The 52,788-nt window shown below is 73.0% G+C and carries 44 protein-coding genes and 2 pseudogenes; 16 read left to right on the top strand and 30 right to left on the bottom strand.

Annotation, left to right across the window (positions count from 1 at the left end; translation table 11 throughout):
• Window positions 1–140: 140 nt before the first annotated feature.
• From ACWGKT_RS42695 to ACWGKT_RS42680, 4 genes are all read right to left on the bottom strand, one after another.
• Entirely contained in the window at window positions 141–1,427 is a 1,287-nt protein-coding gene (locus ACWGKT_RS42695) for an aspartate aminotransferase family protein (RefSeq protein WP_453277931.1), read from the bottom strand.
• Window positions 1,424–2,266: a nitrilase-related carbon-nitrogen hydrolase gene (locus ACWGKT_RS42690; protein ID WP_235458873.1), complete on the bottom strand. Its 843-nt coding sequence runs from the start codon at window positions 2,264–2,266 to the stop codon at window positions 1,424–1,426. Before ACWGKT_RS42690 ends, ACWGKT_RS42695 begins: the two co-directional genes overlap by 4 nt.
• 158 nt (window positions 2,267–2,424) lie before the next feature.
• Window positions 2,425–4,497 carry a hypothetical protein gene (locus ACWGKT_RS42685; protein WP_453277930.1) on the bottom strand — a complete coding sequence of 691 codons (2,073 nt, stop codon included), beginning with the start codon at window positions 4,495–4,497 and terminating at the stop codon, window positions 2,425–2,427.
• A 145-nt stretch (window positions 4,498–4,642) separates the two neighbouring features.
• Window positions 4,643–4,894, bottom strand: a complete 252-nt coding sequence (locus ACWGKT_RS42680; RefSeq protein WP_356146363.1) for a helix-turn-helix domain-containing protein — start codon at window positions 4,892–4,894, stop codon at window positions 4,643–4,645.
• Window positions 4,895–4,926: 32 nt separating this feature from the next.
• Between ACWGKT_RS42680 and map the strand changes: the two genes are divergently transcribed.
• Both map and ACWGKT_RS42670 read left to right on the top strand, forming a co-directional pair.
• Window positions 4,927–5,697 (top strand): type I methionyl aminopeptidase, encoded by a 771-nt coding sequence (gene map, locus ACWGKT_RS42675; protein WP_235460125.1) that lies wholly within the window; start codon window positions 4,927–4,929, stop codon window positions 5,695–5,697.
• Window positions 5,698–5,850: 153 nt separating this feature from the next.
• Window positions 5,851–8,481, top strand: a complete 2,631-nt coding sequence (locus tag ACWGKT_RS42670) for an ATP-dependent Clp protease ATP-binding subunit (RefSeq protein WP_453277929.1) — start codon at window positions 5,851–5,853, stop codon at window positions 8,479–8,481.
• A gap of 52 nt (window positions 8,482–8,533) precedes the next feature.
• On the opposite strand, the gene ggt is transcribed toward ACWGKT_RS42670, so the two are convergent.
• A complete protein-coding gene (gene ggt / locus ACWGKT_RS42665) occupies window positions 8,534–10,333 on the bottom strand; it encodes a gamma-glutamyltransferase (protein WP_453277928.1) in 1,800 nt (599 codons plus the stop codon).
• 181 nt (window positions 10,334–10,514) lie between these two features.
• Between ggt and ACWGKT_RS42660 the strand changes: the two genes are divergently transcribed.
• Both ACWGKT_RS42660 and ACWGKT_RS42655 read left to right on the top strand, forming a co-directional pair.
• A complete protein-coding gene (locus tag ACWGKT_RS42660) occupies window positions 10,515–11,273 on the top strand; it encodes a hypothetical protein (protein ID WP_453277927.1) in 759 nt (252 codons plus the stop codon).
• 117 nt (window positions 11,274–11,390) lie between these two features.
• Complete coding sequence (locus ACWGKT_RS42655) at window positions 11,391–12,956, top strand: alpha/beta fold hydrolase (protein ID WP_356150339.1); 1,566 nt, start codon at window positions 11,391–11,393, stop codon at window positions 12,954–12,956.
• A 447-nt stretch (window positions 12,957–13,403) separates the two neighbouring features.
• Here the strand turns inward: ACWGKT_RS42655 and ACWGKT_RS42650 are convergent, their stop codons facing one another.
• The 5 genes from ACWGKT_RS42650 to ACWGKT_RS42630 form a co-directional block, all read right to left on the bottom strand.
• The gene (locus ACWGKT_RS42650; protein ID WP_356150337.1) at window positions 13,404–13,823 is read right to left on the bottom strand and encodes a DUF6278 family protein; all 420 of its coding nucleotides are present in this window, start codon (window positions 13,821–13,823) and stop codon (window positions 13,404–13,406) included.
• A gap of 74 nt (window positions 13,824–13,897) precedes the next feature.
• Window positions 13,898–14,677 carry an exodeoxyribonuclease III gene (locus ACWGKT_RS42645; RefSeq protein WP_453277926.1) on the bottom strand — a complete coding sequence of 260 codons (780 nt, stop codon included), beginning with the start codon at window positions 14,675–14,677 and terminating at the stop codon, window positions 13,898–13,900.
• A gap of 54 nt (window positions 14,678–14,731) precedes the next feature.
• The gene (locus ACWGKT_RS42640; RefSeq protein WP_453277925.1) at window positions 14,732–15,367 is read right to left on the bottom strand and encodes an MBL fold metallo-hydrolase; all 636 of its coding nucleotides are present in this window, start codon (window positions 15,365–15,367) and stop codon (window positions 14,732–14,734) included.
• A 34-nt stretch (window positions 15,368–15,401) separates the two neighbouring features.
• Window positions 15,402–16,700, bottom strand: coding sequence for a bifunctional 3-oxoadipate enol-lactonase/4-carboxymuconolactone decarboxylase PcaDC (gene pcaDC / locus ACWGKT_RS42635; RefSeq protein WP_453277924.1), 1,299 nt, complete (start codon window positions 16,698–16,700; stop codon window positions 15,402–15,404).
• A 140-nt stretch (window positions 16,701–16,840) separates the two neighbouring features.
• Window positions 16,841–17,323 (bottom strand): MarR family winged helix-turn-helix transcriptional regulator, encoded by a 483-nt coding sequence (locus ACWGKT_RS42630; protein ID WP_356150329.1) that lies wholly within the window; start codon window positions 17,321–17,323, stop codon window positions 16,841–16,843.
• A 50-nt stretch (window positions 17,324–17,373) separates the two neighbouring features.
• Between ACWGKT_RS42630 and ACWGKT_RS42625 the strand changes: the two genes are divergently transcribed.
• Window positions 17,374–17,793 carry a nuclear transport factor 2 family protein gene (locus ACWGKT_RS42625; RefSeq protein WP_356150327.1) on the top strand — a complete coding sequence of 140 codons (420 nt, stop codon included), beginning with the start codon at window positions 17,374–17,376 and terminating at the stop codon, window positions 17,791–17,793.
• A gap of 4 nt (window positions 17,794–17,797) precedes the next feature.
• Here ACWGKT_RS42625 and ACWGKT_RS42620 read toward each other — a convergent pair whose 3' ends face one another.
• Together ACWGKT_RS42620 and ACWGKT_RS42615 are read right to left on the bottom strand one after the other, a co-directional pair.
• On the bottom strand, window positions 17,798–18,028 hold the full coding sequence (locus tag ACWGKT_RS42620; protein WP_453277923.1) for a hypothetical protein: 231 nt from the start codon (window positions 18,026–18,028) through the stop codon (window positions 17,798–17,800).
• A gap of 27 nt (window positions 18,029–18,055) precedes the next feature.
• Complete coding sequence (locus ACWGKT_RS42615) at window positions 18,056–18,592, bottom strand: sigma-70 family RNA polymerase sigma factor (protein WP_453277922.1); 537 nt, start codon at window positions 18,590–18,592, stop codon at window positions 18,056–18,058.
• A 429-nt stretch (window positions 18,593–19,021) separates the two neighbouring features.
• Between ACWGKT_RS42615 and ACWGKT_RS42610 the strand changes: the two genes are divergently transcribed.
• Window positions 19,022–21,811: a BTAD domain-containing putative transcriptional regulator gene (locus ACWGKT_RS42610; RefSeq protein ID WP_453277921.1), complete on the top strand. Its 2,790-nt coding sequence runs from the start codon at window positions 19,022–19,024 to the stop codon at window positions 21,809–21,811.
• Between the two features lie 64 nt (window positions 21,812–21,875).
• Here ACWGKT_RS42610 and ACWGKT_RS42605 read toward each other — a convergent pair whose 3' ends face one another.
• From ACWGKT_RS42605 to ACWGKT_RS42575, 7 genes and pseudogenes are all read right to left on the bottom strand, one after another.
• Window positions 21,876–23,936 (bottom strand): SWIM zinc finger family protein, encoded by a 2,061-nt coding sequence (locus tag ACWGKT_RS42605; RefSeq protein ID WP_453277935.1) that lies wholly within the window; start codon window positions 23,934–23,936, stop codon window positions 21,876–21,878.
• Window positions 23,937–24,433: 497 nt separating this feature from the next.
• The gene (locus ACWGKT_RS42600; RefSeq protein ID WP_453277920.1) at window positions 24,434–27,367 is read right to left on the bottom strand and encodes a DEAD/DEAH box helicase; all 2,934 of its coding nucleotides are present in this window, start codon (window positions 27,365–27,367) and stop codon (window positions 24,434–24,436) included.
• Between the two features lie 103 nt (window positions 27,368–27,470).
• Complete coding sequence (locus tag ACWGKT_RS42595; protein ID WP_356150315.1) at window positions 27,471–28,052, bottom strand: sugar kinase; 582 nt, start codon at window positions 28,050–28,052, stop codon at window positions 27,471–27,473.
• Window positions 28,049–29,185: an ROK family glucokinase gene (locus ACWGKT_RS42590; protein ID WP_453277919.1), complete on the bottom strand. Its 1,137-nt coding sequence runs from the start codon at window positions 29,183–29,185 to the stop codon at window positions 28,049–28,051. Before ACWGKT_RS42590 ends, ACWGKT_RS42595 begins: the two co-directional genes overlap by 4 nt.
• 116 nt (window positions 29,186–29,301) lie before the next feature.
• Window positions 29,302–29,918 (bottom strand): annotated as a pseudogene (locus ACWGKT_RS42585) (ATP-binding cassette domain-containing protein); the annotation flags it as partial.
• A pseudogene (locus ACWGKT_RS42580) lies at window positions 29,870–30,085 on the bottom strand (sugar ABC transporter substrate-binding protein); the annotation flags it as partial. The pseudogenes ACWGKT_RS42585 and ACWGKT_RS42580, both read right to left, overlap by 49 nt.
• Before the next feature lie 154 nt (window positions 30,086–30,239).
• Window positions 30,240–30,989 (bottom strand): GntR family transcriptional regulator, encoded by a 750-nt coding sequence (locus tag ACWGKT_RS42575; protein ID WP_453277934.1) that lies wholly within the window; start codon window positions 30,987–30,989, stop codon window positions 30,240–30,242.
• Between the two features lie 117 nt (window positions 30,990–31,106).
• Between ACWGKT_RS42575 and ACWGKT_RS42570 the strand changes: the two genes are divergently transcribed.
• Entirely contained in the window at window positions 31,107–32,129 is a 1,023-nt protein-coding gene (locus ACWGKT_RS42570; protein WP_453277918.1) for a Gfo/Idh/MocA family protein, read from the top strand.
• Window positions 32,130–32,142: 13 nt separating this feature from the next.
• On the opposite strand, the gene ACWGKT_RS42565 is transcribed toward ACWGKT_RS42570, so the two are convergent.
• The 3 genes from ACWGKT_RS42565 to ACWGKT_RS42555 all read right to left on the bottom strand — a co-directional run bounded on the left by ACWGKT_RS42565 (window position 32,143) and on the right by ACWGKT_RS42555 (window position 35,450).
• On the bottom strand, window positions 32,143–33,327 hold the full coding sequence (locus ACWGKT_RS42565; protein ID WP_356150309.1) for a cytochrome P450 family protein: 1,185 nt from the start codon (window positions 33,325–33,327) through the stop codon (window positions 32,143–32,145).
• A 99-nt stretch (window positions 33,328–33,426) separates the two neighbouring features.
• Complete coding sequence (locus tag ACWGKT_RS42560) at window positions 33,427–34,182, bottom strand: response regulator transcription factor (protein ID WP_453277917.1); 756 nt, start codon at window positions 34,180–34,182, stop codon at window positions 33,427–33,429.
• 41 nt (window positions 34,183–34,223) lie between these two features.
• Window positions 34,224–35,450 carry a histidine kinase gene (locus tag ACWGKT_RS42555; protein WP_453277933.1) on the bottom strand — a complete coding sequence of 409 codons (1,227 nt, stop codon included), beginning with the start codon at window positions 35,448–35,450 and terminating at the stop codon, window positions 34,224–34,226.
• A gap of 212 nt (window positions 35,451–35,662) precedes the next feature.
• On the opposite strand from ACWGKT_RS42555, the gene ACWGKT_RS42550 reads away from it, so the two are divergent.
• On the top strand, window positions 35,663–35,863 hold the full coding sequence (locus tag ACWGKT_RS42550; RefSeq protein ID WP_356150305.1) for a hypothetical protein: 201 nt from the start codon (window positions 35,663–35,665) through the stop codon (window positions 35,861–35,863).
• A gap of 54 nt (window positions 35,864–35,917) precedes the next feature.
• Here ACWGKT_RS42550 and ACWGKT_RS42545 read toward each other — a convergent pair whose 3' ends face one another.
• Window positions 35,918–36,313, bottom strand: a complete 396-nt coding sequence (locus ACWGKT_RS42545; protein ID WP_235456003.1) for a ribonuclease domain-containing protein — start codon at window positions 36,311–36,313, stop codon at window positions 35,918–35,920.
• Window positions 36,314–36,677: 364 nt separating this feature from the next.
• Entirely contained in the window at window positions 36,678–37,490 is an 813-nt protein-coding gene (locus ACWGKT_RS42540) for an AIM24 family protein (protein ID WP_453277916.1), read from the bottom strand.
• 99 nt (window positions 37,491–37,589) lie between these two features.
• Between ACWGKT_RS42540 and ACWGKT_RS42535 the strand changes: the two genes are divergently transcribed.
• Complete coding sequence (locus tag ACWGKT_RS42535) at window positions 37,590–38,339, top strand: SDR family oxidoreductase (RefSeq protein ID WP_453277915.1); 750 nt, start codon at window positions 37,590–37,592, stop codon at window positions 38,337–38,339.
• A gap of 112 nt (window positions 38,340–38,451) precedes the next feature.
• On the opposite strand, the gene alc is transcribed toward ACWGKT_RS42535, so the two are convergent.
• The gene (alc, locus tag ACWGKT_RS42530; protein WP_453277914.1) at window positions 38,452–39,576 is read right to left on the bottom strand and encodes an allantoicase; all 1,125 of its coding nucleotides are present in this window, start codon (window positions 39,574–39,576) and stop codon (window positions 38,452–38,454) included.
• 51 nt (window positions 39,577–39,627) lie between these two features.
• Window positions 39,628–40,965 (bottom strand): allantoinase AllB, encoded by a 1,338-nt coding sequence (allB, locus tag ACWGKT_RS42525; protein WP_453277913.1) that lies wholly within the window; start codon window positions 40,963–40,965, stop codon window positions 39,628–39,630.
• 275 nt (window positions 40,966–41,240) lie between these two features.
• On the opposite strand from allB, the gene ACWGKT_RS42520 reads away from it, so the two are divergent.
• The gene (locus ACWGKT_RS42520) at window positions 41,241–42,032 is read left to right on the top strand and encodes an IclR family transcriptional regulator (RefSeq protein WP_235456009.1); all 792 of its coding nucleotides are present in this window, start codon (window positions 41,241–41,243) and stop codon (window positions 42,030–42,032) included.
• Window positions 42,033–42,207: 175 nt separating this feature from the next.
• On the opposite strand, the gene ACWGKT_RS42515 is transcribed toward ACWGKT_RS42520, so the two are convergent.
• Window positions 42,208–42,495 (bottom strand): DUF5955 family protein, encoded by a 288-nt coding sequence (locus ACWGKT_RS42515; RefSeq protein ID WP_356150291.1) that lies wholly within the window; start codon window positions 42,493–42,495, stop codon window positions 42,208–42,210.
• Between the two features lie 215 nt (window positions 42,496–42,710).
• Here ACWGKT_RS42515 and ACWGKT_RS42510 point away from each other — a divergent pair, with 215 nt between their 5' ends.
• Both ACWGKT_RS42510 and aceB read left to right on the top strand, forming a co-directional pair.
• A complete protein-coding gene (locus ACWGKT_RS42510; protein WP_453277912.1) occupies window positions 42,711–43,307 on the top strand; it encodes a nucleotidyltransferase family protein in 597 nt (198 codons plus the stop codon).
• A gap of 184 nt (window positions 43,308–43,491) precedes the next feature.
• The gene (gene aceB, locus ACWGKT_RS42505) at window positions 43,492–45,117 is read left to right on the top strand and encodes a malate synthase A (protein WP_453277911.1); all 1,626 of its coding nucleotides are present in this window, start codon (window positions 43,492–43,494) and stop codon (window positions 45,115–45,117) included.
• A gap of 12 nt (window positions 45,118–45,129) precedes the next feature.
• On the opposite strand, the gene ACWGKT_RS42500 is transcribed toward aceB, so the two are convergent.
• Both ACWGKT_RS42500 and ACWGKT_RS42495 read right to left on the bottom strand, forming a co-directional pair.
• Window positions 45,130–45,417: a SelT/SelW/SelH family protein gene (locus ACWGKT_RS42500; protein WP_235456015.1), complete on the bottom strand. Its 288-nt coding sequence runs from the start codon at window positions 45,415–45,417 to the stop codon at window positions 45,130–45,132.
• Window positions 45,414–46,328 carry a HipA family kinase gene (locus ACWGKT_RS42495; RefSeq protein WP_453277910.1) on the bottom strand — a complete coding sequence of 305 codons (915 nt, stop codon included), beginning with the start codon at window positions 46,326–46,328 and terminating at the stop codon, window positions 45,414–45,416. Before ACWGKT_RS42495 ends, ACWGKT_RS42500 begins: the two co-directional genes overlap by 4 nt.
• A 208-nt stretch (window positions 46,329–46,536) precedes the next feature.
• Between ACWGKT_RS42495 and ACWGKT_RS42490 the strand changes: the two genes are divergently transcribed.
• The gene (locus tag ACWGKT_RS42490) at window positions 46,537–47,328 is read left to right on the top strand and encodes a thioesterase II family protein (RefSeq protein ID WP_453277909.1); all 792 of its coding nucleotides are present in this window, start codon (window positions 46,537–46,539) and stop codon (window positions 47,326–47,328) included.
• Here the strand turns inward: ACWGKT_RS42490 and ACWGKT_RS42485 are convergent.
• Window positions 47,325–48,806 (bottom strand): IucA/IucC family protein, encoded by a 1,482-nt coding sequence (locus ACWGKT_RS42485; RefSeq protein ID WP_453277932.1) that lies wholly within the window; start codon window positions 48,804–48,806, stop codon window positions 47,325–47,327. The genes ACWGKT_RS42490 and ACWGKT_RS42485 overlap by 4 nt on opposite strands.
• A gap of 127 nt (window positions 48,807–48,933) precedes the next feature.
• Here ACWGKT_RS42485 and ACWGKT_RS42480 point away from each other — a divergent pair, with 127 nt between their 5' ends.
• Genes ACWGKT_RS42480 through ACWGKT_RS42470 form a run of 3 tightly spaced genes read left to right on the top strand, consistent with a single transcriptional unit; the run spans window position 48,934 to window position 52,544 of the window.
• Complete coding sequence (locus ACWGKT_RS42480) at window positions 48,934–50,454, top strand: IucA/IucC family protein (protein WP_453277908.1); 1,521 nt, start codon at window positions 48,934–48,936, stop codon at window positions 50,452–50,454.
• Between the two features lie 9 nt (window positions 50,455–50,463).
• Window positions 50,464–51,726, top strand: coding sequence for a VWA domain-containing protein (locus tag ACWGKT_RS42475; RefSeq protein ID WP_356150279.1), 1,263 nt, complete (start codon window positions 50,464–50,466; stop codon window positions 51,724–51,726).
• The gene (locus ACWGKT_RS42470) at window positions 51,726–52,544 is read left to right on the top strand and encodes a hypothetical protein (RefSeq protein WP_356150277.1); all 819 of its coding nucleotides are present in this window, start codon (window positions 51,726–51,728) and stop codon (window positions 52,542–52,544) included. The genes ACWGKT_RS42475 and ACWGKT_RS42470 overlap by 1 nt, the downstream gene beginning before the upstream one ends.
• The last annotated feature ends 244 nt before the right edge of the window (window positions 52,545–52,788 follow it).

The raw sequence follows: 52,788 nt of genomic DNA, 5'->3' as shown, positions 1-52,788 counted from the left end.
TTTGGGCGGGGCGCCGCCGGCGGCGCCCATACGCGTGTGCCGCCCCCGCGGGCGCCGGCGGCCCTCCGGGCCTCCGCGCGCTCGGTTTCTCGACACAGGCGCGCCCCTTCGGCTCACTCGCCCTGCACAACTGTTTGCTGTTACTGGGTGGCGCCCCGCAGAGCGCGTTCGAGGACGGCGGCGCCCTCCTCGGCCTCGGCGACGGTCAGGGTCAGCGGGGGTGCGATGCGCAGGGCGCTGGTGTTGTGGCCGCCGCCCTTGCCGATGAGCAGTCCGCCCTCGCGGGCCGCCTCCAGGACCGCGGAGGCCGCCTGCGGATCGGCCTCGTCGGTGCCGGGTTTCACCAGCTCGATGCCGATCATCAGTCCGCGCCCGCGCACCTCCCGTACGCCGCCGAGCTGCGCGGCGACGGCCCGCAGCCGCTCGATGAGCAGCCCGCCGACGCGCCGGGCGTTGCCCTGGAGGTCGTGTTCCAGGAGGTACGAGAGGTTCGCCAGGCCCGCCGCCATGGTGAGCTGGGTCCCGCCGAACGTCGAAATGCTGTTGGCGTCCAGGCAGTTCATGATCTCGGCACGGGCGACGACGCCTCCGATGGAGGAGCCGTTGCCGATGCCCTTGGCGAAGGTGAGCATGTCGGGCGGGCCGCTGCGGTCGTGGGCCTGCCAGCCCCAGAAGTGGTCGCCGGTGCGGCCCCAGCCGGTCTGCACCTCGTCGGCGATCCACAGGATGCCGTGCTCCTGGAGGACCTCACGGAACGCGGCGTACAGCCCGTCGGGGGGCGAGGTGAAGCCGCCGACCCCCTGGATGGGCTCGGCGATCAGCGCGGCCGGCGGGCGGGTGTGGCCGAGGAGGTCCCGCAGGTCCTCGACGCAGGCCGCGATGAAGTCGGCGTCGCTCAGGTCGGCGAACGGACCACGGGTGCGGACGCCGCCGTGCACGTACAGCGTCTGGAGCGGGGACAGCGAGGTCGGGGACCAGCCGCGGTTGCCGGTGATGCCGACCGCGCTGAAGGAGCGGCCGTGGTAGCTGTTGCGCATCGCCAGGACCGTGTTGCTGCGCCGGTAAGCAGTGGCGAGCAGCAGGGCGGTGTCGTTGGCCTCGGTGCCGGAGGCGGTGAAGAAGACCCGGGCGTCCGGGATTTGGGACAACTTGGCGATGCGTTCGGCGAGTTCGACCATCGGCCGGTTGAGGTAGAGCGTGGACGAGTGGATGATCCGCCCGGCCTGCTCGGTCACCGCCTTCGTCACCTCGGGCAGCGCGTGCGCGGTCATCGTGGTGAGGATGCCGCCGAAGAAGTCGAGGTACCGGTTGCCGTCGGCGTCCCAGACGTGGCGGCCCTCGCCGTGGGTGATCTCCAGGGGGCTGTCGTAGTACAGCGCGAGCCAGTCGGGCAGGACCTTGCGATGGCGGGCGAAGAGGTCGTTCACGGCCGTACCAGCCCCTCGTACGCGTCCGGGCGTCGATCACGATAGAACGCCCATTGTTGCCGGACCTCCTCGATGAGGTCGAAGTCGAGGTCGCGGACGACGAGTTCCTCGGCCTTGTCGTCGGCGACCTCGCCGACGAACCGACCGCGCGGGTCGACGAAGTAGCTCGTCCCGTAGAAGTCGTTGTCCCCGTACTCCTCCTGGCCCACGCGGTTGATCGCGGCGACGAAGTACTCGTTGGCGACGGCCGCCGCGGGCTGCTCCAGCTGCCACAGGTAGGCGGACAGACCGCGCGAGGTGGCGGACGGGTTGTAGACCAACTGGGCTCCGTTGAGGCCGAGTTGCCGCCAGCCCTCCGGGAAGTGCCGGTCGTAGCAGATGTAGACGCCGACCTTGCCGACGGCCGTGTCGAACACCGGCCAGCCGACATTGCCCGGCTTGAAGTAGTACTTCTCCCAGAAGCCCTTGACCTGCGGGATGTGGTGCTTGCGGTACTTGCCGAGGTACGAGCCGTCCGCGTCGATCACGGCCGCGGTGTTGTAGTAGAAGCCGGACTGCTCGACCTCGAAGACCGGGACGACGATCACCATGCCGGTCTCGCGGGCGAGGTCCCGCATCCGGCGCACGGTCGGCCCGTCGGGCACCGGCTCGGCCCACCGGTAGTGCTCCGGCTCCTGGACCTGACAGAAGTAGGGGGCGTTGAAGACTTCCTGGAACCCGATGATCTTGGCACCCCGGCGGGCCGCCTCGCGGGCGTGCTCCTCGTGTTTCGCCACCATGGACTCGGTGTCGCCGGTCCAGGTGGCCTGGACCAGAGCGGCACGTACGACGTTGGCCATGAGCTGCTCCTTCGACGGGACGTCAGAGCCTCTACGCCCGTAGACGCAGGCCGTAGAGGCACGAACGTAAGGCTCCGGGACGGGCTTGCCAAGACCATCGTCGTCAACCCGCTGAGTCGATCGTGTTTCGCACCCCTGTGGGTGAGTCGCCGGGCCGGTCAGGCCGTGAATCCGGCGACTCTGAGCGCGTGGAGCAGGTCCCAATGGCGCTCCTGGGAGACGCCCCGGGCGGCCTCCAGCAGGAGCGGGACGAGGCGCTGCGGGTCGGGGGCGGCGCTGCGGGCCGCCTCCTCGGGGGTGCGGACGCGGACGTACGCGTCGAGGAGGGCGCGCACCTCGCGGCGGCGGCCTTGTCCGTCGAGCCCGCGCACGGCTTCGCCGATCTCCACGGCGGGCCGTACGACGCCCTGCCGCAGGATCTGCTGCCCGTCGTCGGCGCGGCCGGCGGCCACCAGCGCGTCGGCCGCGCCGACCAGGCGGTCGGCGGGCAGCGAGGCGGCCTCCCAGAGCAGGGTCGTCCAGTCCGCGCCGAGGCCGGCCCGCTGCAGTTCGGCGGCGAGGGCCGGGAGGCGGGCTGCGGGCCAGTGCGCCACCTCGACGAGCAGGGCGTGCGCCTCGCCGGTACGGCCCTCACCGCGCAGCAGCACCAGCGCCGCGACGGTCTGCGCGACGGCCCGCCGCCCCTCCGCATCCACGGCCTCCCCGCGCGTCTCCACCGGCTCGGCCACCTCACCGACCCCGGCGAACCGAGCCCCACGCGGCACCCGCCGCCCAGCGGGCAACCCCGCCTCCGGCTCCTGCGGCACGACCACCGGCCCCGCTTCCTCCACAGCCATCCCGGCAAACCGCGCCCCGCCCCGCCGACGCTTGCGTTGCTTGGCGGGGGCGGGCGCGGTGCCCGGATCGGCGGCGGGGGGCTCGGCGACAGGCTCGGCTCCCGGTCCGGCAGCGGGCCGCCGAGGGGCGGCTACGCCGGGCGGGGAGGGCGACACGGGGGTGCCGACGCCGGGCGCGGGGGGCTGCGCGTTGTTGCCGATGCCGGGCACGGATGCGCCGGCGCCGGGCGGGGAGGGAGGCGCGGAGGCGGAAGCGCCGGGCGAGGAGGGCGGAACGGCGTCGCCGATGCCGGGCACGGGGACGCCGGCGCCGGGCGGAGAGGACGGCGAGGAGTGCGCGACGGCGTCTCGGAAGTCGGGCCGGGAAAGCGGCTCAGGGGCGCCGAAGTCATGGATCGCGGCTTCGGGAACGGCGGAGGCGCGGTGCGGGGCAGACGACCCTGCTGAGGTGTACGCGCCGGGGGCATCTCCCCACACCCCCTGCGCCGCGGCAGCGGCCCTGCCCGCGGCGCCGGTGGCGCTCGGGCGGGACCCAGGGGCGGCGTACCCGCCGGGGCCACGCGTCGACCTGCCCTCCGGGCCGGCGGAGGCCCCACCGGTACCTCCCCGCAGGCCCTGCCCAGCCGCAAGAGTCGGGTCGGCGGCATCGCTACCGCCGACGTGAGGCCCGCGCCCGTAGGCACGACCCGGAACTCCCCGCACCCCCTCCCCAGCGGCAGGAGCCGGACCGGCGGCGCCGGCACCGGCGGCGTGCGATCCGCGGCCGTACTCGCCGTGAGCGACTCGCCGCGGGTCAGCGGCACCGAGTCCGGCGCCGTGCGGTCCGCGGCCGTATCCGCCGGGCGCAGGGGCTCCGGTTCGGGCCTGGCGGGCTCGGTGCTCGGCCTCGCGGTCGTCCCAGTCGGTCATGCGGTCGCGGAGTTCCGCGCAGCGGGCCGTGGCGCGTTCGTGGTCGTCCTGGGCCCAGGCCAGGTCGACGTGGAGGGCGTCGGCCTCCTCGCGGGTGGTGGCGGCGGCCAGTAAACGCCCCAGTTCGGCGTGCCGTTCGGCCGCGTAGCGCCGTTCGCGGAGCATGACGTCGAGCCGGTCCCCGAGGGCGTGGCGTCCGTCGGGCCGGTCGTCGTACGCGGTCAGCGCGGCCGAGTGCAGCGCGCGGGCGCGTTCCCGCTCCGGCCCGAAGACCGCGGCACCGTAGTCGGCGGCGAGGTCCAGCAGCAGGGCCTCCACGACGTCCCACGGCGGGACCTCGCGCCCGTCGAGGCAGGCCCGCATGCCCTCCGGATCCCGCCGCCAGAACACCGCGCACCATCCGCCGTCGGGATTCAGGCGCGCCAGAAGGCCGTCCAGGTAGTCCACGAACTCCCGCACCTCGTCCGGGAGTTGATCCGCTGCCATTGCCCAACTCCCGCCAGACCGGAGCACTCCGGTTCCGTAGAAAACACCAGTCGTGTTACGAACCGGCTACGGGGAGTTTTCAGCGCGACGGCGACACGCGGCCGAACGGGCCCGAACCTTCGGCCCGCGCTCGGGCCTTCGGCGCTCACGCCTTCAGCAGGACGCACCGCCCCACCAGCTCGTCCATGGACAGCCCGAGGGCGCGGGCCAGCGCGGCGACGGTGAAGAACGCCGGGGTCGGCGCACGCCCCGTCTCGATCTTGCGGAGCGTCTCCGCGGAGATCCCCGCCTCCGCCGCGACGTCCGCCATGCTCCGGCCGCCGCGTGCCTCGCGCAGCAACTGCCCGAGCCGTTCGCCGCGTTCGCGCTCTTCGGGGGTGAGTGGGGTGCGTACCATGCCACCATTCTAATACCGGTATAGTAATTGGCATGGTGGAACTGAAGTCGAACACGTCCCTCGACGCGATGCACGCCGCGGGCCAGGTCGTCGGCCGCGCCCTGACGGCCGTACGGCAGGCCGCGCGCGTCGGTGTCTCCCTGCTGGAACTGGACGCGGTGGCGCGCCGGGTACTGGACGAGGCGGGCGCCACCTCGCCCTTCCTGGGCTACCGCCCCTCCTTCGCGCCCACCCCCTTCCCCGCGGTCGTCTGCGCCTCCGTCAACGACGCGATCGTGCACGGCATCCCCGACCGCTACCGACTGCGCGACGGCGACCTGGTCTCCATCGACTGCGGCGCCGAACTGGACGGCTGGGTCGGCGACTCGGCGATCAGCTTCACGGTGGGTCGGCCGCGCCCGGCGGACGTGCACCTGATCGAGACCGCCGAGCGGGCCCTGGCCGCGGGCATCGAGGCGGCCGTCGTCGGCAACCGCATCGGCGACATCGCGCACGCCGTCGGCTCCGTGTGCCGGGCGGCCGGATACGGCATCCCGGACGGCTTCGGCGGCCACGGGATCGGCCGCCACATGCACGAGGACCCCGGCGTACCGAACGAGGGCCGGCCGGGCCGCGGCCTCCCGCTGCGCCACGGCATGGTCCTCGCGATCGAGCCGATGCTGACCGCCGGCGGCGAGGACGGCTACTACGCGGCGCCGGACGGCTGGACCCTGCGCACGACGGACGGCTCCCGCGCGGCACACGTGGAGCACACGGTGGCGATCACCGACGAGGGCCCCCGGATCCTCACGGCACGGCACTGAGCCGTAGGGGCGCGGGGAACCGCGCGACCGGTCCCCGCGCACCGTGGCCGCCGTATCCGTACGAGCTCCCGAACGGCGGCCGCTCCCCGCGCGTGCCAGGCGCGGCCATCCGTGCCAAGGTGTTATGAACACGCACCAAAGGAACGGAACGCCATGACCAACGGCTACCCTCCCGACCCCTTCGGTGAATTCCTGTCCCGCTTCTTCGGCGCGGGCGGCCCCCAGCAGGGACCCCGCCCGATCGACATGGGCCGGCTGCTGAGCCAGCCCGCCAGGGAACTCGTGCGGGGCGCGGCCCAGTACGCCGCCGAACACGGCAGCCGGGACCTGGACACCCAGCACCTGCTGCGCGCGGCGCTCGCCGCCGAGCCCACCCGGAGCCTGCTCAGCCGCGCGGGCGCGGACCCGGACTCCCTGGCGTCGGAGATCGACGCCCGGTCCGGCCCGGTGCAGCACCCGCCGGACAAGGCCCCGCCGCCCACCTCGCTGGCCCTGACCCCGGCCGTCAAGCGCGCCCTCCTCGACGCGCACGACCTGGCCCGGGCGAGCGGCGCCGGATACATCGGCCCGGAGCACGTGCTCAGCGCCCTCGCCGCGAACCCGGACTCGGCCGCCGGGCACATCCTGAGCGCCGCCCATTTCGCGGCGGGCGGGATGCCCCCCGAGACGGCGGAGGCCGACCGGATCCGCACCGGGACCGAACGGCAGCGGCCCACCTCGACCCCGACCCTGGACAAGTACGGCCGCGATCTGACCGAGCTGGCCCGGGAGGGCCGCGTCGATCCGGTCATCGGGCGGGACGACGTGATCGAGCAGACCATCGAGGTGCTGTCCCGGCGCGGCAAGAACAACCCGGTACTGATCGGTGACGCGGGCGTCGGCAAGACCGCGATCGTGGAGGGGCTCGCCGAGCGGATCGCCGACGGGGACGTGCCCGACATCCTCACCGGCCGCCGTGTCGTCGCCCTCGACCTGCCCGGCGTGGTGGCCGGCACCCGCTTCCGGGGCGACTTCGAGGAGCGGCTGAACAACATCGTGAGCGAGATCCGGGCCCACTCCGACCAGCTGATCGTCTTCATCGACGAGCTGCACACCGTGGTCGGCGCCGGCGGGGGTGGCGAGGGCGGTTCGATGGACGCGGGCAACATCCTCAAGCCCGCCCTGGCCCGCGGCGAGCTGCACATCGTGGGCGCGACCACGCTGGAGGAGTTCCGCCGGATCGAGAAGGACGCGGCGCTCGCCCGGCGGTTCCAGCCGATCCTGGTGCCCGAGCCGACGGTCCCGGACGCGATCGAGATCCTGCGCGGCCTGCGCGACCGCTACGAGGCCCACCACCAGGTCCGCTACACCGACGAGGCCCTGGTGGCCGCCGTGGAGCTGTCCGACCGGTACCTCACCGACCGGCGGCTGCCGGACAAGGCCATCGACCTCATCGACCAGGCGGGCGCGCGCGTACGCCTGGGCGCCCGGACGAAGGGCACCGACGTGCGCGCCATGGAGCGCGAGGTCGAGCAGCTCACCCGGGACAAGGACCAGGCCGTCGCGGACGAGCAGTACGAGCAGGCCACGCAGCTGCGCGACCGGATCGCCGGGCTGAAGCAGCGGATCACGGAGACCTCGGGCGACGACAAGGCCGACGAGGGGCAGGACCTGGAGGTGACGGCGGAGGCCGTCGCCGAGGTGGTGTCCCGGCTGACCGGCGTCCCGGTCAGCCGCCTGACCCAGGAGGAGAAGGAGCGCCTGCTCGGCCTGGAGGAGCACCTGCACCAGCGGGTGATCGGGCAGGAGGCGGCGGTCGGCGCCGTGGCGGAGGCCGTGATGCGCTCCCGCGCCGGGCTCGCGAGCCCGGACCGGCCGATCGGCAGCTTCCTGTTCCTCGGTCCGACCGGCGTCGGCAAGACCGAGCTGGCCCGCGCGCTCGCCGAGGTGCTGTTCGGCAGCGAGGACCGGATGGTCCGCCTGGACATGAGCGAGTACCAGGAGCGGCACACCGTCTCCCGGCTGGTCGGCGCCCCGCCCGGGTACGTCGGGCACGAGGAGGCCGGTCAGCTCACCGAGGTGGTGCGCCGGCACCCGTACTCGCTGCTCCTGCTCGACGAGGTCGAGAAGGCGCACCCGGACGTCTTCAACATCCTGCTGCAGGTGCTGGACGACGGACGGCTGACCGACTCGCAGGGCCGCACGGTGGACTTCACCAACACGGTCATCGTGATGACCAGCAACCTCGGCTCCGAGGTGATCACCCGGCGTGGGGCCGGGATCGGGTTCGGGCCCGGGGGCGACGAGGCCGACGAGGAGGCGCGGCGCGAACGGATCCTGCGGCCGCTGCGCGAGCACTTCCGGCCGGAGTTCCTCAACCGCATCGACGAGATCGTCGTCTTCCGCCAGCTCACCGTCGAGCAACTGCGGCAGATCACGGACCTGCTGCTGGAGCGGACCCGTCGGCTGGTGCACGCCCAGGGCATCGACGTCCGGTTCACCGACGCGGCCGTCGGCTGGCTCGCCGACCGCGGCTACCAGCCGGAGTACGGCGCCCGCCCGCTGCGCCGCACCATCCAGCGCGAGATCGACAACCAGCTGTCCCGGCTGCTCCTCGACGGCCGCATCGGCGAGGGCAGCGAGGTGACCGTGGACGTGGCGGACGGAAACCTCGTGTTCCCCGCCAAGGCACCGCGGCCGAGCGAGGGCGTGCCGGTGACCGAGGCGAGCGGCACCGCGCCGGACGCAGGGAAGGGCGGACCCGGGGGCGAGACCCCGGAGCCGCCGTCCGGCCCCGGGCAGTGACGCGGCGCCACTCGCTCACCGCGTCACCGCCCGCCCTGCGACGAAGCCCGTTCTACGGCGCCGGGACCACCACCTGGGCCGAGCCGCCGCCGCGGCGCACCGTCTCGGCCGCGGCCAGCCACTTGCCGTTCGGCAGTCGCTGGACGCCGGTCGCGGCACCGATCTCCGGGTTCGGCTTGAAACCGTGACCGATGGCCTCCAGCCGCGTCCTCAGGTCGCTGTTGTAGAGGCCCGGTTCGAGTTCGGTCTGGGCCGCGTTGCGCTGGCTGGCGCGCGGTGCGGCGATCGCGTCGACCAGCGGCAGATGCCGGTCGACGAACTCGGTCAGGACCTGCAGCACCGTGGTGATGATGGTCGCGCCGCCGGGCGAACCCACCGCCACCACCGGCCGGTCGTGCCGGTCCAGCACGATGGTCGGCGAGATCGAGGAGCGCGGCCGCTTGCCGGGCCCGGGCAGGTTCGGGTCGTGCACGGCCGGGTTGGCCGGGGCGAAGGAGAAGTCGGTCAACTCGTTGTTGAGCAGGAAGCCCCGGCCGGGGACGGTGATCGCGCTGCCGCCGGTCTGCTCGATGGTCAGGGTGTAGGAGACGACGTCGCCCCACTTGTCGGCGACCGTGAGATGCGTGGTGTTCTCGCCCTCGTACGTCGTCGGGGCCGCCGTCCCGCCCGTCGCGCACGACACCGGACGCCGCGGATCCCCGGGCGCCAGCGGGCTGGTGAGCACCGCGTCGTCCTTGATCAGGCAGGCCCGTGTGTCGGCGTACCGCTGCGCGAGCAGGTCCTTGGTCGGTACGTCCTCGAAGGCGGGGTCGCCGACCCAGCGCCCGCGGTCCGCGAAGGCGATGCGGCTCGCCTCGATGAAGTGGTGCAGGTACTGCGTCTCGGAGGCCTTCGAAAGGTCGGTGTTCTCCAGGATGTTGAGGGCCTCGCCGACCGTGGTGCCGCCCGAGGAGGAGGGCGCGATCGAGTAGACCTTCAGTCCTCGGTACGAGGTTCTCGTGGGTGCCTGGAGCTTGGCGCGGTAGTCCCGGAGGTCGGCGGTGGTGAGCTTGCCGGGGCGGGCGTTCCAGCCGGAACCCGGGTCCACGGGCGGGTCGTTCACGGTGTCGACGATGTCCTCGCCGAGGTCGCCGTGGTAGATCGCGCCGGTGCCCTTGCGGCCCAACTCCTCGTAGGTGCGGGCGAGATCGGGGTTCTTGAAGGTGGAGCCGACCACCGGGAGCCGGCCGCCGGGCAGGAACAGCCGGGCGGTGTCCGGGAAGGAGCGGAAGCGCGCCTCGTTGGCGGCGGTCTGGGAGCGGAAGGTGTCGTCCACGGTGAACCCGTCCCGGGCGATCCGCTCGGCGGGCCCGAGGACCGTACGGAGGTTGCGGCTGCCCCACTCGTCCAAGGCCCGCTGCCAGGTGGCGGGCGTGCCCGGGGTGCCGACGCTCAGGCCGCTGCTGACGGCGTCGGCGAAGGCGAGGGGCTTGCCGTTCTCCAGGAAGAGGTCGGTGCCGGCGCTCTGCGGCGCGGTCTCGCGTCCGTCGAGGGTGTGGACCGTACGGGACCGGGCGTCGTAGTAGACGAAGTAGCCGCCTCCGCCGATGCCGGAGGAGTAGGGCTCGGTGACGCCGAGCGCTGCGGCCGTGGCGACGGCGGCGTCGACGGCGTTGCCGCCCTTGCGCAGGACCTCGATGCCGGCGGCGGAGGCGTCCGCGTCGACGCTGGCGACCGCGCCGCCGTAGCCGACGGCCACCGGAACCTTCGCGGCGGTGCCGCTCGTCGAGCCGGGTGGGGCCGCGGCCCCGACCGACACCACGGCGGCCGAGACCGCCAGGACCGCCAGTTTCCGTGTGACAGAGCGACGCATCCGCACCTCCAGGCAGCCTTGATGGAGCGGTGCGCCTGTGCAACGGCGCCCGCCCAGACCGTCCGCGCAGCGTAGCCAGATTGCCGGGGGCCCGACAGCCCCTTCCCACTGCCCTCCTACCAGATTCACATGTCGAACACGGGTACGTACAGGTCACGTGGGCCCGCTACCATGCGCGCCCATGAATGACGACGTGCGCAATATCGTCCTCGGCGTGGTGGCCGCCGGCATCAGTGCCGCGCTCGGCTGGCTGACCCGCACCTACCTGTGGAAGCGGAAGCTGCGGCGCAAACAGGCGTTCCTGGGGCTTCCGGAGAACTCGGAATCACTGCTCGTCGTCAACCGCGACCCCGCCACCTCCGAGCCCGCGGTCCACCGTTTCGACGTGTTCGCCCTCCTGGAGCTCGCCGCGCTGATCAAGGACTGCGGGGCGCATCTGCAGATGGCGACCCAGGACAACGTCCAGCAGAGCTTCGGCGACCGCACCGAGTTCTGTGTGGGCGGTCCCGGGTCGAACCGCCGGATGCTGGCCCACATGTCGGCGATGCTGCCGGGCGTGCGGGTCAACATAGACCCGGAACCGGGCCCGGACCGCGGCGCCTTCCAGATCGGCAGCGAGCGCTACCGCCTGGAGGCGGGCGTCACGGAGTACGTCCTGCTGGCCCGCCTCACCGCCGGCGAACGCCGTGACGCACGGCCGGTGTTCCTCTTCTGCGGGCAGCGCGCCATCACCAACCAGGCGGCGACCCGCTACCTGGCCCGCAACCACGAGCGGCTGGCCCGCAAGCACGGCAGCGGCACGTTCGTCCTGCTGCTGAAGGTGGTCAACTCGCAGGCGTACGGGCCGGACGTCGTCGAGCTGGTCGCGGACGTGACGCGGGCCGCGCAGGCGCCGCTGCCCGCGGTGGAGACCACGCGGGCCTCCCACCGGGCCTCGTAAGGGCCGGTACCGCCCAACAAACTTTACCGGCACGTAACTTACCGACGGGTTACTTGCGGTAAGGGGCGGCGGTTACCGTCGGGTCACTTTGCACTGACACGAGTGAGGAGTGACCCCATGGGACACGGTCGCACCACCTTGCGCACCGCTGCCGCGGGAGCCGTCTCGGCGGCTCTGATCGCCGGAACCGTAGTCGGCCTGGCCCCGGCGGCCCAGGCCGTCGGCTCCGTCCGCTTCGTCGACATCACCGGCGACGGCGGCACGGTCCTCAAGGCGAACGTCATCACCCCGGCCGGAGCCGACGCCTCGCACCGCTACCCGCTCATCGTGCTGCCCACGAGCTGGGGCCTGCCCCAGGTCGAGTACCTCGCGCAGGCACAGAAGCTCGCCGACGCCGGCTACATCGTGCTCACGTACAACGTGCGCGGTTTCTGGCAGTCCGGCGGCCAGATAGAAGTGGCGGGTCCGCCCGACATAGCGGACGCCTCCAAGGTCATCGACTGGGCGCTGGCCAACACACCGGCCGACTCGCGGCACATCGGCATGGCCGGGGTCTCCTACGGCGCCGGCATCAGCCTGCTCGCCGCCGCCCACGACCCGCGCATCAAGGCGGTCGCCGCGCTCAGCGGCTGGGCCGACCTGATCGGTTCCATCTACTCCGGCCGCACCCAGCACGTCCAGGCGGCGGCCATGCTGGACGGCGCCGGAACCGTCACCGGCCGCGAGGGCCCCGAAGTCCGGCAGGTCTTCGACGACTTCTACGCCTCCAACCTGAGCAAGGAGCAGGAACTCGTCGAGTGGGGGAAGAAACGCTCTGTCGGGACGTACGTCGACCAGCTCAACCAGAACAACCCGGCGCTCCTGCTCGCCAACGCCTGGGGCGACACCATCTTCCCGGCCAACCAGTACGCCGACTTCTACGAGAAGCTGACGGTCCCGAAGCGGCTGGAGTTCCGCCCCGGCGACCACGCCACCGCCGAGATCACCGGCCTGTTCGGACTGCCCAACGACGTGTGGACCGACACCGAGCGGTGGCTCGACCACTACCTCAAGGGCGTCGACAACGACATCGACCGTGAGCAGCCGGTGCAGCTCAAGTCCCGTACCTCCGGCGGCTACGAGGGCTACCCGGACTGGAAGTCGGTGGGCGCCACCCGTCGCAAGCTCGCCCTGGCGGGCTCCACCACGATCCATGCGAATGTCGACTCGGGCGCGGACGGCGGCGTCATCTTCCTGTCCAGCATCCTGGACCAGATCGCCCAGCTCCCGCCGATCGCCTCGATCCCGCTGCTGCCCCGCCGTTGGGCCGCGGTCTGGCAGTCGGAGCGGTACGCCGGCACCCAACAGGTGCGCGGCACCGCCCGGTTGCACACGACGCTCACCCCGACCAAGGACAGCGGCACCCTCGTCGCGTACCTGTACGACGTGGGGCCGCTCGGCCTCGGCAAGCTGGTCACCAACGCGCCGTACACCTGGTACGACCGGACACCCGGCCAGGCGTTCGACGTGGACCTGGACTTGTTCTCCACGGCCTACGACGTCCCGGCCGGGCACCGGCTCGCCCTGGTGGTGGACACGGTCGACCCGCTCTACATCGAGCACAACCCGTCCGGCGCGCAGCTGACCTTCTCCTCGCCGGCCAACGACCCGTCCTACGTGGACGTTCCGCTGCGCGAGCAGTGATCTCCGGCTGCCGCCGGGCGGGCCTGGCCCTGTGAACTGCTTGCCCCCTGCGGTCCCGTGGCCGTGGGGGGCTCCCCACCCGGCAGCGGCACCCCGGTTCGGCCGCGGGGAGCAGCACGCTCATCCCGGCGCGGTTCGGTGGCTCCGTCCTCACCACAGGGATGAAGGGCACATCGTAGTCGAGGTTCTCGCGATCAGCGTCCCGGTGCGGTGCACCGTCCGTACGGCCTGCGCCACAAGTCCCTTCGTCCGGGGCCGGGTCGGGCGGTCGAGCGCCCGGGCTCTGCGACGTACTGGTCGATGTCACGCGGTTCGATCAGAGGATCGACGGCCATGCGCAGCCCTACTCACTCTCAGCTGTGTCGTGGTTGCCGCAAACTATCCGGACAGAACCGGACTTAATGTACGACACGCACCTTTCGGGCATAAGCCGTATTTATCTTGCCTTTACGCCTCTGCCACCTCGGCGTAGAGCTGCGAGAGCTCGGGCACCCCGCTGGCCGCCCACGCGCGGCCGGCGGCGACGACATCGAACTCACGGCCGGACGCGAGCCGTACGACGGGCTGCCCGTCGGACCGGAAGTCCCAGCCCGCTCCGGACACCGTGCGCACGATGACCGTACCCAGGTACAGGCCGGCGTCGTTGCCCAGCCGGGGCAGGATCTCCTCGTCGTCGCGCCAGCGCGGCACCAACTGGTCGAGCGCCTCCAGGGAGGCCGTCGAGTCGTCCAGCCGGACCCCCTCCCGGGACGCGTGGGAGCGGAGCAGCTCGCACTCGGACAGGAGCTCCGCGACACCCTCGGGGTCGGCGGACAGCACCGCGTGACGGTTCTTGTCGTGCCTGTGGCCCAGAAAAGGGATGTTCATACGCCCAGCGTGGCATTCGGACCGCCGCGCGCACCACAGGGCGGGAGCTGGTGTCGCGGCCGGGCGGCGGCTTTCTACACCTCCAGGTCGACCACGACCGGCGCGTGGTCCGAGGCGCCCTTGCCCTTGCGCTCCTCGCGGTCGACGTAGGCGTCCTTGACCGCCTTGGCGAACGGCTCGTTGCCGTAGACCAGGTCGATGCGCATGCCGCGGTTCTTGGGGAAGCAGAGCTGGCGGTAGTCCCAGTACGTGAACGGGTGCTCGTACTTGAGGGGGCGTGGGACGACGTCGGACAGGCCCGCCTCACGCAGCGAGACCAGGGCGGCGCGCTCGGCGGGGGTGACGTGGGTGGCGCCCTCGAAGGCGGCCCGGTCGTAGACGTCGTCGTCGGTCGGCGCCACGTTGTAGTCGCCGAGGACCGCGAACGGGCGGCCGCCCGCCGCGTCACCGGCCACGGCCGCCTTCAGGGCCTCGAACCACTGGAGCTTGTAGGCGTAGTGCGGGTGGTCCACCTCGCGGCCGTTGGGCACGTACACCGACCAGACGCGGACCGGGCCGCAGGTCGCCGAGATGGCGCGGGGCTCCACGACGCCCTCGTACCCGGGGTCACCGGGCAGGCCCTTGACGACGTCCGCGAGGCCCACGCGGGAGAGCACCGCCACGCCGTTCCACCGGCCGGTCGCGTTCACCGCCGCCTCATAACCCAGTTCGCGCAGCTGGTCGAGCGGGAACTGCTCCTCGGCGAGCTTGGCCTCCTGGAGACAGAGCACGTCGGTGCCGCTGCTCTCCAGCCAGGCCAGCAGCCTCGGCAGGCGAGCGGTGATCGAGTTCACGTTCCAGGTCGCGATGCGCATGCCTGACAACCTACCGGGCGGGACCGACAACGCCCTCCCGCCCGCCGTGGGGGCTCAGACGTCCGCCGACTCCCCCGGAGCCAGCCTGAGGTGCTCCGAGCCGCCCAGGGCGCCGATCTGGCGGTCGTAGATCGGGCGGGCGAGGTCGGTGAGCAGGGCGTCGTGGATGTCGTAGGCGCGCTGCGGCTTGACCTCGCGCACGTAGTCGATGACCTCCGAGATCTTGCTCCATGGGGCCATCACCGGCAGCATCAGCGTCTCCACCGGCCGGTCGGGGACGGTCAGCGCGTCGCCGGGGTGGAAGACGCGGCCGCCGTCGATCAGGTAGCCGACGTTGGTGATGCGCGGGATGTCCGGGTGGATCACCGCGTGCAGCTCGCCGTGGACCTGGACGTCGAAGCCGGCCGCGGTGAAGGTGTCGCCGTGGCCGACCGTGTGCACCCGGCCCGGGAAGGCGGCCGCGATCCGGTCGGCCACCGACTTCAGCGTCCAGATCTCGGCCGCCGGGTCGGCCTCCATGGCGGCCCGCAGCCGCCCCTCGTCGAAGTGGTCCGGGTGCTCGTGCGTGACCAGGACGGCGTCCGCGCCGACCGCGGCGTCCGGCTCGCTGAACCCTCCGGGGTCGAGGACGAGCGTGCGCCCGTCCTTCTCCAGACGGACACACGCGTGGGACTTCTTCGTGAGCTTCATGGCACCCATCCTGCCCCCGGCCCGGAGCGGGTGCTCACTCCTCCGGAGTGGTCTCCTCGTGGATGACCTGCTGCGCCACCCGGAACGCGCTGTTCGCCGCCGGTACCCCGCAGTAGACCGCCGCCTGCAGCAGCACTTCCTTGATCTCGCCCGGGGTCAGCCCGTTGCGCAGGGCGGCCCGGGTGTGGAAGGCGAGCTCCTCCAGGTGGCCGCCGGCGACCAGCGCGGTGAGCGTGACGCAGCTGCGCGAACGCCGGTCGAGGCCGGGCCGGTCCCAGATCTCGCCCCACGCGTAGCGGGTGATGAACTCCTGGAAGTCCCCCGAGAAGTCGTCGGCCAGCGCCAGCGCCCGGTCGACGTGCGCGTCGCCGAGCACCTCGCGGCGGATCTTGAGCCCGGTGTCGTAGGTGTCGGACCGTGCCGACGGCTGCAGGGGTACGACGGCCGGGGCGATCTCGGCGATGGGCCCGGCCACCGGTGCGACGGCCGGCACCGGCCTGACCGGGGCCGCCGGGACGACAGCCAGCTGGCCGGTGGCGGATTCGACGGCGGGCTGCCAGGCGGTGGAGAAGTGCCGGACCAACAGGTCGGTGACGGCCGCGGGCTGCTCCACCGGCACCAGGTGGGAGGCGCCGGGGACGACGGCCAGCCGGGCGTCCGGGATGCCGGCGACCAGGGTGCGGGCCTCGGCCGGGCCGGTGACCTGGTCGTCCGAACCCACCAGGACCAGCGTCGGCACGCCGATCCGGCCCAGCTCGGCCCGCGCGTCGAAACCGGCCAGGGCCTCGCAGGCGGCGATGTAGCAGCCGGGGTCGGTGGTGCGCACCATCTGCACGGCCCACTCGGTGATCGCCGGCTGCGCGGCCGCGAAACCGCCGGTGAACCAGCGGTCGGGCGAGGTCCGGGCGATCGGGTCCAGGCCGTTGGTCCGTACGATCACCCCGCGCTGCCGGAACTCGTCGGCGCTGCCGAACCGGGGCGAGGCGGCGACCAGCGCGAGCGAGGCGACCCGCTCCGGGCAGCGCAGGGCCAGCTCGATGCCGACCGCCCCGCCGAGCGCGCAGCCCGCGTAGCCGAACCGCTGCACGCCGAGCGCGTCGAGCGTGGCCAGCAGCCGGGCGGTCAACTCGGCGACGGAGCCGGCCGGGTACGCGGGGGCACCGCCGTGTCCGGGCAGGTCGAACCGGAAGACCCGAAACTGCTGGGCCAGTTCCGGCACCTGCCGGTCCCACATGTGCCAGGTCGTTCCGAGTGAGGGACCCAGGATCAGGACAGGTGCGTCTTCTGGCCCGTCCAGGCGGTATTGCAGTGTGTTCGTCGGTGTCTCACTCACGCCCTGCACGCTCTCACATCGCACGAATTCTCACGTGCGGGGGTCGGAACCCGCGCAGGGCGTCCCAGGTTGTGGCGGCCTCGCGAAGATCCTCCGTGCCCGGCTTCACCTACCGGCTGCACGCACCGCCGTCCGGGGTCTCACTGCGGGGGCCGTACGGCGCGGCGCCGGACGGCCGGGGTGCCGCCGAGTTCGTCGAGGAGATCGACGAGCAGGGCACGGCCGGCGTCGAACGCCGTGGCGCCGAAGCGTTCCCGCAGACGCGCTTCGAGCCGTTCCCGGGCCTGGCGGGCGGCGGTCACGGCTTCCCGCCCGCGCCGAGTGAACGCGACGCGCCGGATGCGGGCGTCGTGCGGGTCCGGAAGGCGTTCGGTGTAGCCGAGGCGCTCCAGTTCCGCGATCGCCTTGGAGGCGCCCTGCTGGGTCATGCCGAGCTTCTGCGCGAGGTCGCTGATGGTGGGCTGGGCGTCGATGAGGTGCTGGAACACGTACCCATGGGACATCCGCAGGTCACCGAAGCCCTGGGAGGCGAGTTCCGCCTGCACGGCGTCGGTGGCGGCGAAGCCGACGAACAGGGCGAGGCTGCCCGTGTCCAGATCGCGGGGGTCGAGCGGCTGATGCATGACTCCAGTCTCTATTTGACAACCCAGGTTGTGCAACTATGGTTGTGCATATGGTGGAGATCGCACAGCACCCCGACGTCCGGACGGCCGTCCGCTACCACGAAGCCGTGGGTCGACTGGCCCCGCCGGAAGAGCTCGCGCAGTTCCTGCACGCGGACACCGTCCACGCCCAGCTGCCCAACATCCTGTTCCCCGACGGCACCGTCCGCGGCCTCGCCGACATCCTGGCCGCCTCGCGACAGGCCCGCACGCTGCTCCGCGACCAGCACTACGAAGTCGTCAACGCGGTGGCCTCCGGCAGCCAGGTCGCCCTGGAGGTCAAGTGGTCCGGCACACTGGCCGTCCCCTTCGGCGAGCTGCGCGCGGGCCACGTACTGCGCGCTCACATCGCGGCGTTCCTGGAGTTCCGCGACGGCAAGATCGTCGCTCAGCGCAACTACGACTGTTACGAGCGACTCGCCGCGGGGTGATGTCTCAGCGGGCCGGCCACGCCGAGGTGTCGTCCGCGCACCAGCTGATGACGGGCAGGGTGTGGGGATCGGCCGTCCCGCTGCCGTAGGGGGGAACGGCAGGGTCCTGCGGCTCGACGCGCATGGAGGTGCACTGGTCCTGCCGCTCAGTGCTGTGCGGCGGATGCCGGTGCAAGGGCAGGAGCATCGCCGCGCCGGCGGCGATCAGTGCGATCAGGGCGTTCTTCGTGACCATGGCCAACACGGTTGTCTCCACCGCGCTTCAGGCGCACCGCGGCACGAGGCCGCGTCGTACGAGGATCGGCCGGAGCGTGCGCATCGCGTAGTGGCTGCGGGACTTCACCGTGCCCACGGGAACCCCCATGCGGGTCGCGACCTCGGCGGCGGTGCGGTCCTCGAAGTACAGCTCGACCAGCACCTCCCGGTGGTGGTCCGGCAGGCAGGCCATGACCCGCGCGACGTCCCAGGCCCGCAGCACGTTGTCGTAGGGATCCACGGGCGGGACGCCGGGTTCGACCGACCCCTCGCTGTCGACCTCCTGAGCGCGGCGGGACAGCATCCGGTGGTGGTCGATCGTCAGGCGCCTCGCCACGGTCAGCAGCCAGGGCAGTGCGGCGTCCGCGCCGCCCGCGAACGCCCGGGGGTGCTGCCAGGCCCGCAGGAACGTCTCCTGCACGATGTCCTCGGCTCTGCCGAAATCGCCGGTCAGCCGGGCGACGACGCGCAGCAACCGCCCCTCGTACAGTCGGTGCAGTTCGGCGAGCGACTCCCGGTCGAGGGTGGCTCTTGGGACGGACATCGGACACTCCCTGGTCTTGCTGTGCTGCCGGTCTGGCTGTCATGCCGGTCTGGCTGTCTTGCCGTCTTGCGAACGTGGTCGCCGGGAACCGGCCATGACGGCTCCGGGCCGTTCGCGACCCAGGGCCGCCCCGGTTCCGTACGGGAGAGTGGCGGGCGTCGCCAAGAAACCGCCAAGGATCCGCCAAGGCGCCGCACAGCGGATCCTTGGCGGACGATGAGCACCGGCGGAGCGCGTCGACGCGGCGGTTACGAGACCCTGAGCCGTGGAGCCTCGTAACCCCCGCCGTCATGGAGAACGCCGGATCAGGGGCGCGGAGTTCGACGCGTCACACGCGACCGGACCGAACCGGCCCGCTCTATTCCGGCATTGGTGATCTAGCGGACGTCCGGCTTGCGCGAGGACGAGGCACTCGGGCTGACTGTCCGGGTGAACCAGAACAGCCCGCTTCGTATCGCCCTCCTCGGCCCCGTGGAGCTTCGCGACGACGCGGGACGCACGGTCGACGTGGCGGGTCCGCAACGCAAGGCCGTACTGGCACTGCTGGCACTGGAACTCGGCCGGGTCGTTCCCGTGGAGCGGTTCTGCGAGCTCCTGTGGGGTGAGCAGCCCCCCGAGCACACGAAGCCGGCCCTCCAGGGACATGTCGCGGCCCTGCGCAAGAGCCTGGCCGGTCTCCCTCTCGCGATCACCACCCACACCTCGGGCTACCAGCTCACCGGCGACCCCGACACGGTGGACAGCCGGGTCTTCGACGCCCTGGTGCACAGCGCCGAGGGCGGGGCCCAGGTCCCCGACGAGCACGCCACGGCGAGGCTCCGGCACGCCCTCGACCTGTGGCGCGGCCGCGCCCTCGACGGACTGCCCGACACGCCTCTGCGGGACTCGCTCGCCGCCCGTCTCGACGAGTCCCGGCTGCGCGCCTGCGAGCTCTGGGCCGAGCAGGCGATGCGGACCGCCGATCCCCTGCCGACCGACGTCATCGGCGAGCTGACGGGTTTCGCACGCCGGCATCCGCTGCGCGAGCGCCTGCACGAACTGCTCATGCTGGCGCTCTACCGCGCCGGCCGGCAGGCCGAGGCGCTCACCGTGTACGCCGATGTCATGCACCGGCTGAGGGACGAGCTCGGGATATCTCCCGGCCCGGCCATCGACGAGCTGCATCAGCGCATCCTGCGCGCCGACGCCCGGCTCGGGGGCGCCCCCGCCCGGTACACGGCCCTGCCGGCCCCCTCCCAACTGCCCGCAGATGTCCTGCACTACGTCGGCCGGCGCCGCGAGATCGCCCACCTCACCGCCGCCCTCACGACGGGCGCCACGTCCTGCGCGGTGGTCGGCGCCACGACCGGCATGGGCGGACTGGGCAAGTCGGCCTTCACCATCCATGTGGGTCACCTGGTGCGTGGTCACTTCCCCGACGGCCAGTTGTACGCCCGGCTGTCCGGCTCGCAGACGACCCCGGCCGAGCCGAGCAATGTGCTCGACACCCTCCTGCGGGCCCTCGGGGCACCCACGGACGCCATCCCCTTCGCGCTGGAGGAACGCGCGGCCCTCTACCGCTCCCTGCTCGCCGAACGCCGGGTGCTGGTCGTCCTGGACGACGCCCGTGACACCGCGCAGCTCCAGCACCTGCTGCCCGGCTCCGCGGGCTGCGCGACCCTGGTCACCAGCCGCAACCGGCTCGCCGACCTCGAAGCCGGCATCCGGGTGCACCTCGACGTGCTCTCGCCCGACCAGTCGCGGGAGTTGCTGTGCGGCCAGATCGGCGAGGCCCGGATGCTGGCGGAGCCGGAGGCGGCGACGGCACTCATCGAGGCGTGCGGCCACCTGCCGCTGGCCCTGCGGATCGTCGGGGCCAGGCTCGCCACCAGGCCGTCCTGGTCCCTCGCGGCGGTGGTCGACCAGCTGACCGACGAGGCGAACTTCCTGAACCAGCTGGCGACCCCCAACCTGGGTGTGGAGGCCAGCTTTCGGCTCGGCTACGACCAGCTCACCCCCGACGAGGCGCGGGCCTTCCGTCAACTGGCCCACCCCGACGGGCCATACATGACCGCGCGTTGGGCCGCCGTCGCCCTGAAGATGCCCGAAGCCGCCACCCGGTCGGTGCTGGAAAGGCTCGTCGACCTCAGCCTTCTGGAGTCATCGGCGCCGTACACCTACCGGTATCACGACCTGCTGCGGGCCTTCGCCCGCAAGGTCTGCCAGGAGACGGACCCGGAGCAGGTGCGCTCGTCCGTGCTGCGGCGTCTGACCGGGTACTTTCTGGCGACCGCGCGTAACACGTACCGTATCGCCCGGCCCGGGCACCCGATCGCCGAACAGCTCAGCGCCACCGACAGCCCCGGTTTCCCGGTGGAGTCCCGGCGCCAGGCGAACCACTTGCTCAACGCCTCGATCGAGCCGGTGCTCGCGGTCGCCGAGCAGGCCTCGGCGGTGGACGGCTGTCTGCGGCTGACGGTGGACCTCGTCCTGGCCCTGGATCCGCTCCTGGAGGAGACGCACCAGTGGGACCGGATCATCCAGCCCGCCCGCAAGTTGCTCACCGAGGCGCGCGTCCGCGGGGACGAGCGCAGTCAAGGGCGGATGGGCTACATGCTCGGCGGCGCGCTCATGCAGATCAGCCGGCTGGGCGAGGCCGAATCCGTGCTGAGCGAGGCGGAACGGGCCGCCGAGGCCGCCGGTGACGCGGTGGTGCACGCGGAGACCGTCATCTGCCGCGGGATAGCGGCCGCCTACCAGGGCGACAAGGAGACCGCGAACGCGTTCTACCGGCGGGCCGTCGAGCTCGGGCGCACGCACCGGAGCCGCTGGACCGTGGCCAACGCGCAGTGCTCCCTCATGGTGAATCTCCACCAGGATCGACCCGATGACGCCCTCGTGGCCGGCCGTGCGGCCCTGGAGGCGTTCGAGGAACTCGGCGATCCCCTCGGCAGGTGCGCCGCCCTGCGTGGCCTCGCCATCATCGCCCGGGTCCAGGGCCGTCTGGATGCGGCGCTGGGTCTGCACGCCGAGAGCCACCGGCTGGCCGAGTCGCACAATCTGCCCTTCATGGGGATCGCCAACCGGATCGCGGAGGCCGAGTGCCGTCTCGCCCTCGGCCAGACGCCCGAAGCCATCGACATCCTGGAACAGGCGGTCGCCGACAGCCGACGACTGCGCGCGTCGCGTCTGGAAGCGGCGGCCGCGAAGCGGATTGCCCAGGCCCAGGAGCAGTTGTAGCGCAACGCACGGCGCCGGGGCGGGTGCCGGTGCCGTCGGCTGCCGCCGGCGCCGTCGCCGTCGCTCAGAGGTCGTCCGGTGTGCCGAGGCCGGTGAGGGCGCCGACCGGGTCCAGGTCGGGGGTGCCCCGGGGCCACCAGTCGTCCTGGCCCGCCTCCGATTCGTAGGCGTACCACAAGCCTTCGCGGCCCAGGCGGAGTTGGACGTGGCCGCCGGGGTGGGTGAGGCGGTTGCGCCAGGGACGGAACGCCGGGAGGTCGGCGGCGAGCAGGAGCGGCCGGGCCCGGTCGAAACGGCCCGCCGGCGGATCCCACGGCTCTTCGAGCACTGTGAGCCCGTCGAGCCCGCCCTGCCGCCAGGCGGCGACCGCGCGCGCCAGCTCCGCCGGGGTGCGGCCGGCGGCGGAGGCGAGCGAGGCGTACAGCGCCCGCGTGCCCGCGGTCAGGCCGGAACCGGGGCGGGCCGCGGCGAGCCGTACCGCGTCCTGCCACAGTGTCAGCTCGCCGACCGGATCGCGTCCGGTGCCGAGCAGTGCGTGGGCGCGGGCGGCGGCGTCCGTCGCCAGCTGGTCCAGGGCGAAGGGGTCGGGGCCGCCCGGGGCCGCCGGGTACACCGGGGGCTGCTCGGGGTGCGGGGGCGTCGGCAACGGCGGCGGCAACGGCGGGAGTCGGCGCGGGGCGAAGGCGTCGGACGCGCGGACGCCGGGGAGCGGCGCCGGTCCCTGCTCGCGCGCGGCACGGGCCGCACGGGCGGCGCTCAACCGGGACAGCGCGTCGAGCAGCTCACGCTCACCACGACCGCGCAGCAGGAGCAGTACGAAGGGATCGGCGTCGAGCAGACGTGCCGTCTGGTAGCAGAGCGCGGCCGCGTGCTTGCAGGGGTGACCGGAGTCCGGGCAGCTGCACCGGGGTGCGAGGTCGCCGGGGCCGGGCAGCAGGGGCACTCCGCAGTCGGCGAGGGACCGCGGCAGCTCCTTGTCGAGCAGGGCGGCGATGTGTCCGGGCCGGTCGGCGGCCGCGTCCAGGAACCGCTCCCAGTCGGCGTCGCCCAGCGTACGCAGGCGCACCTGCACCCGGTACGGGCGCGGGCGGCTGCCCCGCACGTACGCCAGCACGAGCCCCGGTGTCACGGTGATCGCGTCCACCTGTCCCCGCTCGGCGTACCCCCGCCCCCGAGCCAGCCGCTTCACATCCAACGCGCCGCCCTCCAGCGCGGCGACCCAGGCATTGCCCCACCAGGTCTCGGCAAAGCCGCCACCTTCCCGCGACGCGCGGCGCGGGAGGGCCGGGAAGGTACGCCGGAGTTCACCGTCGCGGTGGGGGGTGGCCATGGTGCGGGGGACGATTGCGGAGGGGGGGGGGGGTGTGGGGATGGGTACGGACCCGGATGCGAGTGTGGGTGTGGGTGCGGGTGCGGGTGCGGATGTGGGGGTGAGTGCGGGTGTGAGAGACGGTGTGCTTGAGGGGGAAGGGGTTCCTTCGTGCGCCGGGGTGTCGGCATCGGGCTTCTCGTCCGGGGCGTCGGCTGCGGACGTCGCCGCCCGGGCGTCGGCCTGGGGACTCTGCTCCGGACCGTCGGCGTCAGGCGTCGCCTCCGAACCGTCGGCGTCAGGTGCCCCTTCCGGGCCGTGGGCCGTCGTGGGCATCCGGAACCCGTTCGCGAGCAACTCCCTGACGTCACGGGCCACCCGCGCGCGGTCCACCTGTCCGGTTCTGCCATCGTCGGGGGTCCGGGAGTCGGTGGGACCAGCGGGCCGGTGCCGACGCGAGGGGCCGGTCACCGATGTCCCGGACGCCTGTGCCTCCTCCCGCGCCTGCGCGGCCTTCTGCCGAGCGGCACGCAGCGCGTCGCGGGCGGCGTCACCGGGACGCCCGCCGGCCCTGGCCGCATCGCGCACATCCGAAGGGGCCTGGGGAGCGGACGGGCCGCCGGCCTCCGCCGCCGTAACCTCCGCCGCCCCGGCGGGAACGCCGCCGTCCCCGCCGTCGGCCTCGCCTCGCTGAGCACGCTCCTCGCCCCGACGAGCGGACACGGCAGACCGAAGCGCCGCCCGCGCGACATCACCGGGCCTCGGCGCGACGCCACCGGACGCCGCGGCTCCCCCTTCGCCCGCCCCTGCGGGCACCGCGACTCCGGAGGCACCCGCATCTCCCGGCGCCCCGGCCTCACCCACAGACACCGTGGCTTCACCCTCGCCGGCTCTTCCGGGCCCCGACGGCCGAGCCCGGACCCCTGCCTCCACGGCTCCCGCCGACCCCAACTGCCGCGCCCCGGCCACTGCTTCTCCAGCCCTACCCGGTGCCGACCGCCGAGCCCCGGGCCCCGCCTCTCCAGACCCTCCGGCCCCCAACTGCCACGCCCCGGCCTCCGACCCGACAGACCCTCCGGACCCCAGCCCGGTGTGCGTCTCTCCAGCCCCGCCCGGCCCCAACCGCCGTGCCCCGGCCTGCGCCTCCACAGCCCCCGCCGACCCCAACCCCCGCCCTTCCTCAGGCGGCTCCCCCGCGCCCGGCGCCCCGTCAAGGGGCGTCGTCGGATCGTCGGTCGTGTGCTCCCGTGCGTCCGTGGTCCGTTCCCGGGCCGCTCGTAGGGCGCGGCGGGCGGCGTCGGCGGGGCGGTCCGTCATGACGGCCTCCGCAGGGACACCAGGTCGGACAGCTCCCGGTCGGTCAGTTCCGTCAGGGCCGCCTCGCCGGAGCCGAGGATGGCGTCGGCGAGCGCGCGCTTGGACTGAAGCATCTCGGCGATGCGGTCCTCGATCGTGCCCTCGGTGACCAGGCGGTGGACCTGGACGGGCTGGGTCTGGCCGATGCGGTAGGCGCGGTCGGTGGCCTGTTCCTCGACGGCCGGGTTCCACCAGCGGTCGAAGTGGACGACATGGCCGGCCCGGGTGAGGTTCAGGCCGGTGCCCGCCGCCTTCAGGGACAGGATGAGGACGGGGGTCTGCCCGCTCTGGAAGCGGTCCACCATGCGCTCCCGCTCCGGCACCGGCGTGCCGCCGTGCAGGAGGTCGACCGGGATCGCGCGGGCGGCCAGGTGGGCGTTGATGAGGCGGGCCATCCCGACGTACTGCGTGAAGACGAGCGCCGAGCCGTCCTCGGCTAGCAGGGTGTCCAACAGCTCGTCGAGCAGGGCGAGTTTGCCGGAGCGGGCGGCGAGCCGGTCGCCGCGGGGCTCCTCCTTCAGATAGAGCGCGGGGTGGTCGCAGATCTGCTTGAGCGCGCCCAGGAGCTTCAGGACCAAGCCCCGCCGCGCGATCCCGTCGGCGGTCTCGATGGCCAGCAGGGACTCCCGTACCACCGCCTCGTACAGCGCGGCCTGTTCGCGGGTGAGCGGGACCGGGTGGTCGGTCTCCGTCTTGGGCGGGAGCTCCGGGACGATGCCGGGGTCGGACTTCTTGCGGCGCAGGAGGAAGGGGCGTACCAGCCGGGCCAGGCGGGTCACCGCCTCCTCGTCTTCACCGTTCTCCACCGCGCGCGCGTGGCGCGCGCGGAACGACTTGAGCGGGCCCAGGAGTCCGGGCGTCGTCCAGTCCAGCAGGGCCCAGAGTTCGGAGAGGTTGTTCTCCACCGGGGTGCCGGTCAGGGCCACGCGCGCGGGGGACCCGATGGTGCGCAGGGCCTTCGCGGTCGCCGAGTACGGGTTCTTGACGTGCTGCGCCTCGTCGGCGACGACCATGCCCCACCGCTGCTCGGCCAGCCGCGCGGCCGTGGACCGCATGGTGCCGTACGTGGTGAGGACGAAGCCGCCGGCCAGGTCGTCGAGGCTGCGGTCGGGGCCGTGGAAACGCCGGACGGGCACGCCGGGGGCGAACCGGGCGATCTCCCGCTGCCAGTTGCCCAGCAGGGACGCCGGGCAGACCACCAGGGTGGGCTCGTCGCGCGCCCGCCTCAGGTGCAGGGCGATCACCGTGATGGTCTTGCCGAGCCCCATGTCGTCGGCGAGGCAGCCGCCCAGGCCGAGGGAGGTCATCAGGTCGAGCCAGGCCAGGCCGCGCAGTTGGTAGTCGCGCAGGGTGGCGTGCAGCCCCGGGGGCGGCTCGGCGGGCCGGATGCCGGCCGTCAGCCGGTCACGGAGGGCGGCGAGCGCGCCGACCGGCACGGCCTCGACTGTCTCGCCGTCGACCTCCGCGCTGCCGGTGAGCGCGACGGACAGCGCGTCGACCGGGTCGAGCAGGCCCAGTTCGCGCTTGCGTGCCTTGCGGACGAGGGCGGGGTCGACGAGCACCCAGCGGTCCCGCAGCCGTACGACCGGACGGTGGGCCTCGGCGAGCGCGTCCATCTCGCCCTCGGTGAGCGGGTCGCCGCCGAGCGCCAACTGCCAGCGGAACTGGAGCAGTTCCTCGCTCTCGAAGAATCCGGTGCCGTCGGTCGCCGAACCCGGTGCGGGCCGTACCACCGCGGCGGCCGTCAGGTCCTGCGCCAGGTCCCGGGGCCAGTGCACCGCGACCCCGGCCGCGGCCAGCCGGCCGGCCGCCACGCCGAGCAGGTCCCCGAGCTCCTCCTCGGACAGGGCGAGGACGTCGGGCACGGCCTGCTCGGACAGCCGGTCCAGCGGCGGCCACACGCGGGCCGCCCGGCGCACGGCCAGGGCGGCGTCCACGCGCGCGCGGACGCCGAACGCCGCGTCGGCGTCCCCCGCCCACAGGGCGGCGGCGTCGGCCACGAGGGTGGGGTCGGCGAGGCTGTGCACCTGGACGATCGCGGCACCCGCGCGCGGGGCGCCTTCCACGCCGTCGAACAGGTCGTACGCCGACAGGTCCAGGCGCAGCGAGATCCGCACGCCCGCGTCCATGCCGGCGGCGACCTCCGCGGCCCACTCGTGCGCGTCGGGCAGGGACTGCGGCTCGCGGGCGGCGAAGGGCTTCCCGCTGGTGTGGGGCGCGGCCGGGGTACGGGGCAGGGTGTCCGCGACCGCGTCCAGGAAGGAACGCACCAGCGCTTCCGGCTCGGGCAGCCGCAGCGGGCCGGGACCGGGCAGCGGCACCGCGTGGCCCTCGGCGGGCAGTGCCGCCGCCACGGCGCGCAGATGGGCGATGTCGTCGGGTTCCAGCGGCCCGGCGCGCCAGGCGTCGTGGCCGCCGGGGGTGAGGCCGGGCAGCAGCCGGCCGCGGGCGGTGAGCCGGAGCGCGTGCAGGGCGGCGGCGCCCCAGCAGGCCGTGGCCGGGTGGGCGGCCGGGTCGCGGCGGGCCCGCACGAGCAGCGGGAGGGCGGCGCCGAGCGGCAGGGACAGCGCGGGCACCTTGGCACGCCGCACACCCGGGCCGTGCCGCCGTACGACGGTCAGCTCCTCCCGGCGCACGACCGCCGGGCCGTCCGGTCCCGCGCCGGCCTCCGCACCGGCTGCGGCATCGGCGTCGACATCCGCGTCGGCGTCGGCGAGAGAAGGCAGGGGACCGCCGTCGGGGTCCCAGAAGGCGATGCGGCCGTCGCGCGGCAGGAGCGCCGGAAGGTAGAGGGCTGCGAGCCGCACCGGGACGGCCTCCCCCGTCTCCACGGTGGCCCCCGCGTCCCCGGAGCCCCTCGTGCGCCCGGCCACCGCGACCGTGCCGCTCATACGTCCTGCCACCTCCCGCCCGCATCTCGGATCAGACGTCTTCGACTGTACGGGCGGGGTCTGACAATCGGCCCCGGCGACCTTCGCCGCGGGCCCGCGCCGGTCAGGGAACGGTGCGTGAGACGACGTACACCATCGGGAAGTCGGGGTCGGCCAGGTTCACCACGAGGTCCTGGGTCGGCGCAGGGTTCTTCTGCTTGTGGGTCAGGCCGTGCCAGGGACCGGGACCGGTGAAGCGCCAGCCGGTGATCTTCTGGTCGCGGGTGCTGATGGTGATGTCGTCCTTCTTCAGCCGGTCCTTGTCGACGCCCATGCCGTCGAGGAAGCTGTCCAGGCCGGCGCTGTTGGTGCGGAACTGGACGTACAGACGGCTGGTGCGCCAGTTGTTCGTCTCGTAGTAGGCGATCTCGTCGGCGGGGTGCGGGACCGGCACCTGGTAGAGGCGGCGCTGCACCTTGGACGGCCAGCCCGCGGTGAGGCCGGTCGCCGAGTACTTCTGCTCCTTGTCCTTGCCGCTGTTGCGGCTCTGGTTGGCGGAGATCACCAGATAGCCCGCGGGGACGCCGATCAGCAGCACGATGATCAGGAGCGTGAGCGCCCGGCGGCGGGCCTTGTGACGGGGGTCCTCGGCCGGACGCCGCGGCTCGTCCGGAGGCACGGCCTGGCGCGGCAGTGACGCGGTCATACCGTGTCCCGGCTGCGGCGGGCCTCGGCGAACCGCTCGTAGCGCTCCACCCGGCGCCGTTTGGCGCGCCGGAAGCGGCGGGCGACCAGGCGGGCGAGGTCGGCGGCGCCGACCATGCCGGCCTCGGGGCCGAGCTGGGCACGGGTGATCCGGGCCTCGGGGCGGTACCCGCGCCCGGTGAGGTGGCGCTTGAAGGCGTCCCGCGCGGGGCCGATCAGCAGGTCGTCGGCGGCCGAGACGCCGCCGCCGATCACGAAGCAGGAGGGGTCGAGCGCGGCCGCCAGGTTGGCGATGCCGACGCCCAGCCACTGGCCGATGTCCTGAAGCAGCTCGATGCACATCGCGTCGCCCTCGCGGGCCAGCTCGGTGATCATCGGGCCGGTGATGTCGGCGACGTTGCCCTTGACGTGCTCGATGATCCCGTAGGCCACGGGCGAGTCGGCGACGGCCAGCTCCTTGGCCTCGCGGACCAGTGCGTTGCCGGAGCTGTACTGCTCCCAGCAGCCGCGGTTGCCGCACGGGCAGCGGTGGCCGCCGGGCACGACCTGCATATGGCCGAACTCGCCGGCGACGCCGAACTTGCCGCGCTTGACCTGGCCGTCCTCCAGGATCGCGCCGCCGATACCGGTGCCCAGCGTGATCATGACCAGGTGGTCCTCGCCTCGGCCGGCGCCGAAGCGCCACTCGGCCCAGGCTGCGGTGTTGGCGTCGTTGTCCACCAGGACGGGGACGGACAGACGGCCGGAGAGGCGGTCCCTCAGCGGTTCGTTGCGCCAGGACAGGTGGGGTGCGAACAGCACGCGGTTGCGGTCGGCGTCGACCCAGCCGGCCGCGCCGATGCCGACCGCGTGCACGTCGTGGCGGTCGGAGAGGTCCAGAACGAGTTCGACGATGGTGTCCTCGACGACCTTGGGGCTCTTCGACTTGTCCGGGGTCTCCGCGCGGAGCTTCTCCAGGATGTTGCCGTCGGCGTCCACGACGCCCGCCATCACCTTCGTGCCGCCGATGTCGATCCCGACGGTGGGCACGCGGGGCGCCGTCAGGTGGGATCGGCGCTCTCGGGTGCCCACCGTGCGCAGCACGGGGGCTCGGCGGGAGCCGATGGGGGCGGTGAGATCGCGATAGGTGCTCATCGGGGCCGATTCTGCCTCACCGAGGGGTCGGTTGCCGTATGGGGGAACAAAGGGGGGCGCGCGACCTGCGCCGGTCCCGGGATGGTCAGCAGCCGGCCGCGCGCCTCCTCTCGCCTCTAGGCGCGACGCAGTTCGTGGCGCAGGTCGTCCAGGTCATTTCCGCCCGCCATCTGGCGCGTCAGCTCTTCCAGCGTGATCTCGTCACGTGTGTGGTTGCCCACCATGCCGCCGCGCCTGAGCAGGACGAACTGTCTCCGACCAGGTACGCGTGGTGCGGGTTGTGGGTGATCAGGACCACACCCAGGCCCGCGTCGCGCGCCGCGGCCACGCACTTCAGGACCACGCCCGACTGCTTGACGCCCAGCGCCGCCGTCGGTTCGTCGAGGACGAGGACCTTGGCGCCCAAGTACACCGCCCCCGCGATCGCCACGCACTGGCGTTCGCCGCCCGACAGGGTGCCGATGGGCTCGTCCACGTCGCGCAGGTCGATGTCCATGCGCGGCAGCTCGGCGTGCGTGGTGCGGCGCATGAGGTCGACGTCCATGCGCTTGAAGGGGCCCAGGCCCTTGCGGGGTTCGGAGCCGAGGAAGAAGTTGCGCCACACCGGCATGAGCGGGACGACGGCCAGGTCCTGGTAGACCGTGGCGATGCCGCGGTCCAGGGCCTCGCGCGGGGAGGCGAGGCGGGTCGCCTCGCCCTGGATGCGTAGAGGTTCTCCACCGTGCCGGTGAAGGTCTTGGCGACGCCGGCGCAGCGCTGCTCGTGGCCGACGTCGCCCTGCTTGTGCAGGACGCAGACGGCCTTCTTGCGGCCGCGCTTGTTCAGCTCCCCGCCGACCGCCTCGCCGGCGATGGTCTCGTCCTGGCCGATGTGGGCGAGCGCGCCGAAGGCCTTGGACTGGTGATCAGCTCAGCAGCCCCAAACGTCCCATTGTCGGACACAGGTGTCGGGCGTCGCGTGGCCGGGGCGGGCTCGGCGGTCGCATTGTCCGGACATTGCGACTAATCAGGCCGCGTGCCGGGGGTGTCGCCGGGGCCGTACGAGTGGGCCGGACTCAGGACCGTACGAGCAGCTGGAACTCGAAGGAGTAGCGCGAGGGGCGATAGGTGTGGTCGCCGAACTCGACCGCGCGGCCCGTGTCGTCGAAGGTCGTGCGCTGCATGGTGAGCAGCGGGGCGCCCTCCTCCTCGGTGAGCCGCTCGGCCTCGGCCGCCGTGGCGCCGCGGGCGCCGATGGACTGGCGGGCGCTGTGCAGGGTGATCCCGGCGGCGCGCATGAGGCGGTAGAGGCCGGTGGCCTCCAGCTGCGCGGTGTCCAGGTCGAGCAGGCCGGGCGGCAGATGGTTGATCAGGTACGCCATCGGCTCGCCGTGCGCCAGCCGCAGCCGCTCGACGCGGTGCACGTCGCTGCCCTCGGCGACGCCGAGCGCGGCCGCGACCTCGGGGGAGGCCGGGACGACGATGTTGACCAGGACCTTGGTGGCGGGACGCTGGCCGGCCGCCTCCAGGTCGTCGTAGAGGCTGCTGAGCTCCAGGGGGCGCTTGACCTGGCTGTGCACGACCTGCGTACCGACGCCGCGCCGACGGACGAGGAGGCCCTTGTCGACCAGGGACTGGATGGCCTGGCGGACGGTGGGCCGGGACAGGCCGAGCCGCGCGGCGAGCTCGATCTCGTTGCCCAGCAGGCTGCCGGGGGTGAGGATGCCGCGCTCGATGGCGGCCTCCAGCTGCTGGGAGAGCTGGAAGTACAGGGGAACGGGCGAGCTCCGGTCCACACTCAGGTCGAGCTGCGCGGTCGGGTCCACTTCTGGTTTCGGCACGGGCCGAGCGTAGCTCCGCGGCCGGTTGACGGGAAGTTGTGTAGTTCGATTGTCCGGACATACGCATTGACAGGGCCTGCACTCGACCCTCACTTTGTCTTCATGCGCATCGGGGTCATCGGTACGGGCCGCATCGGCACCATTCACGCGAGAACACTGAGTCGCCATCGCGAGGTCGGTTCCCTGATCCTCACGGACGCGGATCCGGCGCGGGCCCAGGCACTTGCGCACCGGCTCGGGGAGACGGCCGCGCCGGGGGTGGACGAGATCTTCAAGTGGGGTGTCGACGCAGTGGTGATCACGACGGCGACCTCGGCCCACGCCGAACTGATCGGCCGGGCGGCCCGCTCCGGGCTCCCCGTCTTCTGCGAGAAGCCCATCGCGCTCGATCTGCCGGGCACGCTGGACGCGCTGGCCGAGGTCGAGACGGCCGGAACGATCCTTCAGATGGGGTTCCAGCGGCGCTTCGACGCGGGCTACGCCGGGGCCCGCGAGGCGGTGCGCTCGGGGCGGCTCGGACGGCTGCACACCGTGCGGGCGATGACCTGCGACCAGTCCCCTCCCCCGGCCGCGTGGCTGCCGCTGTCCGGCGGGCTCTTCCGGGACACGCTGATCCACGACTTCGACGTGCTGCGCTGGGTGACCGGGCGCGAGGTCGTCGACGTGTACGCGACCGGGTCGGACGCCGGGCCCGCGATGTTCCGCGAGGCGGGGGACGTCGACACGGGCGCGGCGCTGCTCACCCTCGACGACGGCACGCTGGCCACGGCGACGGCGACCCGGCAGAACGGGGCGGGCTACGACGTCCGGATGGAGCTCGCCGGGGAGCGGGACACGGTCGTGGTGGGCCTGGACGACCGGACGCCGGTGGCCTCGACCGAGCCGAGCGGGCCGCCGGCCGCGGACAAGCCGTGGGCCGGGTTCCTGGAGCGCTTCGGGCCCGCGTACGAGGCCGAGCTGGGCGCCTTCGTGGAGGTCCTGCTCGGCCATCGGGCCAATCCCTGCGACGGCCGCGAGGCCCTCCAGGCGCTGCGCATCGCCGAGGCCTGCGAACGCTCCCGCCGCGAACGCAGACCGGTACGCCTGGCCGAACTCCCCGGGGGCCCGGGGCCGACGCTCGACTGAGTCCCGTCACTCCCTACCAGCGCACCGGCAGTCTCCGCACCCCCCTCATCAGCATCCCCGGCAGCCAGTCGTCCGCAGGGCCGTCCAGGGCGAGGGCGGGGACGCGCTCCAGGAGGGAGCGGATCGCCGTGCGGGCCTCCAGCCGGGCCAGGGGCGCGCCCAGGCAGTAGTGGAGGCCGTGGCCGAAGGCGAGGTGGCCCCGGGTGTCGCGCCGAATGTCGAAGCGGTCGGGGTCGTCGTGGCGGCCCGGGTCGCGTTGGGCCGCGCCGAGGCCGACCAGCACGGCCTCGCCCTCGGCTATGGGGGTGCCGCCGATCTCCAGCGGCTCCCTGGCGAACCGGAACGTCGCGTTCTCCACCGGCCCCTCGTACCGCAGCATCTCCTCGACCGCGCCGTCCAGGAGGGTCATGTCGGCGCGCAGGGCGGCGAGTTGGCCGGGGTGATCGAGCAGGGCGCGGACGCCGTTGGTGATCAGGTTGACGGTGGTCTCGTGGCCGGCGACCAGCAGGATGAAGGCCATGCCGCGCAGCTCCTGCGGGGAGAGCCGGTCGCCGTCCTCGGCGGTGGTGCGGATCAGGTCGCTCAGCAGGTCGCCGCTCGGCCCCGCGCACCGCTTGTCCTCGATCAGCTCGCCGAGGTATTCGGCGAGCCGCGTGATGGCGTCGTGCTCGCGCTCCGCGCTGGTGGGCGCGACCGCCTCCGACGAGAGCTTGCGGAACTCGGTGCGGTCCATCTCGGGGACGCCGAGCAGCTCGCAGATCACGGTGATCGGCAGGGGGTAGGCGAGGGCCTCCACCAGGTCGGCGCGGCCCTGCGGGAGCATCGCGTCGAGCAGTTCGTCGGTGATCTGCTGGATCCTCGGCCGCAGTTCCTCGACCCGGCGCATGGTGAAGGCGCGGGTGACGAGCCCGCGCAGGCGGGTGTGCTGCGGCGGGTCGGCGGCCAGCAGATGTCTGCCGATCAGCTCCTCTTCGAGGAACTGCATCCCGATCTTGCTGCCGTCCTTGGCCAGCCGGGGGTCGGCGAGCGCCGCGCGCGCCTCCTCGTACCCCACCACGAGCCAGGTCTCGTGGTGCTCCTCGGGTGCCGGCAGCCGGACGCGGTGCACGGGGCCGAGCTCCCGCAGCCGCGCGTACACCGGGTACGGGTCCCTGCGGAACGCGTCCCCGAACTCGCCTAAGTCGATCACCTGCGCCATGTCTCCCCCAACTCGGACACACCTCTCGAAGGCCACGGACCTGCCCCGGCACACGCACGCCAGGGATCTGTCCCCGCACCCGGACAACTCCCGGCGGCCTCAACTAGTGCCCGACTGGCGCCCGTCCTTCTCGGTGGGCGCGTTCCTGCCCGCGGACCCGTTCCCGTCCGCGGGCCCGTTCCCGTCCGTGGGCCCGTCCTCCAGCAGGCCCGCGTCGTAGGTCAACAGGGCCACCTGAACACGGTTGTTGAGGTCCAGCTTGGTCAGGATGCGGGAGACGTGGGTCTTGACGGTCGCGATGCTCATGAAGAGCCCGGTGGCGATCTGGGCGTTGGCGAGCCCGCGGCCCACCGCGACGGCGACCTCGCGTTCGCGGTCGTTGAGCGCGGCGAGCCGTTCCCGCGCGCGGGAGCGGCGGGTGTCGGCCGGACTGCCGGCCACCTGCGCCATCAACTGGCGGGTGACGGTGGGCGACAGGACCGGGTCGCCGGCCGCGACCCTGCGGACCGCCGCGACGATCTCGGCGGGCGGCGTGTCCTTGAGGACGAACCCGGCGGCGCCCGCGCGCAGGGCGCGCAGCACCTGCTCGTCGGCGTGGAAGGTGGTCAGGACGACGACCTGGGGCGCGTCCTCACGGCGGCGCAGCCGCTGCGTGGCGGTCAGCCCGTCCACGGTCGGCATGCGGATGTCCATCAGGACCACGTCCGGGCGGGTGCGGTCCACGAGGGCCTCGACCTCGGTGCCGTCGGCGGCCTCCCCGACGATCTCGATGTCGTCGGCCCCGCCCATCATGAAGGACAGTCCCGCCCGCACCAGCGGATCGTCGTCGACGAGCAGCAGTCTGATCGCAGTCATGGCCCCTACGTACTCCATGTCGGTGGCGTCGCGCGACACCCTCACCCCTCGCCCCAGGGCAGCCAGGCCCGGACCTCGAAGCCCCCGTCCGCCGTGGCCCCGTGCTCCAGTCGGCCCCCGGCCAGTGTCGCGCGCTCCGTCAGGCCGATCAGGCCCTGGCCCGAGCCCGGCACGGGCGGGACGTCGGCGTCCGGAGCGGGGTTGCGCACCGTCACGGCCAGGCCGTCGCCGGGAGCCCCCGTGACGGTCAGGGTGACCTCGGTGCCGGGGGCGTGCTTGCGGGCGTTGGTCAGTGCCTCCTGCGCGATGCGGTAGGCGGTGCGGCCGAGGGAGGCGGGAACGGCGGTGGGGTCGGTGACGCGGGTGTCGAGCGCGACCTTCATGCCCGCCTCGCGGGACTCGGCGACCAGGGCGTCCAGCGCGGCGAGCGTCGGCTGGGGCCGGCCCGCGTCGTCGCGCTCGCCCGCCCGCAGCACGCCGATGATCTCGCGGAGGTCCTGGAGGGCCTCGTGCGCGCTCTCCCGGATGACACCGGCGGCCCGCGCGATCTCCTCCCGGGGCGCGTCCGGCCGGAACTCCAGGGCTCCCGCGTGCACGCTGAGCAGGGTGAGCCGGTGGGCGAGGACGTCGTGCATCTCGCGGGCGATGGCCTCCCGGGCCAGGCGCTGCGCCTGCTCGGCGCGCAGCCGTGCCTCCGTCTCGGCGCGGCGGGCGCGGTCGCGCAGGCTGAGCATCAACTGCCGCTTGGAGCGGACGAACATGCCCCAGCCGATGATGGTCAGGGTGAGCAGGGTGGCGAACAGGAGGAGGGCCGCGTACGGCCCGGTGGGGTCGGGGCGCAGCCAGAAGAAGAGCGGGAGCAGTGCCAGGTTGGCGCCGCCGATCCAGGCCACGTCCCGGAAGGGCCGGTGCACGGCGACGGTGAACAGGGCGATCATGCACGCGCCGCCCGCGGTGTTGGACAGGAAGCCGACCGGGATCGTCGCGACGGCGAGCCCGAGCGGCCACCGGCGGCGCAGCCAGACAGCAGCGCAGGCGAGGGCGCCCAGGAGCTGGTCGAGGAAGGCGAGGACGGGCGGCAGGTGCGATTCGTCGGCCAGGGACTTGGCGCCCAGGAGGCCGACGACGGCGGCCAGCAGGAAGCAGCAGAAGTCGACGACCCAGTCGCGCGCGGTGCGCCGCGGCCGCCGCCGTCCCGAGGTCGCGGCGTCGGGGTCGAGCTCATGGATCACCGCGGACGGGAACAGCCACCGGGGGCCCGCGAACATCTGCGGCGCCAGCGCCGTCTCGTCACCACTCACGGTCGGCAAATCTACGCAGGGTGCGCCGGTGCGGTCTCCCCCGGCGGGTGCATCGCCGACCGAAGTCGCACCGCCGTGTTCTTTGGATGGTCTCGCCCGGCCGGAGCGCAGCCTTCGGTCGCGCGGGACTCGCCCCGCGGCCGATGTGTGGGGGGACACCGCGGGGCGAGAGTCGTGCCGTGAAGAAGCTGCTGGAGGTACTCGGATTCCTCGCGCTCGTACAGGGCGTGCTGGGTCTGGTGCACGAGTTCACCCACTGGCACGTGGGCCTCGTGCAACGGCTCGGCTTCCTCGACGGCTACGGCGTCTACGCGAGCGTCGCCCTGCTGGCGCTGGCGTGCGCGCTGCTCGCCGCCGCGGAGAGCCGGAAGCCCGGTTGAGTGCGCACCGGGCCTCCGGCTGGTCGCGCCGTTCCCTCGGTCCCGGACGTCGGTTCAGCAGCCGAAGTCGATCAGGTCGAACGTGGCGTAGTGGTCCCCGGTGTAGTAGTCCTCCTGGTACTCCTCACCGGTGACGATGCGCCGCGCGCCGCGGGTGGAGGAGCCGGGGGTCTTCACCGTGTACTCGTGGTAGTAGCCGGTGGGCTGGCCGGGCAGGACGTGCTCCCGGTTCTGGAAGACGACCCCGTCCTGCGAGTACGGGAACGGACCGCCCTGATCGATCAGCTTCAGGGTGGTGTACGCCTGCGAGGGCAGGTCGCCGTAGCAGATGCTGCCGACGGACGTGGCCGCCGCGTCCGCCGAGGTGGCGGTGACGGTGCCGCCGACGAGGAGGGCGGACAGGAGGGCGCCCGCGGCGCCGATGCGAGTGATTCGTGGGGGGAATCTCATGGCCTCATGATGACGCGCGTAGACAGTGGCATGTCAATGTCAATCCGGAGGATTTTCCCCTCAAGTCCGATGAGTTTTCGGGGAGTTAACCTCCGGCCCGCAGTCCCCACAAGGTCCCTACAAGCACCGGCGAGTCAGGCGGTCCGGTCGGGCTCGGGAAGGGCGTACGAGCCGTACTCCGGGCGGCCCGCCGTGTCGTACGACTGGATGGCAACGCCGGTCCCGGTGATGCGCCCTCCGGTGTGCCGGAACCTCTTCCTGGGGTGGGGTCCGTGGTCATCACCTCAGACCCCCACCGGCACCCGCAACTCATCGGTCCGCCGGCACCCGCGTCCCGTCGGTCCGCGATGCGCGGTCCGCCGTCTCAGCCCGCGTGGGTCGAGAACAGTCCGCCGGTCGGGCCCTGCTTGTCGCCGCCCTGGGCCTTCTTCAGGGCGTTGGCGAGGCTCTCGATGGTGAGCGACTGCAGGATGACCCGGCCGTTGCCCTCCAGGGTCGCCAGCGACAGGCCTTCGCCGCCGAAGACCGCGTTCATGATCCCCTGGCGGTTGAGGCCGCCGACGCGCTGGACGCCGTACTGGATGCCCTCCTCGAAGGCGACGACACAGCCGGTGTCGACCTCGATGCGGCCGCCGAAGTCGGCGGGGTTGAGGTCGATGAAGTTGCCGGCACCGGCGATGATCACCGTGCCGTGGCCCGTGAACTTCTCCAGGACGAAGCCCTCGCCGCCACTCATGCCGGTGCGGCCGCCCTGGAAGGCTATGCCGAAGTCGACGGTGGACTCGGCCGCCACGAACGCGTCCTTCTCGGCGAACCACGCGCGCGTGCCGTCGAGTTCCAGGGCGCGCATCTCGCCGGGCAGGACGCCCGCGAAGCCGACGGTGCCCTGGCCGCCCTGGGCGGTGAAGTACTGGAACGCCAGCGACTCGCCGGCGAGCATGCGCTGGCCGACCTGCATCGCCGTACCCATGGCCTGGCGCAGCATGCCGCCCATGCCACCGCCGCCGCCCTGCGGCTGACCGTTGCCGTTCGACGGCCCGGACAGGCGCGTCTCCATGGTCACGTTCGTCGTCTTGAACAGGAACTTCCCCGCCTCGCAGTACACGGTCTGGCCGGGGGTGAGATTGACGATCGCCATCTGCATGGCGTTGCCGACGATTTCTTGCTGAAGAGTCACGGGGGGAGAACGCGAACCCGGAACGAAGAGTTCCGGTCGGCCGAGATCGCTGTCCGTTCACCGCCAGCACCGCGTCGGCCGGGCCGCTGGGATGGACGCATGACAACTCAGGGAACTCTGAACGGCAAGGTGGCGCTGGTCACCGGCGGCAGCCGCGGCATCGGCGCGGCGACGGCACTGCGGCTCGCGCGCGAGGGCGCGGACGTGGCCGTCACCTATGTGAACGGCAAGGAGGCGGCCGAGGACGTCGTACGGGCCGTCGAGGTGCTCGGGCGCCGGGCGGTGGCCCTGCGCGCGGACGCGGCGGACGCCGCCGAGGCGGCGGGCGCGGTGGAGCGCGCGGCGCAGGCGCTGGGCGGGCTCGACGTGCTGGTGAACAACGCGGGCGTGGGCGTGCTCGGCCCGCTGGAGACGCTCGGCCCGGAGGAGGTGGACCTGGTCCTCGCCGTGAACGTGCGCGCCGTCTTCCTGGCCTCCCGGGCGGCGGCCGCGCGGATGGGAGCGGGCGGCCGGATCGTCACGATCGGTACCTGCATGACGCAGCGGGTGCCGGGGCCCGGCGGCACGCTCTACACGATGAGCAAGTCGGCGTTGATCGGGCTGACCAAGGCGCTGGCCCGGGAGCTCGGCGGGCGCGGGATCACGGCGAACCTCGTGCATCCGGGACCGACGGACACCGACATGAACCCGGCGGACGGGCCGTACGCCGACGGGCAGGTGGCCCTGACCGCGCTGGGCCGGTTCGGTACGGCGGACGAGGTGGCGTCGGCGGTGGCGTACCTCGCCGGTCCGGACGCGGCGTACGTCACCGGGGCGGAGCTCTCGGTGGACGGGGGCCACGCGGCGTAGGCGTCCGGCGGTCGGGGGGTCCTTGTCCACCCGCCCGCCCGACTCGGTGGGTCGAGAAGCTGGGAAACGCGACTTCTTGAGGCACCGGGACGGGCCGGCGGGTGGTGCCGGCTCAGCCGCCCAGTTCCTGGTGGCGCGCCGCCAGGCGGGTCGCGCCCTCCTCCGTCAGGGAGCCGAACAGGCGCAGGCGGGAGATGCCGCCATCGGGGTAGATGTCCACGCGCGCGTGCGTGCCGACGGCGGGGGCCGTCAGGACGAAGCGGTGATTGGTGTCGGGCTGGAGGCGGGTGCGCGGGAGGATCTCGCGCCACTCAGCGTCCTCGCGGTTCTCGCCGTCCCGTACGGACACCGACGCCCAGCCGGCGCTGTTGCCCTTGAGGTAGGCCGTGTCGATCTCGATCGCGCGGATCAGGGACTGGGCCGCCAGCCGGTATCGGATCCAGTCGTTGCCCCGGTCGCGGCGCCGGCGGGTCTCCCAGCCGTCGTCCATCTTGCGGGAGCGGCCGGGCTGGATGGTGTTGGTCGCCGGGGAGTAGAACAGGTTGGACGCGTCCTCGACCCGGCCGCCGTTCTCCAGGGCGACCACGTCGAAGGTGCCGAGGACCTTCAGCCACTCGGGGTCCGGGACGACCTCGCCGTACACGCGCAGGCGCGCGATGCCGCCGTCGGGGTGCTGGTTGACGCGCAGGTGCGTGAAGCGCTGCTCGACCGAGACGGCGAAGCCGTTCGCCGCGTGGCCGCCGACCGGGGTGCGCGGGACGAGCGTCGTCCACTTCACGTCGCCGCCGAGCAGTTCCTCGGGCGACGGGGAGCCGGCCACGGTCGCGCCCTCGATCGACACCGCCTGCGGGTAGTTGCCGCGGAAGTGGGCGGTGTCGACGACGATGCCCCGTACGACACCGGGCGCGCCCAGGCGCACCAGCGCCCAGTCGTGGTCCTCGGCCGTGGGCCAGGGGTGCTCGGCGGAGGCGCCGCGCCGGCGGCGGGTCTCCCAGCCGTCCATGATCTTGCCCTTGTGCCCGAAGTGCTCGGGGTCGAACTCGGCCCGCTCGGGCACCAGCAGGTTCTCGCGCTGGGCGAAGAACTCGTCGTTGGCGGCGACGACACCGGCCCCGAGCTGCCGGTCGGCGAGGTTGGCGTACTGGGTGAAGGGGAAGTCGGCGGTGCGGTAGTCGGCGTACGGGTCACCGCCTCCGTAGGGGTTCGCGTCGCCGGTGAAACGGGGTGTCGCCGTCACGGTGATCAGGGGTTCCTTTCGGGAGTCGGCCGCTGCGGTCGCGGGAGTGGTTCAGGGGGTGCGGGTCAGCAGCCGGCCCTTCGGCTCGGTGAACTCGCCGTCGGCGACGATGCGTTCGCCGCGCAGCCAGGTGGATTTCACGACGCCGTACAGGGTGCGGCCCGCGTACGCCGTGACGCGGTTGCGGTGCTGGAGGGCGGCCGGGTCCACGGTGAACGTCTCGTCGGGGGCGAGGACGGCGAAGTCGGCGTCGCGGCCGGGCGCGATGGCGCCCTTGTCCGCCAGGCCCACCAGGGCCGCCGTACGCGTCGACATCCAGCGGACCACGTCCTCCAGGCCGTGGCCGCGCCGGCGTGCCTCGGTCCAGACGGCCGCCAGGCTGAGCTGAAGGCCGGAGATGCCTCCCCAGGCGGTGGCGAAGTCGTCCGTCTTCAGGTCGGCCGTGGAGGGCGAGTGGTCGGTGACCACGCAGTCGATGGTGCCGTCCGCCAGCGCCTGCCAGAGCAGGTCCTGGTTGGCGGCCTCGCGGATGGGCGGGCAGCACTTGAACTCGCTGGCGCCGTCCGGGACTTCCTCGGCGGTCAGGGTCAGGTAGTGCGGGCAGGTCTCGACGGTGATGCGGACGCCGTCGGCCTTGGCGGCGGCGATCAGCGGCAGCGCGTCGCTGGAGGACAGGTGCAGGACGTGCACGCGCGCGTGGAGGCGTTTCGCCTGGGCGACGAGGTTCGCGATGGCGGTGTCCTCGGCGTCGCGCGGGCGGGAGGCGAGGAAGTCGGCGTACTTGGGGCCGCCGTGTTGCGGGGCCGCGTCCAGGTGGTGCGGGTCCTCGGCGTGCACGATCAGCAGTCCGTCGAAGCCGGCGATCTCGGCGAGCGACCGGGCGAGTCCGTCCTGGTCGAGGTGCGGGAACTCGTCCACGCCCGAGGGCGACAGGAAGGCCTTGAAGCCGAAGACCCCGGCGTCGTGCAGCGGGCGCAGGTCCTTGACGTTGTCGGGCAGGGCGCCGCCCCAGAAGCCGACGTCGATGTGCGCCTTGTCGGCGGCGACCTGCCGCTTGACGCGGAGGTGGTCGACCGTCGTCGTCGGCGGGAGCGAGTTGAGCGGCATGTCCACGAGGGTGGTGATGCCGCCGGCGGCCGCGGCGCGCGTGGCGGTCCAGAAGCCCTCCCACTCGGTGCGGCCCGGGTCGTTGACGTGCACGTGGGTGTCGACCAGGCCGGGCAGCAGGACGTCGTCGCCGAAGTCCTCCAGGCGGGCGCCGCGCGGTACCTCGGCGTCGTACGGCAGCACCGCCGTGATCCGGCCGGCGAGGACCGCGACCGAAGCGCGACGTGTCCCCTCCGGGGTGATGACGCGCGTCGAGCGCAGCACCAGTTCAGCGTCGGACACCCGGACCCCTCTCTCTGCCGCCGTTCTGCTTCCAGGAAAGCGGGATGTACAGGCACGTAATGGAATTCAACGTTCTGTTGAAGGAGTCTTCACTCCCGCTCCCGCGCCGTCAAGGGCACACTTCTTCTCGACGGACTCCGGGCGCACACTCTGGACTTTTCCACGAAGCGGAATTACAATTCCAGCAAGCAGAACGTAGCTACGTACCAGCGGGGAGTCAACCGACTGCCGGGTAGGCTTCTGCCCTTCCCGCCAGTCCCGAAAGGAACGCGCCCGTGCCGACGTCCAACGCCAGCACCACCGACTCCGCCAAGTCCAGCAGCGGCGGCGTCCAGTCCCTGGAGCGCGCCTTCGACCTCTTGGAGCGGATGGCGGACGCGGGCGGCGAGGTCGGTCTCAGCGAGCTCTCGGCGAGCAGCGGGCTGCCACTGCCCACCATCCACCGCCTGATGCGCACCCTGGTGGCCTGCGGATACGTACGCCAGCAGCCGAACCGGCGCTATGCGCTGGGCCCGCGCCTGATCCGCCTCGGCGAGTCGGCCTCGCGTCTGCTCGGCACCTGGGCCCGCCCCTACCTCGCCCGCCTCGTCGAGGAGACCGGTGAGACGGCGAACATGGCGCTGCTGGACGGGGACGAGATCGTCTACGTGGCGCAGGTGCCGTCCAAGCACTCGATGCGCATGTTCACCGAGGTCGGCCGACGCGTGCTGCCGCACTCCACGGGCGTGGGCAAGGCCCTGCTCGCGGGCGTTCCGGAGCACGAGGTGCGCGCGCTCCTCTCCCGCACCGGCATGCCCGCCGCGACGGACAAGACGATCACCACCCCCGAGGGTTTCCTGGCCGCGCTGGAGGACGTCCGCCGGCTCGGCTACGCGGTCGACGACAACGAACAGGAGATCGGCGTCCGCTGCCTCGCGGTGCCGGTGCCCGACTCCCCCACCGCCGCGGCCATCTCGATCTCCGGCCCGGCGGGCCGGGTCACCGAGGCAGCGACGGACCGCATCGTGCCGGTACTCCAACAGGTCGCCGAGGAACTCTCCGAGGCACTGGCGAGCTCGGGGGCCTGAACCGGGACCTGGCGAGTGCGCGCCGGGCTCGGTGAGTCCGCGCCGGAGTCGGCGACCCGACCGGGGCCCGGTGAACCCGAGCCGGGGGGCCGTCAGCCCCAGCCGGACCCGATGGAACCGAGCCGGACCCGATCGAACCGGGCCGGCCTCGGGGGACCGAGCCGCGCCCGCCCCCTCAGAGTCGTGGTGGTTCACCGAACAGGTCCACCGCCGCGCGGACGTCCGACAGGCCCCGGGCCAGGGCGCTGACCGAACCGATCGCGCTCGCGATCAGTAGCAGGGAGCGGCGCAGGCGGGGTATCTCGGGCATGCCGCTGACGGCCATCGCGGCGAGGGCGGCGAGTTCGTCCTCGGCGATGCCCCGGTCGGGGAACTCGACCGGGTGCGTGGCGAGTTCGCGGCGCAGCCGGGACACCGCGGTCCGCAGTTCCGCCACCCTCGGGTCCTCGTCGCTGCCGGTCACTGGCCTCTGCCCCAAGCTCCGCAACGCAGCCCTCCCCCAGGCATGTCGTTGTGTGCGCACGCTTCGCCGTCCCGCCCAGAGCCCCCGTGGCGGCGGTCGGGCACCGGGGGACGCGGGTCAGTAAACGCCACCCGGTGCGGGGCGCGCCACACCGCGGACGGAATTTCAGGCCAAGGAGAGGCCGTGCCCCGCCCGACGTCAGGTATGCCTGATGCATGACCGACAAGCACCACATCACCGGCCTGCTGCTGGCCGCGGGCGGCGGGCGGCGGCTCGGCGGACGACCCAAGGCGCTGCTCGAACATCACGGACGCCCGCTCGTCGAACACGCGGTCGGCGTACTGCGCGCGGCCGGATGCGACCGGATCCACGTGGTGCTCGGGGCGGCCGCGGACACCGTGCGCGAGCGCGCGGAGCTGCCCGGCTGCGTCCTCGTGGACAACCCCGACTGGGCGCAGGGCATGGGCTCCTCGCTGCGCGCCGGACTGGCCTCCCTCGCCGGGACCGGCGCGCGGGCCGCGCTGGTCTCGCTCGTCGACCAGCCCGGCATCGGATCGGAGGCGGTGGCCCGGGTGCTGGCCGCATACCGGGACGAGTCCTCGCTGGTCTCGGCCGCCTACGAGGGGGTGCGCGGGCATCCCGTGCTGTTCGGCGCCGCCCACTGGGCCGGGATCGCCACGAGCGCGACCGGCGACCGGGGAGCACGCTCGTACCTGAAGGCGCACGAGGACGCGATCACGCTCGTGGAGTGCGCGGACGTGGCCCGGGCGTACGACATCGACACCGAGGCCGACCTGGTCCACCTTGAGTGAGGAGGGTGGCACGCAGAGCCACGTTGCCTCGAACCGGAGAATCTCGATGTCAACAAATCATTGAACTTCCACGATGAGGAAACTAGTATCCACTGCTCAGAAGCGCCCTGCTGCTCCGCGGGCGCACATCGCCGTACCCGGGCCGACTGGCACCCGGTGCCATCGCTGAAGGAAGTGACAGCTCATGTCCGCACCAGCGCCGTCTCCGCTGGCCATCGTCGACGCCGAGCCCCTGCCCCGGCAGGATGAGGTCCTCACCGACGCGGCGCTCGCCTTCGTGGCCGAGCTGCACCGGCGTTTCACGCCGCGCCGCGACGAACTGCTCGCCCGCCGCGCGGACCGCCGCGCCGAGATCGCCCGAACCTCCACGCTCGACTTCCTCCCGGAGACCGCCGCCGTCCGCGCGGACGACTCCTGGAAGGTGGCCCCGGCCCCCGCGGCCCTGGACGACCGCCGCGTCGAGATCACCGGCCCCACCGACCGCAAGATGACCATCAACGCGCTCAACTCGGGCGCCCGGGTGTGGCTCGCGGACTTCGAGGACGCCTCCGCGCCCACCTGGGAGAACGTGGTCCTCGGCCAGCTCAACCTGAGCGACGCCTACACGCGGCGCATCGACTTCACCGACGCGGCCTCCGGCAAGTCGTACGCCCTGCGCCCGAACGAGGAGCTGGCCACCGTCGTCATGCGCCCGCGCGGCTGGCACCTCGACGAGCGCCACCTCGTCGACGCCGACGGCAGGGCCGTCCCGGGCGCCTTCGTCGACTTCGGCCTGTACTTCTTCCACAACGCCCAGCGGCTGCTGGACCTCGGCAAGGGCCCGTACTTCTACCTGCCGAAGACGGAGTCGCACCTGGAGGCCCGCCTGTGGAACGACGTGTTCGTCTTCGCGCAGGACTACGTCGGCATCCCGCAGGGCACCGTCCGGGCCACCGTGCTGATCGAGACGATCACGGCGGCCTACGAGATGGAGGAGATCCTCTACGAACTGCGCGACCACGCCGCCGGGTTGAACGCGGGCCGCTGGGACTACCTCTTCTCCATCGTCAAGAACTTCCGTGACGGCGGCCCCAAGTTCGTCCTGCCGGACCGCAACGCGGTCACCATGACGGCCCCGTTCATGCGCGCGTACACCGAACTCCTCGTCCGTACCTGCCACAAGCGCGGCGCGCACGCCATCGGCGGCATGGCGGCGTTCATCCCGTCCCGCCGCGACGAGGAGGTCAACAAGGTCGCCTTCGAGAAGGTGAAGGCGGACAAGGACCGCGAGGCGAACGACGGTTTCGACGGCTCGTGGGTCGCCCACCCGGACCTGGTGCCGATCGCCATGGCGTCCTTCGACCGGGTGCTCGGTGACCGGCCCCACCAGAAGGACCGGCTGCGCGAGGACGTCGACGTCAAGGCGGCCGACCTGATCGCCGTCGACTCCCTGCACGCCAAGCCGACGTACCCGGGCCTGGTCAACGCCGTGCAGGTCGGCATCCGTTACATCGAGGCCTGGCTGCGCGGCCTCGGCGCCGTGGCCATCTTCAACCTGATGGAGGACGCGGCCACCGCCGAGATCTCCCGCTCGCAGATCTGGCAGTGGATCAACGCGGGCGTCGAGTTCGAGAACGGCGAGAAGGCCACTCCGGAGCTGGCCCGCAAGGTCGCCGCCGAGGAACTCGCCGCCATCCGGGCCCAGATCGGCGAGGAGGCCTTCGCGGCCGGCCACTGGCGGCAGGCCCACGACCTGCTGCTCCAGGTCGCCCTCGACGAGGACTACGCGGACTTCCTGACGCTGCCCGCGTACCGGCAGCTCACCGGCTGAGCCTCGCCGGCCTCACCTGTCCGAGTGGCCCAGGGACCTTCCCGGGGCCACTCGGTCGCGTACGGCCCGCTTCACGGCCGTCGGCTCCGGGAAGCCCTGCTCACGGCGGTCCCAGACCACCTCGTCATTGACCCGGACCACGAAGACACCGCCCGTGCCGGGCTTGAGCGCGAGCTCCGTGAGCTCGGCCTCGAAGGTCGTCAGCAGCTCCTGGGCCAGCCAGGCGGCGCGTGGCAGCCAGCGGCACTGGGTGCAGTACTCGATCTCGACCCGCTGCGCGTCCGAAGGGCTGTCCGTCATCCGAGGTGCACCGACCAATCCTGTTCCGCCGCCGGTTTGCCGTGCAGGTCGGGGACCCGCTTGAGCCAGTTCGGGCGGCCCTGCTGCGTTCTGGCCGCGCGGGCGGCCTCCTCGGCCGCGAGTTCCTCGCGGCTCGGGAAATCGGAGGGCAGCCACTGCTGCGAGGCCCGCACGCGCGCGGCGAGATAGCCGACGTAGGCGGTCCGGACCTCGTCGGGCGTGCCGAAGCCCGGTTCCTCGGCCAGCCAGGGGTCCGGTACTTCCGCCAGGATGCCCCGTAGGAGTTCCTCGGTGACCCGGGGGGCGAGTTCGGCGTCGGCGGCCCGGACGTCGGGGGCGTAGTGGCCGAGGGCGTGGTGCCGGAAGTCGTACGCCTTCTCGGGCGCTGAGGTGTCCCAGCGGTGGTGGAAGACGAGGGCGGCGCCGTGGTCGATGAGCCACAGGTGCGGGGGCGCGGTGCCGAAGGTCGGCCAGATCATCAGGTTGGAGCTGTGGATCGTACGGTCGACGTTGACGGTGAGCGCGTCGAGCCAGACGATCCTGCCCGCCTCCAGGGGGTCCACCGGGAAGGTCCGGGCGACCTCGGGCGTGAAGTCCTTCGCGCCCGGCAGGTAGTCCATCCCCAGGTTCATGCCCTCGGAGGCGTGGAGCAGCTCCCGTACCTCCTGGTGCGGCTCGTGCGCGGCGATCTCCGGGTCGAAGTGCACCAGGACCAGCTCGGGGAACCGCAGCCCGAGGGCGCGCGCCAGCTCCCCCACGATCACCTCGGCGACCAGCGCCTTGCGTCCCTGCGCGGAGCCGGTGAACTTCACGACGTACGTCCCCAGGTCGTCGGCCTCGACGACGCCGGGCACGGATCCGCCCTCGTGCAGGGGCGCCACGTACCGGGTGGCGGTGACTTCACTCAGCATCCTCTCAGGCTATGCACCGCCTTCGCGGGCTGCCCGGCAGGGGGCTAGTTCACTTTCAGGACATCGCCGGACGGTGTTGCGTTCGCCGCCGGAATCGATCATGGTCGGTCCGTGAGTCTCGTCGCCGCCCCGGCCGAGGCCGAGCCGGGTCCACCCCTTCCACCCAGCCGGGTCCACCCCTCCCACCCACCCGAGGTCTTCCCGAACCATGACGACCAGCGTCCCGTCCGCCACCGCGCCCGGCACGAACCCGTGGCTGCGGCCCCTGACCCACAGCCCCCGGCCGCGCATGCGGCTCCTCTGCTTCCACCCGGCGGGCGCGGGCCCGAACTTCTACCGCGCCTGGGCCGCCCGGCTGCCCCAGGACGTGGAGGTCCTCGCCGTCCATCTGCCGGGCCGTGAAGGGCGCTTCGCCGAGCCACGCCTGACGGACTATCACGCGGCCGTCGCGGCGCTGTACGCCGGTGTCCGGCCCGCGCTCGGACCGCTCCCCTACGCGTTCTTCGGCCACAGCATGGGCGCGCTGCTCGCCTACGGCGTCGCCCTGACCGCCGCCCGGCACGGCGACCCGGCGCCGGAGCGGCTCCTGCTCAGCGGCTGCGCCGGACCCGGCGGCCCGCATCCCAAGTCCGGCCGCGGACAGTGGAGCGACGCCGACATCGTCGAGGATCTGCGCGCGATGGGCGGGACGACCGACGAGGTGCTCGCCAGCCCCGAGCTCATGGACATCCTGCTGCCGGTCCTGCGGGCCGACTACACGCTCTGCGACAGCTTCCACGCCGCTCCGCCCACCGGGCGGCTCGGCTGCCCGCTCACCGTCCTCGGCGGGGCGGACGACCGCCACACCCCGGACGACCTGGCCCGCTGGGCCGCCGTCAGCACCGGCGCCTTCGCCCATCACACCTTCCCGGGCGGGCACTTCTTCCTCACCCGCGAGTCGACCGACCCCGTGCTCTCCACCGTCACCGCCGTCCTGAGCGGGCAGCCCCCCTGCCGCTAGGCGTCGAGCAGCGGATTCGGCAGGGGCAGGTAGCGGGCGGCGGCGCCGTCCGCGCCGGTCCAGCGCAGCAGCAGGTTCGTCTTGCCGGGCAGGGTGGGCGAGGCGAGCAGGCCGGTGATCTCCGGGAGGTCGTGGCGGGCGAGTTCGCGGCGCGCGGCCGGCCAGGGGTCGAGGCCCGGGTGGTGCTCGACGAGGGCGGCCGCGATCTCGGTGAGGTGGTTGACGACCAGGCAGTACACCAGCCGCTCCCATCCGGCCGCCCGGGACACGTCCGGCAGCAGCTTGACGCCCTCCGCGTCCCTGAACAGCGCCTGCACGGGGAGGCCGGCGGCGTCCACCGCGACCAGGGTGTTCTGCAGGTGTGCCTCGACGACGACGCCGTGGTCCGCGAAGGCGGCGAGGGCCGGCGGGACGACCTGGCGCAGGTACGCCTCCCACCAGGCCGCCGGATCCGCGGTGGCGGCGAGCGGGCTGCCCTCGAAGCCCTCCGCGAGGCCCGCGGCGAGCAGCGGGGTCGCGCCGGGCAGCAGGTGGCCGCGCAGTCCGTCGCGGACCAGGACCGCGAGTTCCTCGAAGGCGAACCGGGCCGTGCGGTAGCCACGGTCGCTCAGCCAGGCGGCGGGGCCGTCGACACCGGCGAAGGCGCGGGTCGCGGCCGCGTCCGTACGGCGCAGTTTCAGCAGGTCGTGGCGCCACAGCCGGCGGATGTCGTTGGTGATGCGCACATCGAGGCTGAACTTGACGAAGAGGTCGCGCCCGGGCGCGTACAGGGTGCGGATCGCCGCCGTCGGCCAGGCCTCGTCGGCGGTCGCGCCCAGCCGGATCAGGCGGCCGTCCGCGAAGGCGGGCGCCAGGTCCCGGCCGACGAGGTCCAGCTGCCAGGGGTGGGCGGGCAGCAGCCGGTAGCCGGGCGGGGCCGTGCCGAGGGCGTCCAGCGCGGTGGGGTCGCCGTCCTCGACCACTTCGTCCTCGCGCACGCCGAGCAGCACCAGCGGGAGGCGGGCGTGCGCCTCCGGGGCGTACGGCAGCCAGCCGGCGACCGGTCCGCCGCCGCGTGCCTTGGGGGCCGGGTGGTAGGGGTGGCCGGTGATGAGGGACTGCTCGGACCGCAGGTACGGGTCCTCGGGTGCCGTCGCCCGGGCGCGGGCGGCGAGCAGCGCGGCGACCGCGTCCCGGCTGTCGATCATCTCGGTGGGCAGGTCGTCGTTGGACATTCCGGTGTGCCGGCGCAGTTCGTCGGCGACGAGTTTGACCAGCTCGGTGTGGCCCAGGGGCTGCCAGCCCCCGTCGGTGCGCAGTTCGGGCGCCTCGGGCCGGCGCCCGCCGCGTACGCGCAGCAGCCGGCCGCCGCCCGGCAGCCGGTACACGCGGCGCGGTCCCCGGTCCGGGAGCGGCTCGGCGATCTCCCGCAGCAGGCAGTTGAGCAGCGGCGCGGCCGCGTACGCGTCGGCGCGCCCGGCGTCGTCGCCCGGGGGCATGAGGTCCACGCGTTCCCTTCGTTCTGCGTGTTCACACGGTCCGGTCACCACACGGCCCGTTCTCGATCAAGTATGTCGGCCTTCACCGACAATCGTGACGTCACACCCGTACCCGAGGAGTCCGCCCGTGCACCGTCCCCCCACCGTCGAGGCGCAGGTCGCCGCCGAGCTGGCCGAAACCCGGCCCGGCCTGCTGGCCGGGTACGCGGCCGAGCTGTCGGGTGCCCGGGCGGCCGTGCTGACCCGGCTGTGGCGGGCGCTCGCGCACGAGCCGCTGCCCTGGGTCACCCGGCGGGCGCGCGGGGCGAGCGGCCTCGACCTGCGGCTGGCCGACGGCCGCACGCTGCACGGGCCGCACGCCGATCCGTACGCCACGGACGCGTACGTCACCCTCGTCCACCTCGACGGTGTGCCGTACGACGATCCCGCCCGTCTGATCACGGACCTCGCGGTACCGCACGCGGCGGACTTCGCGGCCGAACTCGGGCACAGCGCGGCGTCGTTGGCGCTGTCCCGGGCCGGCCGGCCGGATCATCCGAAGGAGTGGCCGGAACAGGACTGGGAGTGGGAGCAGCGTGTGGTGGACGGGCATCCCTTCCACCCCAACTGCCGTTCCCGCCCCGGTTTCTCGGTGGCCGAACAGCTCGCCTACGGCCCGGAGCACGGGCCGGTCGTGGAGCTGGCGACGGTCCCGGTGCCGCGGGAGGAGTGCCTGGTGACGGGGGCGTGGCCGACGGACGGGGGGCGGCTGCTGATCCCGGTGCACCCCTGGCAGGCGGCGCACGTCCTCAAGGTCCGCGGTGCGGGCGTCCGGGCCGCGCACCCGCTGATGTCCCTGCGGACCCTCGCCCTGCCCGACGGACCGCATGTGAAGACCGCGCTCAGCACGCGGCTGACCTCCTCGGTGCGGGACATCTCCGAGTACTCGATCGGGGCGTCCGCGATCCTCTCGTCCTTCGCTGAGGACCTGGCGGCCCGCACCGACGGGCTGCTGCACGTGACGCGCACGCTGGGCGCGGTGACGGCCCATTCCCCGGACCTCGCGGCCGTACTGCGCGAATCACCGCGGCAGTACGCGGCGCCCGGCGAGCACGTCCTGCCGGTGGCCGCCCTGGCCACCACGGACCTGCCGGCCTCCCCCGCCTGGCTGGCCGGCTTCACCCGCCTCGCCCTCACGGTGGGCCTGCGCCTGCTCGAACTGGGCGTGGCCCTGGAGGCACACGGCCAGAACCTCCTGGTGGTGCTGTCCGCGACCGGCGACCCGCTGCGCCTGGTCTACCGCGACCTCGCCGACATCCGCATCAGCCCCGCCCGCCTCACCCGCCACGGCATCACCCCGCCGGACCTGACCGGCCGTCTGGTCACGGACGACGAAAACACCCTGCGCCGCAAGCTGTTCGGCTCCCTGGTGGCGGGCGCGCTGGCGGGCACGGCGGGTTCGGGCACCGCGCTCCGCGGCGCGCTGGAGGCCGTCGTACGCGACCTGCCACGCACCCCCGATCTGACGGCGCTGTGCGAGGATCCGCTGCCCGCGAAGGCGTTGACGCTGATGCGGCTGTCCCCCGGAACGCCCGGTGACCAATGGTTCGCCCTGCCTCATCCCCTGCGTTGGGACCCCGTTTTGGAGCACGACACGTCTGATCAATAGGATCCGCCGATGATCAGAACACAACGGCTCGCGGCGGGCGTCTGCGCCCTGCTCGCCGCCCTGGCGGCCGGGATCGCGTCTCCCGCCCCGGCGGCCGCCGACGAGACGGACCAGGCCGCTCCCAAAGTGGAACTCGTGCTGGACGTCAGCGGTTCCATGCGGGCGCGGGACATAGACGGTGGGTCGCGGATGGCCGCGGCGAAGCAGGCGTTCAACGAGGTGCTCGACGCGACGCCCGAGGAGGTCCAGCTCGGCATCCGTACCCTGGGTGCCAACTACCGTGGCAACGACCGGAAGACGGGCTGCAAGGACACCGCGCAGCTGTACCCGGTCGGTCCGCTGGACCGGACCGAGGCCAAGACGGCGGTGGCGACGCTCGCGCCGACCGGCTGGACGCCGATCGGCCCCGCGCTGCAGGCGGCGGCCGGCGATCTCAACGGCGGTGACGGCAGCCGCCGTATCGTCCTGATCAGCGACGGCGAGGACACCTGCCAGCCGCTGGACCCGTGCGAGGTGGCTCGGGAGATCGCCGCCAAGGGGATCGGGCTGACCATCGACACGCTCGGCCTGGTGCCGGACGCCAAGACCCGTGACCAGCTCAGCTGCATCGCGGACGCGACCGGCGGCACCTACACGGACGTGCGGCACAAGGAGGAGCTCAGCGACCGGGTGGGGCAGTTGGTCGACCGGGCCGCCGATCCGGTGGTGACGCCGGTGGCGACCGAGGGTGCCACCGAGTGCGCCAAGGCGCCCGCGCTGAAGTCCGGGCTGTACACGGACCGCGAGGAGTTCGGGCAGCAGCGCTGGTACAAGGTGGACGTCGAGCCCGGCCAGGAGCTGCGCGCCTCGGTGAGCGTCGCGGACGACCGGACGGTCAACCCCGACCACGGCGTGCTCCTGCGGGCGGTCACGGAGCGCGGCCGGGAGATCGTGCGCGGCGAGGCCGCGGGCACGGGCCGTACGGACATGATCTCGACCGGTCTGCGCTACCCGAAGCCGGAGAGCGACGACGACACGGCGACCGCCGAGACGGTGTGCCTCCAGGTGACCAACTCCTTCTCGCCGGCCGCCGGTGTGAAGACCACGCCGGGTCTGCCGCTGGAGCTGACCGTGGACGTGGTGGACGGGCCGAGCAAGGCGAGCGACGTGGCCGCCTTCGGCCTCGGGCGCGGCTGGTGGCTGCTCGGCGCGCTCGTGCTGACCGGCTTCGTCGCGGGTCTGTTGTGGGGCTGGCTGTCGCGCTGGCGGTTCGCGGTCTGGAGGACCAACTGATGCGCATCACACGTGTACTGAGCGCCGCGCTGCTGACGCTCGGCCTGGCCGCGGGGCCGGCCGTCGCCGACTCCACCCCCACGGCGTCCTCGTCGAGCTCCTCGGACGACAGCAAGGCGCCCACCCAGGCGGGCACGTCGTTCCGTACGGCGACGGAGCTCGACCAGGGGCAGCGGGCCACCGCCAACGGCTCGACCGGTGACTACCTGTACTGGTCGTTCCCGGCCGACGCCGGGCAGCGCCCGAACGTCAGGGCGACGGTGAAGCTGCCCGGCACGCACGCCGCCGAGACGTGGCAGATCGACGTGTACGACGGTCTGCGGCGCCGCCAGTCATGCCAGTACGGCAACCAGACCCGCACCGCCGCCGAGGGCGCGGCCTCCGTCGAGCTGGCCTGCGTCCTGCGCACGGTGCGCGCCTGGTCGGAGCCGTGGGCCAACGACCCGCTGCCGGGCACGTACTACATCCGCCTGACGGTGGTGAACCTCGGCTCCGCCGACCTCGGCAAGCCGGTCGACGCCGAAGTGCGCGTCGACTCCAAGGACATGGGCGGCGCGGCCGCGGTGGACGGCTCCCTGGCCAAGCCGCTGGTCCCCGGGATCGCGGTCACGTCCGCGTCCTCCGACGAGGACAAGGACTCGGCGAAGTCGGCCGTGCTGTCCAGCATCGAGCCGGACGACGGCTGGTCCTCCGGCTGGTGGACCGACCGCTGGGTGTGGACGGCGGTGGGCGGCCTGCTCGCCGCGCTCGCCGGCATCGGCGGGTACGCGCTGACGCGCGGCACGGGACGGCCGTCCCGGGTGCCGCCGGGCGTCTGAGTCCCCGTCCCCCGAAGGCCCGCCGTGCCCGCACGGCGGGCCTTCGCCTTTCATGGCGGCCCCTTCGCCCTCCCCGGCAGGCCCTCCACCCTCCCCAGCAGGCCCTTCGCCTCCCTGGCGCGCCCTTCGCCCTCCCCAGCAGGCCCTCCACCCTCCCCAGCAGGCCCTTCGCCTCCCTGGCGCGCCCTTCGCCCTCCCCAGCAGGCCCTTCGCCCTCCCCAGCAGGCCCTTCGCCCTCCCCAGC

The organism is Streptomyces sp. NPDC054794 (assembly GCF_053611585.1).
This window is presented reverse-complemented; position numbering and strand designations above follow the sequence as displayed.

What these genes read in the sequence shown, in the direction of transcription:
- ACWGKT_RS42600 (WP_453277920.1), bottom strand. Translation starts at nt 27,367, where the DNA reads ATGAGCGGCACGGTCGCGGTGGCCGGGCGCACGAGGGGCTCCGGGGAC.
- ACWGKT_RS42510 (WP_453277912.1), top strand. Translation starts at nt 42,711, where the DNA reads ATGACCGACAAGCACCACATCACCGGCCTGCTGCTGGCCGCGGGCGGC.
- ACWGKT_RS42645 (WP_453277926.1), bottom strand. Translation starts at nt 14,677, where the DNA reads ATGCGCATCGCGACCTGGAACGTGAACTCGATCACCGCTCGCCTGCCG.
- ACWGKT_RS42685 (WP_453277930.1), bottom strand. Translation starts at nt 4,497, where the DNA reads ATGGCAGCGGATCAACTCCCGGACGAGGTGCGGGAGTTCGTGGACTAC.
- ACWGKT_RS42535 (WP_453277915.1), top strand. Translation starts at nt 37,590, where the DNA reads ATGACAACTCAGGGAACTCTGAACGGCAAGGTGGCGCTGGTCACCGGC.
- ACWGKT_RS42640 (WP_453277925.1), bottom strand. Translation starts at nt 15,367, where the DNA reads ATGAAGCTCACGAAGAAGTCCCACGCGTGTGTCCGTCTGGAGAAGGAC.
- ACWGKT_RS42620 (WP_453277923.1), bottom strand. Translation starts at nt 18,028, where the DNA reads ATGGTCACGAAGAACGCCCTGATCGCACTGATCGCCGCCGGCGCGGCG.
- ACWGKT_RS42470 (WP_356150277.1), top strand. Translation starts at nt 51,726, where the DNA reads ATGCGCATCACACGTGTACTGAGCGCCGCGCTGCTGACGCTCGGCCTG.
- ACWGKT_RS42590 (WP_453277919.1), bottom strand. Translation starts at nt 29,185, where the DNA reads ATGAGCACCTATCGCGATCTCACCGCCCCCATCGGCTCCCGCCGAGCC.
- aceB (WP_453277911.1), top strand. Translation starts at nt 43,492, where the DNA reads ATGTCCGCACCAGCGCCGTCTCCGCTGGCCATCGTCGACGCCGAGCCC.
- ACWGKT_RS42560 (WP_453277917.1), bottom strand. Translation starts at nt 34,182, where the DNA reads ATGACTGCGATCAGACTGCTGCTCGTCGACGACGATCCGCTGGTGCGG.
- ACWGKT_RS42630 (WP_356150329.1), bottom strand. Translation starts at nt 17,323, where the DNA reads ATGCATCAGCCGCTCGACCCCCGCGATCTGGACACGGGCAGCCTCGCC.
- ACWGKT_RS42670 (WP_453277929.1), top strand. Translation starts at nt 5,851, where the DNA reads ATGACCAACGGCTACCCTCCCGACCCCTTCGGTGAATTCCTGTCCCGC.
- ACWGKT_RS42545 (WP_235456003.1), bottom strand. Translation starts at nt 36,313, where the DNA reads ATGAGATTCCCCCCACGAATCACTCGCATCGGCGCCGCGGGCGCCCTC.
- ACWGKT_RS42475 (WP_356150279.1), top strand. Translation starts at nt 50,464, where the DNA reads ATGATCAGAACACAACGGCTCGCGGCGGGCGTCTGCGCCCTGCTCGCC.
- ACWGKT_RS42615 (WP_453277922.1), bottom strand. Translation starts at nt 18,592, where the DNA reads ATGTCCGTCCCAAGAGCCACCCTCGACCGGGAGTCGCTCGCCGAACTG.
- ACWGKT_RS42660 (WP_453277927.1), top strand. Translation starts at nt 10,515, where the DNA reads ATGAATGACGACGTGCGCAATATCGTCCTCGGCGTGGTGGCCGCCGGC.
- ACWGKT_RS42555 (WP_453277933.1), bottom strand. Translation starts at nt 35,450, where the DNA reads ATGTTCGCGGGCCCCCGGTGGCTGTTCCCGTCCGCGGTGATCCATGAG.
- ACWGKT_RS42500 (WP_235456015.1), bottom strand. Translation starts at nt 45,417, where the DNA reads ATGACGGACAGCCCTTCGGACGCGCAGCGGGTCGAGATCGAGTACTGC.
- ACWGKT_RS42625 (WP_356150327.1), top strand. Translation starts at nt 17,374, where the DNA reads ATGGTGGAGATCGCACAGCACCCCGACGTCCGGACGGCCGTCCGCTAC.
- ACWGKT_RS42565 (WP_356150309.1), bottom strand. Translation starts at nt 33,327, where the DNA reads ATGGCGCAGGTGATCGACTTAGGCGAGTTCGGGGACGCGTTCCGCAGG.
- ACWGKT_RS42690 (WP_235458873.1), bottom strand. Translation starts at nt 2,266, where the DNA reads ATGGCCAACGTCGTACGTGCCGCTCTGGTCCAGGCCACCTGGACCGGC.
- ACWGKT_RS42490 (WP_453277909.1), top strand. Translation starts at nt 46,537, where the DNA reads ATGACGACCAGCGTCCCGTCCGCCACCGCGCCCGGCACGAACCCGTGG.
- ACWGKT_RS42570 (WP_453277918.1), top strand. Translation starts at nt 31,107, where the DNA reads ATGCGCATCGGGGTCATCGGTACGGGCCGCATCGGCACCATTCACGCG.
- ACWGKT_RS42495 (WP_453277910.1), bottom strand. Translation starts at nt 46,328, where the DNA reads ATGCTGAGTGAAGTCACCGCCACCCGGTACGTGGCGCCCCTGCACGAG.
- ggt (WP_453277928.1), bottom strand. Translation starts at nt 10,333, where the DNA reads ATGCGTCGCTCTGTCACACGGAAACTGGCGGTCCTGGCGGTCTCGGCC.
- ACWGKT_RS42655 (WP_356150339.1), top strand. Translation starts at nt 11,391, where the DNA reads ATGGGACACGGTCGCACCACCTTGCGCACCGCTGCCGCGGGAGCCGTC.
- ACWGKT_RS42485 (WP_453277932.1), bottom strand. Translation starts at nt 48,806, where the DNA reads ATGCCCCCGGGCGACGACGCCGGGCGCGCCGACGCGTACGCGGCCGCG.
- ACWGKT_RS42650 (WP_356150337.1), bottom strand. Translation starts at nt 13,823, where the DNA reads ATGAACATCCCTTTTCTGGGCCACAGGCACGACAAGAACCGTCACGCG.
- map (WP_235460125.1), top strand. Translation starts at nt 4,927, where the DNA reads ATGGTGGAACTGAAGTCGAACACGTCCCTCGACGCGATGCACGCCGCG.
- ACWGKT_RS42595 (WP_356150315.1), bottom strand. Translation starts at nt 28,052, where the DNA reads ATGACCGCGTCACTGCCGCGCCAGGCCGTGCCTCCGGACGAGCCGCGG.
- ACWGKT_RS42680 (WP_356146363.1), bottom strand. Translation starts at nt 4,894, where the DNA reads ATGGTACGCACCCCACTCACCCCCGAAGAGCGCGAACGCGGCGAACGG.